This is a genomic window from Pseudomonas arvensis (assembly GCF_056688935.1).
In genome coordinates, this window is record NZ_CP162038.1 from 4,237,506 (window position 1) to 4,292,744 (window position 55,239).

At 60.8% G+C, this 55,239-nt stretch carries 60 protein-coding genes (2 of these 60 running past the window's edge); 37 read left to right on the plus strand and 23 right to left on the minus strand.

Annotation, left to right across the window (positions count from 1 at the left end; genetic code table 11):
• The 3 genes in view from ngg to AB3G88_RS19025 are tightly spaced (at most 59 nt apart) and all read left to right on the plus strand, a layout consistent with a single transcriptional unit that may run on beyond the window.
• On the plus strand, positions 1–1,670 hold the 3' portion of the coding sequence (gene ngg / locus AB3G88_RS19015) for an N-acetylglutaminylglutamine synthetase (protein WP_480451202.1). It extends 79 nt beyond the left edge of the window; 1,670 of the gene's 1,749 nt are visible here — the last part of the coding sequence; the start codon falls outside the window, past its left edge; its stop codon occupies positions 1,668–1,670.
• 57 nt (positions 1,671–1,727) lie between these two features.
• Positions 1,728–2,912: an osmoprotectant NAGGN system M42 family peptidase gene (locus tag AB3G88_RS19020; RefSeq protein ID WP_099586347.1), complete on the plus strand. Its 1,185-nt coding sequence runs from the start codon at positions 1,728–1,730 to the stop codon at positions 2,910–2,912.
• A 59-nt stretch (positions 2,913–2,971) separates the two neighbouring features.
• Positions 2,972–3,199: a YheU family protein gene (locus tag AB3G88_RS19025; protein ID WP_003192759.1), complete on the plus strand. Its 228-nt coding sequence runs from the start codon at positions 2,972–2,974 to the stop codon at positions 3,197–3,199.
• A gap of 6 nt (positions 3,200–3,205) precedes the next feature.
• Here the strand turns inward: AB3G88_RS19025 and AB3G88_RS19030 are convergent, their stop codons facing one another.
• Together AB3G88_RS19030 and AB3G88_RS19035 are read right to left on the minus strand one after the other, a co-directional pair.
• Positions 3,206–3,403, minus strand: coding sequence for a carbon storage regulator (locus AB3G88_RS19030; protein WP_099586348.1), 198 nt, complete (start codon positions 3,401–3,403; stop codon positions 3,206–3,208).
• A gap of 127 nt (positions 3,404–3,530) precedes the next feature.
• On the minus strand, positions 3,531–4,346 hold the full coding sequence (locus AB3G88_RS19035; protein ID WP_099586349.1) for an SDR family oxidoreductase: 816 nt from the start codon (positions 4,344–4,346) through the stop codon (positions 3,531–3,533).
• A gap of 330 nt (positions 4,347–4,676) precedes the next feature.
• On the opposite strand from AB3G88_RS19035, the gene AB3G88_RS19040 reads away from it, so the two are divergent.
• A complete protein-coding gene (locus AB3G88_RS19040) occupies positions 4,677–4,829 on the plus strand; it encodes a DUF3309 family protein (RefSeq protein ID WP_015885095.1) in 153 nt (50 codons plus the stop codon).
• A gap of 52 nt (positions 4,830–4,881) precedes the next feature.
• On the opposite strand, the gene AB3G88_RS19045 is transcribed toward AB3G88_RS19040, so the two are convergent.
• Positions 4,882–6,969: an LTA synthase family protein gene (locus AB3G88_RS19045; RefSeq protein ID WP_099586350.1), complete on the minus strand. Its 2,088-nt coding sequence runs from the start codon at positions 6,967–6,969 to the stop codon at positions 4,882–4,884.
• Positions 6,970–7,570: 601 nt separating this feature from the next.
• Here AB3G88_RS19045 and AB3G88_RS19050 point away from each other — a divergent pair.
• From AB3G88_RS19050 to AB3G88_RS19065, 4 genes are all read left to right on the plus strand, one after another.
• Entirely contained in the window at positions 7,571–7,864 is a 294-nt protein-coding gene (locus tag AB3G88_RS19050) for a transposase (protein WP_064452164.1), read from the plus strand.
• Positions 7,861–8,718, plus strand: coding sequence for an IS3 family transposase (locus AB3G88_RS19055; protein WP_218573960.1), 858 nt, complete (start codon positions 7,861–7,863; stop codon positions 8,716–8,718). The genes AB3G88_RS19050 and AB3G88_RS19055 overlap by 4 nt, the downstream gene beginning before the upstream one ends.
• Positions 8,719–8,963: 245 nt before the next feature.
• Entirely contained in the window at positions 8,964–9,266 is a 303-nt protein-coding gene (locus AB3G88_RS19060) for a transposase (protein WP_014717988.1), read from the plus strand.
• Entirely contained in the window at positions 9,263–10,099 is an 837-nt protein-coding gene (locus tag AB3G88_RS19065; protein ID WP_400530991.1) for an IS3 family transposase, read from the plus strand. Before AB3G88_RS19060 ends, AB3G88_RS19065 begins: the two co-directional genes overlap by 4 nt.
• Positions 10,100–10,319: 220 nt before the next feature.
• Here the strand turns inward: AB3G88_RS19065 and AB3G88_RS19070 are convergent, their stop codons facing one another.
• The 4 genes from AB3G88_RS19070 to AB3G88_RS19085 all read right to left on the minus strand — a co-directional run bounded on the left by AB3G88_RS19070 (position 10,320) and on the right by AB3G88_RS19085 (position 13,588).
• Positions 10,320–10,511, minus strand: coding sequence for a PLDc N-terminal domain-containing protein (locus tag AB3G88_RS19070; RefSeq protein ID WP_003172956.1), 192 nt, complete (start codon positions 10,509–10,511; stop codon positions 10,320–10,322).
• A 67-nt stretch (positions 10,512–10,578) separates the two neighbouring features.
• The gene (locus AB3G88_RS19075; RefSeq protein WP_480451205.1) at positions 10,579–11,109 is read right to left on the minus strand and encodes a hypothetical protein; all 531 of its coding nucleotides are present in this window, start codon (positions 11,107–11,109) and stop codon (positions 10,579–10,581) included.
• Positions 11,110–11,150: 41 nt separating this feature from the next.
• Entirely contained in the window at positions 11,151–11,666 is a 516-nt protein-coding gene (locus tag AB3G88_RS19080) for an ankyrin repeat domain-containing protein (protein ID WP_099586352.1), read from the minus strand.
• 95 nt (positions 11,667–11,761) lie between these two features.
• Complete coding sequence (locus tag AB3G88_RS19085) at positions 11,762–13,588, minus strand: long-chain-acyl-CoA synthetase (protein WP_480451208.1); 1,827 nt, start codon at positions 13,586–13,588, stop codon at positions 11,762–11,764.
• A 395-nt stretch (positions 13,589–13,983) separates the two neighbouring features.
• Between AB3G88_RS19085 and AB3G88_RS19090 the strand changes: the two genes are divergently transcribed.
• Positions 13,984–14,262: a DUF3509 domain-containing protein gene (locus AB3G88_RS19090; protein WP_010208870.1), complete on the plus strand. Its 279-nt coding sequence runs from the start codon at positions 13,984–13,986 to the stop codon at positions 14,260–14,262.
• A gap of 60 nt (positions 14,263–14,322) precedes the next feature.
• Here AB3G88_RS19090 and AB3G88_RS19095 read toward each other — a convergent pair whose 3' ends face one another.
• The 4 genes from AB3G88_RS19095 to aroC form a co-directional block, all read right to left on the minus strand.
• Positions 14,323–14,592 carry a response regulator transcription factor gene (locus tag AB3G88_RS19095; protein WP_099586354.1) on the minus strand — a complete coding sequence of 90 codons (270 nt, stop codon included), beginning with the start codon at positions 14,590–14,592 and terminating at the stop codon, positions 14,323–14,325.
• 207 nt (positions 14,593–14,799) lie between these two features.
• Positions 14,800–15,330, minus strand: coding sequence for a 1,2-dihydroxy-3-keto-5-methylthiopentene dioxygenase (locus tag AB3G88_RS19100; protein WP_480451210.1), 531 nt, complete (start codon positions 15,328–15,330; stop codon positions 14,800–14,802).
• A complete protein-coding gene (locus tag AB3G88_RS19105; protein WP_480451212.1) occupies positions 15,327–16,487 on the minus strand; it encodes an MFS transporter in 1,161 nt (386 codons plus the stop codon). Before AB3G88_RS19105 ends, AB3G88_RS19100 begins: the two co-directional genes overlap by 4 nt.
• 70 nt (positions 16,488–16,557) lie before the next feature.
• The gene (gene aroC / locus AB3G88_RS19110; protein ID WP_480451214.1) at positions 16,558–17,649 is read right to left on the minus strand and encodes a chorismate synthase; all 1,092 of its coding nucleotides are present in this window, start codon (positions 17,647–17,649) and stop codon (positions 16,558–16,560) included.
• A gap of 143 nt (positions 17,650–17,792) precedes the next feature.
• Here aroC and AB3G88_RS19115 point away from each other — a divergent pair, with 143 nt between their 5' ends.
• Together AB3G88_RS19115 and AB3G88_RS19120 are read left to right on the plus strand one after the other, a co-directional pair.
• Entirely contained in the window at positions 17,793–18,755 is a 963-nt protein-coding gene (locus AB3G88_RS19115; protein ID WP_099586358.1) for an alpha/beta hydrolase, read from the plus strand.
• A 100-nt stretch (positions 18,756–18,855) separates the two neighbouring features.
• Positions 18,856–19,662, plus strand: coding sequence for a hypothetical protein (locus AB3G88_RS19120; protein WP_099586359.1), 807 nt, complete (start codon positions 18,856–18,858; stop codon positions 19,660–19,662).
• A gap of 66 nt (positions 19,663–19,728) precedes the next feature.
• Here AB3G88_RS19120 and prmB read toward each other — a convergent pair whose 3' ends face one another.
• On the minus strand, positions 19,729–20,637 hold the full coding sequence (gene prmB, locus AB3G88_RS19125) for a 50S ribosomal protein L3 N(5)-glutamine methyltransferase (RefSeq protein WP_099586360.1): 909 nt from the start codon (positions 20,635–20,637) through the stop codon (positions 19,729–19,731).
• Positions 20,638–20,876: 239 nt separating this feature from the next.
• Here prmB and AB3G88_RS19130 point away from each other — a divergent pair, with 239 nt between their 5' ends.
• The 5 genes from AB3G88_RS19130 (at position 20,877) to AB3G88_RS19150 (ending at position 23,658) form a co-directional block, all read left to right on the plus strand.
• Positions 20,877–21,467 carry a cysteine hydrolase family protein gene (locus AB3G88_RS19130; RefSeq protein WP_191946558.1) on the plus strand — a complete coding sequence of 197 codons (591 nt, stop codon included), beginning with the start codon at positions 20,877–20,879 and terminating at the stop codon, positions 21,465–21,467.
• A 142-nt stretch (positions 21,468–21,609) separates the two neighbouring features.
• Entirely contained in the window at positions 21,610–21,930 is a 321-nt protein-coding gene (locus tag AB3G88_RS19135) for a hypothetical protein (protein ID WP_099586362.1), read from the plus strand.
• Positions 21,931–22,004: 74 nt separating this feature from the next.
• On the plus strand, positions 22,005–22,562 hold the full coding sequence (locus AB3G88_RS19140) for a Smr/MutS family protein (RefSeq protein WP_032888029.1): 558 nt from the start codon (positions 22,005–22,007) through the stop codon (positions 22,560–22,562).
• Positions 22,563–22,639: 77 nt separating this feature from the next.
• Positions 22,640–23,185 (plus strand): GTP cyclohydrolase I FolE, encoded by a 546-nt coding sequence (gene folE, locus AB3G88_RS19145; protein ID WP_003442011.1) that lies wholly within the window; start codon positions 22,640–22,642, stop codon positions 23,183–23,185.
• A gap of 101 nt (positions 23,186–23,286) precedes the next feature.
• Positions 23,287–23,658, plus strand: a complete 372-nt coding sequence (locus tag AB3G88_RS19150) for a glutathione S-transferase N-terminal domain-containing protein (RefSeq protein ID WP_099586363.1) — start codon at positions 23,287–23,289, stop codon at positions 23,656–23,658.
• A 46-nt stretch (positions 23,659–23,704) separates the two neighbouring features.
• On the opposite strand, the gene AB3G88_RS19155 is transcribed toward AB3G88_RS19150, so the two are convergent.
• Both AB3G88_RS19155 and AB3G88_RS19160 read right to left on the minus strand, forming a co-directional pair.
• The gene (locus AB3G88_RS19155) at positions 23,705–24,307 is read right to left on the minus strand and encodes a glutathione S-transferase family protein (RefSeq protein WP_099586364.1); all 603 of its coding nucleotides are present in this window, start codon (positions 24,305–24,307) and stop codon (positions 23,705–23,707) included.
• 10 nt (positions 24,308–24,317) lie between these two features.
• Complete coding sequence (locus tag AB3G88_RS19160) at positions 24,318–25,484, minus strand: aminotransferase-like domain-containing protein (protein ID WP_191959186.1); 1,167 nt, start codon at positions 25,482–25,484, stop codon at positions 24,318–24,320.
• Positions 25,485–25,566: 82 nt separating this feature from the next.
• Here AB3G88_RS19160 and AB3G88_RS19165 point away from each other — a divergent pair, with 82 nt between their 5' ends.
• The 3 genes from AB3G88_RS19165 to AB3G88_RS19175 all read left to right on the plus strand — a co-directional run bounded on the left by AB3G88_RS19165 (position 25,567) and on the right by AB3G88_RS19175 (position 28,192).
• Positions 25,567–26,001, plus strand: a complete 435-nt coding sequence (locus AB3G88_RS19165; RefSeq protein ID WP_099586399.1) for a MarR family winged helix-turn-helix transcriptional regulator — start codon at positions 25,567–25,569, stop codon at positions 25,999–26,001.
• A 187-nt stretch (positions 26,002–26,188) separates the two neighbouring features.
• Positions 26,189–27,535 carry an NCS2 family permease gene (locus tag AB3G88_RS19170; protein ID WP_158876843.1) on the plus strand — a complete coding sequence of 449 codons (1,347 nt, stop codon included), beginning with the start codon at positions 26,189–26,191 and terminating at the stop codon, positions 27,533–27,535.
• Between the two features lie 15 nt (positions 27,536–27,550).
• Complete coding sequence (locus tag AB3G88_RS19175) at positions 27,551–28,192, plus strand: LysE family translocator (RefSeq protein ID WP_480451219.1); 642 nt, start codon at positions 27,551–27,553, stop codon at positions 28,190–28,192.
• A gap of 325 nt (positions 28,193–28,517) precedes the next feature.
• Here the strand turns inward: AB3G88_RS19175 and uraH are convergent, their stop codons facing one another.
• Positions 28,518–28,871 carry a hydroxyisourate hydrolase gene (gene uraH / locus AB3G88_RS19180; protein ID WP_158876845.1) on the minus strand — a complete coding sequence of 118 codons (354 nt, stop codon included), beginning with the start codon at positions 28,869–28,871 and terminating at the stop codon, positions 28,518–28,520.
• Positions 28,872–28,885: 14 nt separating this feature from the next.
• Between uraH and AB3G88_RS19185 the strand changes: the two genes are divergently transcribed.
• The 8 genes from AB3G88_RS19185 to AB3G88_RS19220 all read left to right on the plus strand — a co-directional run bounded on the left by AB3G88_RS19185 (position 28,886) and on the right by AB3G88_RS19220 (position 36,236).
• Positions 28,886–29,230: a hypothetical protein gene (locus tag AB3G88_RS19185; protein ID WP_480451221.1), complete on the plus strand. Its 345-nt coding sequence runs from the start codon at positions 28,886–28,888 to the stop codon at positions 29,228–29,230.
• 24 nt (positions 29,231–29,254) lie between these two features.
• Positions 29,255–30,181 (plus strand): allantoinase PuuE, encoded by a 927-nt coding sequence (puuE, locus tag AB3G88_RS19190; protein WP_032888005.1) that lies wholly within the window; start codon positions 29,255–29,257, stop codon positions 30,179–30,181.
• Entirely contained in the window at positions 30,178–30,693 is a 516-nt protein-coding gene (uraD, locus tag AB3G88_RS19195) for a 2-oxo-4-hydroxy-4-carboxy-5-ureidoimidazoline decarboxylase (RefSeq protein WP_099586370.1), read from the plus strand. Before puuE ends, uraD begins: the two co-directional genes overlap by 4 nt.
• A gap of 41 nt (positions 30,694–30,734) precedes the next feature.
• Complete coding sequence (gene alc / locus AB3G88_RS19200) at positions 30,735–31,730, plus strand: allantoicase (RefSeq protein WP_112196343.1); 996 nt, start codon at positions 30,735–30,737, stop codon at positions 31,728–31,730.
• A 126-nt stretch (positions 31,731–31,856) separates the two neighbouring features.
• Positions 31,857–32,360 (plus strand): ureidoglycolate lyase, encoded by a 504-nt coding sequence (locus tag AB3G88_RS19205; protein WP_003192823.1) that lies wholly within the window; start codon positions 31,857–31,859, stop codon positions 32,358–32,360.
• A gap of 51 nt (positions 32,361–32,411) precedes the next feature.
• Complete coding sequence (locus AB3G88_RS19210; protein ID WP_099586373.1) at positions 32,412–33,695, plus strand: urate hydroxylase PuuD; 1,284 nt, start codon at positions 32,412–32,414, stop codon at positions 33,693–33,695.
• A gap of 175 nt (positions 33,696–33,870) precedes the next feature.
• Positions 33,871–35,220: a nucleobase:cation symporter-2 family protein gene (locus tag AB3G88_RS19215; protein WP_099586374.1), complete on the plus strand. Its 1,350-nt coding sequence runs from the start codon at positions 33,871–33,873 to the stop codon at positions 35,218–35,220.
• A 230-nt stretch (positions 35,221–35,450) separates the two neighbouring features.
• Positions 35,451–36,236, plus strand: coding sequence for an outer membrane protein OmpK (locus AB3G88_RS19220; RefSeq protein WP_480451224.1), 786 nt, complete (start codon positions 35,451–35,453; stop codon positions 36,234–36,236).
• A gap of 43 nt (positions 36,237–36,279) precedes the next feature.
• On the opposite strand, the gene AB3G88_RS19225 is transcribed toward AB3G88_RS19220, so the two are convergent.
• Positions 36,280–37,410 (minus strand): patatin-like phospholipase family protein, encoded by a 1,131-nt coding sequence (locus AB3G88_RS19225; RefSeq protein ID WP_099586376.1) that lies wholly within the window; start codon positions 37,408–37,410, stop codon positions 36,280–36,282.
• Between the two features lie 31 nt (positions 37,411–37,441).
• Positions 37,442–38,377: a lipid A biosynthesis lauroyl acyltransferase gene (locus AB3G88_RS19230; protein ID WP_112196346.1), complete on the minus strand. Its 936-nt coding sequence runs from the start codon at positions 38,375–38,377 to the stop codon at positions 37,442–37,444.
• A gap of 119 nt (positions 38,378–38,496) precedes the next feature.
• Here AB3G88_RS19230 and minC point away from each other — a divergent pair, with 119 nt between their 5' ends.
• The 7 genes from minC (at position 38,497) to AB3G88_RS19265 (ending at position 45,322) form a co-directional block, all read left to right on the plus strand.
• The gene (minC, locus tag AB3G88_RS19235; RefSeq protein WP_099586400.1) at positions 38,497–39,234 is read left to right on the plus strand and encodes a septum site-determining protein MinC; all 738 of its coding nucleotides are present in this window, start codon (positions 38,497–38,499) and stop codon (positions 39,232–39,234) included.
• A gap of 200 nt (positions 39,235–39,434) precedes the next feature.
• Positions 39,435–40,247 (plus strand): septum site-determining protein MinD, encoded by an 813-nt coding sequence (minD, locus tag AB3G88_RS19240; RefSeq protein ID WP_092486440.1) that lies wholly within the window; start codon positions 39,435–39,437, stop codon positions 40,245–40,247.
• A gap of 3 nt (positions 40,248–40,250) precedes the next feature.
• Entirely contained in the window at positions 40,251–40,505 is a 255-nt protein-coding gene (gene minE / locus AB3G88_RS19245; RefSeq protein WP_003175252.1) for a cell division topological specificity factor MinE, read from the plus strand.
• Between the two features lie 96 nt (positions 40,506–40,601).
• Complete coding sequence (locus tag AB3G88_RS19250; RefSeq protein WP_057721392.1) at positions 40,602–41,237, plus strand: RluA family pseudouridine synthase; 636 nt, start codon at positions 40,602–40,604, stop codon at positions 41,235–41,237.
• A 250-nt stretch (positions 41,238–41,487) separates the two neighbouring features.
• Positions 41,488–42,777: a M18 family aminopeptidase gene (locus AB3G88_RS19255; protein ID WP_480451227.1), complete on the plus strand. Its 1,290-nt coding sequence runs from the start codon at positions 41,488–41,490 to the stop codon at positions 42,775–42,777.
• A 147-nt stretch (positions 42,778–42,924) separates the two neighbouring features.
• Positions 42,925–43,101 (plus strand): hypothetical protein, encoded by a 177-nt coding sequence (locus AB3G88_RS19260; protein WP_010208820.1) that lies wholly within the window; start codon positions 42,925–42,927, stop codon positions 43,099–43,101.
• Between the two features lie 52 nt (positions 43,102–43,153).
• On the plus strand, positions 43,154–45,322 hold the full coding sequence (locus AB3G88_RS19265; RefSeq protein WP_099586380.1) for a mechanosensitive ion channel family protein: 2,169 nt from the start codon (positions 43,154–43,156) through the stop codon (positions 45,320–45,322).
• Positions 45,323–45,595: 273 nt separating this feature from the next.
• On the opposite strand, the gene AB3G88_RS19270 is transcribed toward AB3G88_RS19265, so the two are convergent.
• The 5 genes from AB3G88_RS19270 to AB3G88_RS19290 all read right to left on the minus strand — a co-directional run bounded on the left by AB3G88_RS19270 (position 45,596) and on the right by AB3G88_RS19290 (position 50,366).
• Complete coding sequence (locus tag AB3G88_RS19270) at positions 45,596–45,817, minus strand: MbtH family protein (protein ID WP_017527671.1); 222 nt, start codon at positions 45,815–45,817, stop codon at positions 45,596–45,598.
• Between the two features lie 83 nt (positions 45,818–45,900).
• A complete protein-coding gene (locus tag AB3G88_RS19275; RefSeq protein ID WP_480451229.1) occupies positions 45,901–47,313 on the minus strand; it encodes an aspartate aminotransferase family protein in 1,413 nt (470 codons plus the stop codon).
• Positions 47,314–47,474: 161 nt separating this feature from the next.
• The gene (locus AB3G88_RS19280) at positions 47,475–48,242 is read right to left on the minus strand and encodes an N-acetylmuramoyl-L-alanine amidase (protein ID WP_158876851.1); all 768 of its coding nucleotides are present in this window, start codon (positions 48,240–48,242) and stop codon (positions 47,475–47,477) included.
• Between the two features lie 124 nt (positions 48,243–48,366).
• Entirely contained in the window at positions 48,367–49,689 is a 1,323-nt protein-coding gene (locus tag AB3G88_RS19285) for an ATP-binding protein (RefSeq protein WP_099586383.1), read from the minus strand.
• On the minus strand, positions 49,686–50,366 hold the full coding sequence (locus AB3G88_RS19290; RefSeq protein ID WP_099586384.1) for a response regulator: 681 nt from the start codon (positions 50,364–50,366) through the stop codon (positions 49,686–49,688). Before AB3G88_RS19290 ends, AB3G88_RS19285 begins: the two co-directional genes overlap by 4 nt.
• A 176-nt stretch (positions 50,367–50,542) precedes the next feature.
• Between AB3G88_RS19290 and dsbD the strand changes: the two genes are divergently transcribed.
• From dsbD to dsbG, 3 genes are read left to right on the plus strand one after another with little or no spacing between them, the layout of a single operon-like run.
• Positions 50,543–52,270 carry a protein-disulfide reductase DsbD gene (gene dsbD, locus AB3G88_RS19295; RefSeq protein ID WP_480451232.1) on the plus strand — a complete coding sequence of 576 codons (1,728 nt, stop codon included), beginning with the start codon at positions 50,543–50,545 and terminating at the stop codon, positions 52,268–52,270.
• Entirely contained in the window at positions 52,270–53,121 is an 852-nt protein-coding gene (locus AB3G88_RS19300) for a TlpA disulfide reductase family protein (protein WP_112196351.1), read from the plus strand. The genes dsbD and AB3G88_RS19300 overlap by 1 nt, the downstream gene beginning before the upstream one ends.
• Complete coding sequence (gene dsbG / locus AB3G88_RS19305; protein WP_158876858.1) at positions 53,097–53,858, plus strand: thiol:disulfide interchange protein DsbG; 762 nt, start codon at positions 53,097–53,099, stop codon at positions 53,856–53,858. Before AB3G88_RS19300 ends, dsbG begins: the two co-directional genes overlap by 25 nt.
• A 90-nt stretch (positions 53,859–53,948) precedes the next feature.
• On the opposite strand, the gene AB3G88_RS19310 is transcribed toward dsbG, so the two are convergent.
• Positions 53,949–55,239 carry the end of a non-ribosomal peptide synthetase gene (locus AB3G88_RS19310; RefSeq protein WP_480451235.1) on the minus strand. 11,597 nt of this gene lie beyond the right edge of the window, so only the last 1,291 of its 12,888 coding nucleotides appear in the window; the start codon falls outside the window, past its right edge; the stop codon is at positions 53,949–53,951.

Below are 55,239 nucleotides of genomic sequence, written 5' to 3' on the forward strand. Positions count from 1 at the left end.
TGGCCGAAGATGGCAGCCCCCTGGCCGCCGAACCGATTGCGGTGCATTGCGGCTGGGGCCGGTTGTTGATCGGGCATACCTTTCCTGATCCAGCAAGCTTGGCGCAGGCGTTGCTCCACGAGCAGCCCGGTGAGCGCGACATCGCCCTGTATGTGGCCGCGCCCCAGCAGATTCTCGGGATCGATCCGCAGCAGTTGTTCCTCGATCCGTCCGACACCCTGCGCCTGTGGTTTACCGACTACCGCCCGGCTACGCGGGTATTTCGCGGCTTTCGTATCCGCCGGGTGCAAACCGAAGCTGACTGGCTGGCCGTGAACCAGCTGTATCAGGGACGCGGCATGTTGCCCGTCGACGCCGAGCGCCTCACGCCACGCCATCAAGGTGGCCCGGTGTACTGGCTGGCGGAGGATGAAGACAGCGGCGCGGTGATCGGCAGCGTCATGGGCCTCAATCACCAGAAAGCCTTTCACGATCCGGAGAACGGTTGCAGCCTGTGGTGCCTGGCGGTCGACCCGCAATGCACGCGGCCCGGCGTCGGCGAAGTGCTGGTGCGCCACTTGGTGGAGCACTTTATGAGCCGGGGCCTGAGCTACCTGGACCTGTCGGTGCTGCACGACAACCGTCAGGCCAAGAGCCTCTACGCCAAGCTCGGTTTTCGGGCGTTGACCACATTTGCGATCAAGCGCAAGAACGGCATCAACCAACCGCTGTTTCTCGGCCCCGGCCCGCAGGCAGGGTTCAATCCCTATGCGCGGATCATTGTCGAAGAAGCCCATCGTCGTGGCATCGATGTGCAGGTGGACGATCCCGACGCGGGCCTGTTCACCCTCAGCCACGGCGGGCGCCGTGTGCGCTGCCGTGAGTCATTGAGCGACCTGACCAGCGCCATCAGCATGACCCTGTGCCAGGACAAGAGCCTGACCCACAAGGTGCTCAAGGCCGCCGGTCTGCAATTGCCGTCGCAGCAACTGGCGGGCAGCGCCGATGACAACCTGGAGTTCCTCGACGAACACCAGCGCATCGTGGTCAAGCCGCTGGACGGCGAACAGGGCCAGGGCGTGGCGGTGGACCTGCACAGCATCGAAGAGGTGCAACAGGCCATCGAAGCGGCGCGCCAATTCGACAGCCGCGTGCTGCTGGAAAGCTTCCACGAAGGCCTGGACCTGCGCATTCTGGTGATCGGCTTCGAAGTGGTCGCCGCCGCGATCCGCCGTCCCGCTGAAGTGATTGGTGACGGCCATCACTCCATTGGTGCGTTGATCGAAGCCCAGAGCCGACGCCGCCAGGCGGCCACGGACGGCGAAAGCAAAATCCCGCTGGACGCCGAAACCGAACGCACCCTGGCCGCCGCCGGCTACGACTACAACAGCATCCTGCCCCCCGGTAAAACCCTGGCCGTGCGCCGCACCGCCAACCTGCACACCGGCGGTTGCCTGGAAGACGTGACTGCGATCCTGCACCCGACCCTCAAGGACGCCGCCGTGCGGGCCGCCCGCGCCCTGGATATTCCCATGGTGGGCCTGGACCTGATGGTGCCCGCCGCCGACCAACCCGAGTACGTGTTTATCGAAGCCAATGAACGGGCCGGCTTGGCCAACCATGAGCCGCAGCCGACTGCGGAAAAGTTTGTGGATCTTCTCTTCCCGCACAGCCAACCGACTGCCCAATGACCTGTGGTGAGCAAGCTCCCTTGCCACACAAGCGCCTTTATCTGATCAGGAGTTTCCATGAGCCGAACCATCCCCGAACCGGATCTCAACTACCTGCAAAAAGTGCTGCTGGAAATGCTCGCCATTCCCAGCCCCACCGGGTTTACCGACACCATCGTGCGCTATGTCGCCGAGCGCCTGGAAGAACTGGGCATCCCATTTGAAATGACCCGGCGCGGCACCATTCGCGCCACCCTCAAGGGGCAGAAAAACAGCCCCGACCGCGCTGTCTCTGCGCACCTGGACACCATCGGCGCCGCCGTGCGCGCGATCAAGGACAACGGCCGCCTGACCCTGGCGCCCGTGGGCTGCTGGTCCAGCCGCTTTGCCGAAGGCAGCCGCGTCAGCCTGTTCACCGATAACGGCGTGATTCGCGGCAGCGTATTGCCGTTGATGGCGTCCGGGCATGCGTTCAACACCGCCGTGGACGAAATGCCGGTGAGCTGGGACCACGTAGAACTGCGCCTGGACGCCTACTGCGCGACTCGCGCCGATTGCGATTCCCTCGGCATCAGCGTGGGCGATTATGTAGCCTTTGACCCGCTGCCCGAGTTCACCGAGAGCGGGCATATCAGCGCCCGTCACCTGGACGACAAAGCCGGCGTCGCCGCCCTGCTCGCCGCGCTCAAAGCCATCGTCGACAGCGGCGAACCGTTGCTGATCGATTGCCATCCGCTGTTCACCATCACCGAGGAAACCGGCAGCGGTGCCGCCGCCGCCCTGCCGTGGGATGTGAGTGAGTTTGTCGGCATCGACATTGCGCCGGTCGCCCCCGGCCAGCACTCCAGCGAGCATGCGGTCAGCGTGGCAATGCAGGATTCCGGCGGGCCGTATGACTATCATCTGTCCCGCCACCTGCTGCGCCTGGCATCGGAAAACGACCTGCCGGTACGCCGCGATCTGTTTCGTTATTACTTCAGCGATGCGCACTCGGCAGTGACCGCTGGCCACGATATCCGCACGGCGCTGCTGGCGTTTGGTTGCGACGCGACCCACGGCTACGAGCGCACCCATATCGACAGCCTGGCCGCTCTGAGTCGCCTGTTGGGCGCGTACATCCTCAGCCCGCCGGTGTTCGCCAGTGATGCGCAACCGGCCCAGGGTTCACTGGATCGGTTCAGTCATCAGTTGGAGCATGAGACACAGATGGAGAGCGACACCCGCGTGCCGTCGGTGGACAGTCTGGTGGGTCAGAAGTCCTGAGACTGGCAACCAGCGTCCCGGCGCAGTAGCATCGCCGGGACTTAACCCCTGAGGCTTGTATGCTGATTCCCTACGATGCACTTGAAGTCGACACCCTGACACGCCTGATCGAAGACTTCGTCACCCGCGACGGCACCGACAATGGCGACGACACGCCCCTGGAAACCCGCGTACTGCGCGTGCGCCAGGCGCTGACCAAGGGCCAGGCGCTGATTGTGTTCGACCCGGAAAGCGAGCAATGCCAGTTGATGCTCAAGCACGATGTGCCCAAGCACCTGTTCGATTGAGGGGGGTCAAGGGTTGGTAGCAGGTTGGGGTTGAGTGGCTTGGCGTTCGAGGATTTTGCGATGCACCTCGGCGCGGTGCACATTGATTCCCGCTGGCGCGACAATGCCGAATTTCACCTGGGTACCGTTCAGTTCGAGGACGTGCAAAGTGATGTGATCCCCGATGGAGATGATTTCGCCTACAGCGCGGCTTAAGACCAGCATGGCGGTTGTCCTTTTGGAGTGACAGGACCCCGACCATGCGCGATGACTGGAGTGGCTTCAATGGCTGGCAGCCAAATCAGGCAATACCTACAAACGCAGGTAAATTGCCTGACAGACCAACACTGAATCAGCCCTTCACTGCCTGCGCCTTGGCGCGCATCTTGTCGGCCATGGTGGTCATTTCGTTGTAGAGCAACTGCGGGTTTTTCTGCTTCAGCGCCCACGCCATGCGGCCCTGCTCGTGGGGCAGGATCATGAACTCCCCTTCAGCCACACGTTGATAGATGTAATCAGCGATATCCGCCGCCGAGATCGGCGAACTCTCCAGTAACTTGCCCACCTGGGCCTTCATCGCCGGCGTCGGCCCACGGAACGAGTCCAGCAGGTTGGTCTGGAAGAACGACGGGCACACCACATGCACGCCGACTTCCTGTTGCTTGAGCTCGACCAGCAGGCTTTCCGACAGCGCCACCACACCGGCCTTGGCCACGTTGTAGTTGCTCATGGCCGGCCCTTGCATCAGCGCCGCCATGGAAGCGATGTTGATGATGCGGCCCTTGCTCTTTTCCAGCAGTGGCAGGAACGCCTTGCAGCCCTTGACCACGCCCATCAGGTTGATCGCGATCTGCCAGTCCCAATCCTCCAGGGACAATTCTGCGAAGAAGCCGCCTGAGGCGACGCCGGCATTGTTGACGATCACATCAATGCCGCCCAGCTTCACCTCGCACGCCTGGGCGAACGCGGTGAGCTGGCTGTAGTCGCGCACGTCGCAACGCTGGATAAAGCCATCGCCACCGGCCTCACGCACGAGTTTGAGAGTTTCCTGCAAGCCTGGCTCGCTGACATCCGACAAGGCCAACTGCCAACCCTCGCGGGCCCAGCGCAGAGCGATTTCACGACCCAGACCGGACCCGGCGCCAGTGATCATCATGCGATTTTGCATAGGAAGTAGCCTTGTGGTTCACAGAAGAAGTGATCGGCAGTGTAGCGAAGGTTTTTCCCCCACCCACGCACCATTAGACTGCTGAATGCCCCAGGCAAACCGTGGGCCCGGTCGGATGCCTGCCTATAGCCTAAGTTCAATCTTTTTCAACTAGGAGGGGGTAGTGGCGAGCGTATTAAAAGAAATAAGCACGTTTGCAAAATGCTTTAAAAAAACACGGAATTTTCTGCGACGCGCAGCAGTCGGAGTTGTTAAGGCGCCCGTAATTAAACCTGCGGTCCTAATGTTTAATCATCAGTCCTTGCACAAGGCCTATAAGGAAATAAAACCATGAGCCTCATTCTAATTATCATCCTGATCCTGCTGCTGGTCGGCGGTCTGCCAGTGTTCCCGCATTCGCGCAACTGGGGCTATGGCCCGTCGGGTATCCTGGGTGTCGTGCTGGTTGTCCTGCTGGTCTTGTTGTTGCTCGGCCGGATATAAAAACCGCATAAAAAAAGAGGCCTGAAAAGGCCTCTTTTTTATTGCCGGTTAGTTAGTCCGGCTTGCCGTCAATTACGCCGGCGGTGTTATCCAACAGGCTTTTGGTGGCCGTCTGCAGGAACGATTCAAGTTTCTGCTTCAGTGCGGCCTCGTCCGGCGATTCAGCAATCACCTTACCGGTCGGGTTGGCGCCCAGTTCGTATTGCCACAATTTCGGTGGCATCTCCTTGGGCAGCACGAGGATGCGGTCTGCGGTAACCAAGGCCACGGTCTGGTCGCTGCCCGAAGGCTTGATCACGCCGAAGCCTTTATCGCCTTCCGGCAGGTTCAGCAAGTCACGGCCCCAGCACTGGTGCAGGGTGTCGCCACCGAGGCGGCCCATGATGGTCGGCACAATGTCGATCTGAGTGCCCACGGTGTGGTCACGCTCGCCGAACTTCTCCTGCATGCCCGGTGCGATCATCAGCATCGGCACGTTGAAGCGGCCCAGGTCCATCTCGGTGATCTGCTGTTCGTTGCCAAAGCCGTGGTCGCCCACGATCACAAACAGAGTTTCCTTGAAGTACGGCTCCTTGCGGGCCTTTTCAAAGAACTGTCCTAGGGCCCAGTCGGAGTAGCGCATGGCCGTCAAATGCTCGTTGAGGCTGCCACGGTCAGTGACTTTCTCAACCGGCAATGGGGTTGGCAACGCGTACGGCGTGTGGTTGGACAGGGTTTGCAGCAGTGCGTAGAACGGCTTGCCACCTTCGCGGGCTTTCAACTCCTGCAGGCCACGGTTGAACATGTCCTGGTCGGACACGCCCCACGTCGGGTCGGAGAACACCGGGTCGACGAAGTCGTTACGGCCGATGAAGTTGGTCATGCCCTGATTGCTGAAGAAGCCCGACTGGTTGTCCCAGGCGAAGTCGCCGTTGTAGACATACACGTCGTTGAAATCACGCGCGCTGAGCAACTGCGGCAGGCCAGACAGCTTGTGGCTGCCTTCCGGCGTCTGCATCAGGTATTCAAAACCCGGCAGGTTCGGGAAGCAGGCCATGGTGGCGAACATACCCTGGTGGGTATGGGTGCCGTTGGAGAAGAAGCGGTCGAACAGCAGGCCTTCCTTGGACAGTTTGTCGAAGGATGGCGTGATGTTGCCCGGACGACCCAATGCACCCACCGAGTGACCGGCGAAGCTTTCCATCAGGATGACCACGACGTTCTTGATCGGCAGGGTCTTCTCGGCCGGTGGCATGTAGTCACGGCGCACGGCGGCGGTGTCGGTATCCACCAGTTTCTCTTGGGGCAGTACCAGCATGTCGCGCACGGTCTGGGTCGCCAGCGGCTGGTCCAGGGTGGCCTTCCAGATATTGGCACGGTCTTCACCGAACCGGGCCTTGGCCGCCGCGATCAGCGACAAGGTGCCATTGAGGCCCAACTGGTTGGCGAAGTTCGAGTCGGTGGTGTACACGTCACCCCAACGCAGCGGCGGGCCCTGGCGCAGGGTGCCACGAGCGGCAACCACGGCGATCAGCAGGCAGACCACGAACACCGCGATGCGGTTGTACCACGGCGCCACCTGGCGCGTGCCAATGCTGCCACCGCTGAACGGGCCGCGTGGGCGCGTGGCGCGATCGGCGCCTTTGAAGGCGATACTCAGGATCAGCGTACCCACGGCCCAGGCCAGCAGGTAGCGCACCACCGGGAAACCGTACCAGAGCATGCTCATCACGGTTTTCGGGTCTTCCTTCACGTACTGGAAGACCAGGCCGTTGAGGCGCTGGTGGAACTCGCGGTAGAAGTCCATCTCCATCAAGCCCAGGAACAGGGCGATGCTGGACGCGATGGTCAACCAGAAACGGAAGAAGCCCCGCGCTGCCATGGCCCGTACGCTGAACAGTGCCAGCAGCAGCGGGATCAGCAGGTACACCACCAGGCGCAGGTCAAGACGCAGACCGTTGGCGAACGCTTCCAGGAAAGTCGAAGCCGGTGTGTCGAGGATCATCTCGCGGTTGTAGACCAGCAGCGCCAGGCGCAGCAGGGAGAACATCACCATCATGACCAGTGCGCAGAGCAGCGTGTACGCCAGATGGGATTTGACGGTCGGTTGCAGCAGGCGATTAGAAGCTCGCTGCTGACTCAGGGCGTCCGGGTTTGCCATGTCGTTTCAGGACCCATTGGAAGTTTAAGTGACGAAATATCGCAGTGGCGCGAATGGTGCCCGATCAGTCACAGCAAGGCTATTAATTACTGAACGTGCGCCGCTGCAGCGCCTTTAATGGCAGGCAGAAAAAGCCGGGGAATTGTCTTGGATGAGTTGTGAAAATTGTGTGCAGCGAATATTTCGATACACAAATCTAGAGGGCACCCTGAAACCAAATGTGGGAGGGGGCTTGCCCCCGATAGCGGTATGTCATTGCCAGATGAGTGGCTGATACACCGCTATCGGGGCATAGGTATCTACACAACTGCTTGCTCTTACGCTGTTGCTGTTGCTCTGGCTTTTGATCTTGATCTCAGGCGCCCCGTCAAACACGCTGGCCGAACGCAGGCTTGAATCCGTGGGTAACCCGGCAGGACGCCGGGTTAGCCGCCCTGCGCCATGGATGGCGCGTGGCGGCGGCCCACGGATTCAAGCCTGTGTTCGGGCACACCGAGCCTAAGCGAGGTGCCGAGTGTTGGGGCGAAGGCCTTTTGGTGGACTTGTTCCCTCGCAGCGGACGCCAAGAAGCGATATTTTAATCGCAACCTTGGAGGCACCTATGTCACAGCAAACCCGCCGCAGTTACACCGACGACTTCAAAGCTCAGGCAGTGACACTCGCTGAAAGCATTGGTCGAGGAGAAGCAGCTCGACAGTTAGATATCTCGGTCAAAACCTTAGGTAATTGGCTGGACGCCGCACGCAACGGGCGTCCTCTCAGTTCTCCTGCCCGGCATCCGGTCTCTGACCTGGAAAGCGAGCTGGCCCGGCTTCGAGCTGAAAATGCCACGCTTAAAATGGAACGAGAAATCCTAAAAAAAGCGACGGCGTTCTTTGCCAGAGAGTCCAACTGAGATACGCCTTCGTCGCCCGTGAACGGACTCGCTTTCCAGTCAGGTTGTTATGTCGAGTGATGGAAGTCTCGGTGTCGGGCTTTCACGGCTATTTGAAACGCCGGGAACGTCCTGATCCAGACGCTGAAATTCGCCTGGAAATTCGTGCGATTCATCATGCCAGTCGCGGCACTTATGGGCGCCCGCGGATGGTCAAGGCACTTCATAACCGATCTTTTTCAGTTGGGCATAAGCGAGTGGCCCGGTTGATGCGAGAAGAAATGTTGCGAGGGAAAATCAAGGCTCGGTTCAAACACTCGATGGATAATCGGTATATCCAGCCAATTTCCGACAACGTGTTGAAACGACGTTTTTCTGTGACAAGCCCAACTCCCGCGTGGGTGGGCGATATCACCTATATTTCGACGCGTCAGGGGTGGCTATATTTGGCCGTGGTGCTGAGCATCCAAACACGCCAGGTACTCGGTTACAGCCTGTCGGAACGGATGCCTGAGGGTCTGGTGCAGCAGGCTTTTTTGAACGCCTGGACGAATACACCAGTTGATCAGGGTGTAATTTTTCACTCTGATAGAGGTCGGCAATACACGGGCAGCGGTTTTCGCAGCATGATCTTGGACAGGGGGTTTGTGCAAAGCATGAGCCGTAAGGGCAACTGCTGGGATAACGCTGTAGCAGAGAGCTTTTTTGCCACACTCAAGAAGGAAGAAGCTACCGGTGTGTATCCCAGCAAAGCACAGGCTCACGCATCTATCGCGAGCTACATCCATGGTTTTTACAACCCGACACGGCTGCACTCGGCGCTGGGATACAGCTCACCTAATGACTACGCAAAGCAACTGAAGCAAACTGCTTAACGCTCGCTTTATGGCGTACGTTTTGAGGGAGCAAGTCCATGGTTACTTTTGTGCCTTTACAAAAGTGACACGCCGTAAGGGCGTAACCCTAAGTAGCCGTTACCGCAGAAACGGATATGTACTCGGTCAGATCCAACATCCTGGTCGGCTGTCAAGCCGCCATCGGGGGCAAGCTGAACTGGCCTAATGATTTTGGACACTTCAATCGGGCGCTATGATAGCGCCCAAATTTGAGGTGTTTGGATATGCGTAAATCTTATTCGAGTGAGTTCAAGCTCAAGGCCGCCAGCATGGTGTTGGATGAAGGTCAGCCAGTTACCGAAGTCTGTGCCAGCCTGGATATCGGCCCCACAGCGCTGCGTCGCTGGGTCGATCAAGTGCAAAAAGAACGCTTGGGCTCGACTCCCGTAGGGGCCAAGGCGATTACCGCTGATCAACGAGAAATCCAGAGGCTCAAAGCTCTGCTCAGAGAGAAAGACCTGGATATCGAAATCCTAAAAAAGGCCAGTGCTCTCCTGCTTTTGGACGCCAAAGATCATTCACGTTGATCGATGAGCTGGACGAGCAGTACGGCGTTAAAAGGTGTTGCCGGGCGTTCGGGGTCAACCGCAGTAGTTTCTACGCTTGGCGCCAGCGCCAAGGCAGAGCAAATCCTGAACGGGACAAGCTCAAGGCCGCGCTGGTCAGGCACCACAAGGCGTCCAGAGAGTCGGCCGGCGCACGTACATTGTCCAAGGAGCTACAAGCCAAAGGGCATCGTATCGGACGTTATATGGCTCGCAGTTTGATGCGCGAAGCTGGCATCGCTAGTCGTCAGCGCAGGCGCCATAAGTACAAATCGCCGGGCGTGGAGGCCTTAGTGGCGCCACACGTGCTCAAGCGGAAATTTGATGTGACGGCGGTTAATCAGGTGTGGTGTGGCGACGTGACTTACATCAAGGTCGGCAAGCGGTGGATGTACTTCGCCGCCGTTCTGGATTTGTACGCTCGCAGGATCGTGGGCTGGTCGTTCTCGATGATTTCTGATGCCAACCTGACCTGCGAAGCGCTACGCATGGCGGTTGAGCTACGCAGCCATCCCCAGAATGTGTTGTTTCATTCTGACCAAGGTTGTCAGTACACCAGTCATAAGTTTCGAAACGAGCTGCTCAAACAGGGTTTTAGGCAAAGCATGAGCCGTAAAGGCGAGTGCTGGGATAACGCCCCGATGGAGCGTTTCTTTGGCAGTTTGAAATCAGAGTGGGTGCCTGAAACGGGCTACAAACTGGAACATGAGGCCCGAGCAGACGTGCAGCGCTATGTCTCTCGCTACAACATCAGCAGGCCTCACAGCTACAACGACTACCGGTCGCCGGTCATGAAGGAAAGGTTGGCGGCGTGAACCGTAATCGGTGTCCAAGATTACTTGACCAGTTCAAGCCCCCTCCCACATTTAAATCGCGGGGCATCAATTAGATACGCGTCGGCTATCAGGTTGTCACGGGAGCAAGCCCCTTCACCACAGGTTCAGGGCCACGCCAAAGTTGTGTAGATACCTATGGCCATCGGGGGCAAGCCCCCTCCCACACTGGGTAGTGCCTACTCCGGGTAGAGTGAGGCGATCAGATCCGCACGTTGCCCCGTGGCCCGGCAATCGCCCAGATAATCAGGCCCAGTACCGGCAGCAGCAAGATCAACAGGATCCACAACACCTTGGCGCCCGTGCTTGCGCCGCTTTTGAACACGTTGATGATCGCCCAGATATCCAGCGCGAGGATGATCAACCCAATCAAGCCATTAAAAGTGGAACCCATGGTGTCGCTCCTAAGTGAGGGCATGCCCTTGTAGGATAGTCAGCCCTGGCCGGGGTTCCGTTTTATTTCAGACGTGGATTGCCACCTTCAGCGCTTCCAGGGATGGCTCGGCCTTGATGCCGACTTCGCCACACAGCTCCAGCACCCGTGGCAGCTCATTGCCGAACACCAATACAGCCTGGATCTCATCATCCAGCGGCTGGCTGAAATCAAGCAGCACATAGCCGCCATCTTCCGGGCTCAGGGCACTCATCTGGATCTGAATGCGGTTCAGGGCAGTGAGGCTTTCGGTCTTGGCCAATTGCTTGGGCTTGAGGTTGAACGCAACGCCCGGGCCGAACGAGGCGACGATCTGCGCAAACAGCTCACCGTACGTGTCGGCCTGGAAAAGCACGGTCTCCGGCAGGCTGCCCACCACCACCCACTCCCCCAACGGAATCGGGAAGCTGTCGTCGTAGTTGATGTCCGGGTTGGCGGCCAGAAATGCAGCAGGATCCGCGTAGGCTTGGGCAGCCTCATCGGCGATCTTCGCGACCTCGTCGTCGCCCATGACCCCGGCGCTGATTTTGCTGATGAGTTCGACGAGGCTGGTTTTCATGGGGCGATCCTGTAGCGGGCTGGTTTTTGAGGGCGCAAAGCCTACACCAGTTTCTGCAACTGCGCCGCCGTATCCACTGCGCCCATGGTCTGGGCGGCTGCCAACGCGGTTGCGCCTTGGGCATCCGTAGCCTTGGGGTTGGCGCCTTGGCCCAGCAGGTAGTCAACCATGTCGACGCGGTTGAACATGGCCGCCATCATCAGCGCGGTGCGGCCATCAGAGGACGCGGCGTCTACCGGCGTACCGCCTTCGATCAGCGCCTTGACCACCGGCAGGTTGCCTTTGAAGGCGGCACCGGCAATCGGCAGTTGGTTCTTGTCATTGGCGATCAGCGGGTCGGCCTTGAACTCCAGCAGGACTTTTACCGCCTCGGCGTGGCCGTGGTAGGCCGAGAGCATCAGCAGGGTGTCGCCATTGTGATTGCGCAAATTGGCCGGCAAGCCTTTGGCCAGCAGCGCGGCAAGCATGGCCGCGTCACCGCGGCGGGCAACGTCGAAGACTTGCTCGGCAAATTCAGCGGCTTCATCTTCGGTCATTTGTTTCGGCTGGTCGGACATGTGGGGCTCCTTATCTGGTGCTTATAGGGCGCCAAGTGTCGCGAGGGAGTTCCCACCTGTCATGGTTTTTTTGTCAAAAGCCCCGATAGGCACAATCAATAGCGGAATTGACCGCCCTGGATCTGCGCCAGCAATTGCCCGGTGACCGGCACGTAGCAGTCCGAACCCGGCAGCCAGGCATACACCGGGTCATTGCCCGACTTGCCCGGATCAAAGGCCTCCTCCTTGAGCTTGACCTTCTGGTACTTGAAGGTGCCGGTGGTTTCCATCTTGACCTTGATCCGCAGGAACAGCGGCACCGCATAGGCCGGCAATTGGCCGTGGGCGAACTGCAGCAGTTCGCGCATATCCAGCGCGGCCAGGGATTCGCTCGGGGTGATGGCGACCATGCCCGCACGGCCGTTGGTGTTTTCGATCTCGACGCCATAAGCCACCACTTCGGCGATCTGCGGGTGTTGCAGCAGGACGTTCTCGACTTCGGTGGTGGAGACGTTTTCACCTTTCCAGCGGTAGGTGTCCCCCAGGCGATCGACAAATTGCGCATGGCCGAAGCCAATGCTGCGCAACAAGTCGCCGGTATTGAAGTAGCGGTCGCCCTTTTCAAACACGTCGGTGAGCACGACCTTGCGGTTCTTTTCCGGGTCGGTGTAGCCGTCGAAGGGGGATTTTTCATCGATTCGTGCCAACAACAGGCCCTGCCCGCCCGTGGGCACTTTATGCATGAAGCCATCGCTGCCACGCAGCGGCTCGCCGCCTTCGTGGTCGTAGTCGACGAGGGCCCAATGCTGCAGGCAAAAGCCAATGGTGTTGTCGAAATTCAAGACGTTGGTAAAGCCGATATTGCCGTCGCTGGCCGCGTACAACTCGCAGATATGCTCGACGCCGTAGCGCGTCTTGAACTGCGCCCACACGCCAGGGCGCAGGCCGTTGCCGACCATCTTGGTGACGCGATTGTCACGGTCGTTCTCGCCGGGCGGCTGGTCAAGCAGGTAACGGCACAACTCGCCGACGTAACCGAGGGTGGTTGCCTTGAACTTACGCGCGTCATCCCAGAACTGGCTGGCGCTGAACTTGCGGCGGATGGCAAAGCCCGACGCGCCGACAATCGCAGAGCCCCAGCACACACATAATCCGGTGGCGTGGTACAGCGGCAAGGTGCAATAGAGGACGTCATCCGGGCCCATGTCCAGGGCGATGCTGCCGAAGCTGACGGCAGTCTTGGTCCAGCGACCATGTTTCATGATCCCGGCCTTGGGCAGGCCGGTGGTGCCTGACGTGTAGATATAAAAGCACGGGTCATTGAAGAAGATCTGCGCGGTGCTGGCCGGGTTCTGCACCGAGCACCCGGCACTGGCCGCCATCAGGTCGATGTAACCGTCCGGCACCTCGCTGGACGGCTGGTCGGCGACGAACCAGGTTCGATCAGCCGTGATCGCGACCTGATCACGCACGTCTTGATAGGACGCCCCCAGTTCCGCACCGACAATAATGGCTACCGGGCTCACCAGGTTCAGGCTGTGCACCAGGGCCGCTTGGGTTTGCGCAGTATTGAGCATCGCGCAGACGCCCCCCAGCTTGGCCACGGCCAGCACGTTCAAGAGTAATTCGGGGCGATTTTCGACAAACAACGCCACTACGTCGCCTTTGCCAATGCCCTGGGCATGCAGGTGATGGGCGATACGATTGGCACGCTGGTTGGCTTCGGTATAGCTGAGCGCCCGGTCGCCGTACAGCAACGCATTGCCATCGGGATTGCGCAGGGTAGCTTGCTCAAAGTGCCACCCCAACCCGCAAGGCTGCGCGGGGTCGGTGACATTGGCGGCACGCATGCCACGCACGACGCGTGGCAGGGCACGAACAATGGAGGGCACCTTACGCAGCAACTTGCCCCAGGTGATCATGTCGTTCTGCGGGTGGCTCATGGCGGAACATCCTTTTTCTTATTGTTCGTATGATCCCAACGCATCCATACCTCCGTAAGAGGGAGGCCGAATGCATTGCAGGAAAATACGTCAGCCCTTCTTCGACTGTACACGCGGGATTTGAAAAGTTTTGTATCCCGACCGACAACCACGGAAAAACGGAATTTAGCGGCGCAAAGGCAGTCTTCATAAATAACGGGGCGCCGATTCGACCGTCCCGAGTAGCGCAAAATGCAGGATGCATGATGGCCATTCATGCAAATTGCACGAAACCGAAAATTTTATATTTTTATAACCTGCTGATTTATAACGATATTTTAATAAATCAGAAGCTGGCACAATCACTGCACCTATCACTCCATGCTTGCCAACTTGAGCCAACGGAGCTGATAGACATGAGCCTGATCCAAGATAAATTCGCTTCAGTATTCTCCAACTACGACGTGACCACCCAGCCACGTCCCGACGGCGGTATCCTGTTGACCCTGCGCAACAGTGAAGGCAAACAGGTCAAGCGCTCGATTTCCTACCAGCAGTTGCACACTGCCGATCAACTCACTTGGGTGATCAGCGCCATCCGCCGCGACCTGGCCGAACAAGCCAGTGACCTGCCACAGATTTCGATGCTGCAAAGCCAGAACCGCTTTGCACTGCCGACCTACCATTCGGCTTAAGCACTGCACTATAAAAAGGGCCGCGACGCCGTTGAGCGTCGCGGCCCTTTTTCGTTGAAGTCAGCACAGGCCTTGGCGAGTCGCCTCGTTCATCGCCTGCACACGGTTGTTGACTTCCAATTTGCCGTAGATGTTGCGCAAGTGAAATTTGACCGTGGCTTCGGAAGTGGCACGAATCTGACTGATTTCCCAGACGGTCTTGCCCTCCGAGGCCCAGCGCAAGATCTCCAGTTCCGCAGGGGTCAGCGGCTTGCCGGACAAACTCAGGCGTCTCCTGACGGCATTGGGCACGAAATACGACGACTGAGACGGCTCCTCTGGGCCATTCATTACATCTCTCCTATTTATTGGCTGATGCCCAATCACCTCTCGGATTCCTCCTATTGACAGGTGATACAGCTGGTGCCGCAAAGAGTTACATAACGAACGGTTACAGTGCGCATGGGTCGCGATAAACAGCCAAACCCTACAAGCAACTAAGCTTCTTCCCACAACAACTTCCAACTTGCCGGGGTTGAAGATTCGAGTTGCCTGGTTTCAATCGTCCAAACCAGGGAAACGGCTGGCAATATCGTCGCCGGTGAATTCCGGAACCGCCCCTTGCGCGCAGTTAAACAAGTGCAGTGTGACCAAGTGGGGGTTCTCGCCCATATCAAACCAGTGCGCCATGCCGGCCGGGATCACCAGCAAGTCGTTTTTCTCGCAGCGCACGGCGTAGACGTAGTCGCCGATGTGCAGGGTGAACAGGCCTTGGCCGGCGATGAAAAAACGTACTTCATCTTCGCTGTAACGGCGCTCATGGAGGAACCCGGCACGCAATTCGTCCTTCTGCGGATGGTCGCTCGTGACACTGAACACCGCCACCGCACCGTAGCTCAGCGCATCGATCTGCAGCTTATAGGCCGCAATCATTTGCGCCTCGCTGGCGCCCTTCTCGATCAGGGCGGGCTGCCAGCGCTCGAACCGCACGCCGTGCTCGGCCAGCGTCGCGGCGATGTCGTCGGTATGGGTCAGGACCTTGTTCGGGGTGTCCGGCGTAGCAACGTGGTAGACAGCGACATAACTCATTGAAGGGTTCCTTGGTTCTGCTCGTGCAATCGAAGGCCAATGATAACGGCCGCAGCCAGGGCGGCGACGCTGGCAATACTAAAGGTGAAGGTCGGCCCCAGCAGGTTCCAGCTATAGCCGGAGTACAGCGCGCCCAGCGCACCGCCGGTGCCCGCCAAAGCGGCGTACAACGCCTGGCCCTGGCCTTGTTGCTTGTCGCCAAAACTGCGTTGCACAAAGGCAATCGCCGCCGCGTGGAAGCTGCCGAAGGTGGCGGCGTGCATCACCTGTGCCAGCAGCAGTACCCAGAGGAATTCGGCAAACGAGCCCAACAGCAACCAGCGCAGCGCCGCCAACAGGAAACTGGCGAGCAGCACGCGGCGTACCGAGAAGCGCGTGAGGATGCGGCTCATGGCCAGGAACATCAGCACTTCTGCCACCACCCCGAGGGCCCACAGCATGCCGATCACGCCACGGCTGTAACCCAAGTGCTCCAGGTGCAAGGTGAGAAAGGTGTAATACGGCCCATGGCTCATCTGCATCAACGCGACGCACGCGTAAAACGCCAGTACGCCGGGGCTGCGCAACTGCTTGAGGAAACCATCACCGGCCAGGCGATTGCCCTGGGTGGCAGGCAGCGCATTCGGCACCCACAGGCTGGCGCCGATGATCCCGGCCATGATCACCACGACCACCACCGGGTAGATATCCAGGCTCAGCCAGTCGAATAGCCGGCCCATGATTACCACGGTGAGGATAAACCCGATGGAGCCCCACAACCGAACCTGGCTATAGCGCGACGTCTGTTTTTGCAGGTGCGCCAGGGTGATCACTTCAAACTGTGGCAGCACCGCGTGCCAGAAAAACGCGTGCAGCGCCATCACCAGAGCCAGCCAGGCGTAAGTCTTGCTGACGAAAATCAGCGAAAAGCTGATCAGGGTGCACACTGCGCCAAAGCGCACGATGGCCAGGCGGCGACCGGTATAGTCGCCCAGCCAGCCCCACAGGTTGGGGGCCACGCAGCGCATCAGCATGGGGATGGCCACCAGCTCGCCGATGCGCGCGCTGGAGAAGCCCAAGTGATCGAAGTACAACGCCAGGAAAGGTGCCGTCGCCCCCAGCAGGGCGAAGTAGAACAGGTAGAAGCTGGAGAGGCGCCAGTATGGAAGAGGAATCATGCAGGGGGCTGCTTCGCAGCCCGGCGCGAGCAAGCTCGCTCACCACAACAAGCTCGCCCGCCACACATCGTCACAGTTGGCCCAGTACCGGGGTGTTCACCTGTACATCAGCATTTTGCCCGCGGTTGCGCAGCAAGTGGTCCATCAACACAATGGCCATCATTGCCTCGGCAATTGGCGTGGCACGGATGCCGACGCACGGATCGTGGCGGCCCTTGGTAATCACGTCCACCGAGTTGCCGTTGACATCAATCGAGCGGCCTGGGGTAGTGATGCTCGACGTGGCCTTGAGCGCCAGATGCGCAACGATGGGCTGCCCGGAGGAAATGCCGCCAAGGATGCCGCCGGCGTTATTGCTGAGGAAGCCTTGTGGGGTCATCTCGTCACGGTGCTCGGTGCCGCGCTGGGATACGCACGCGAAGCCTGCGCCGATTTCCACGCCTTTGACGGCGTTGATGCTCATCAGCGCATGAGCCAGTTCGGCGTCCAGGCGGTCGAAGATCGGCTCGCCCAGGCCCGGCTTGACGCCCTCGGCGACCACGGTGATCTTGGCTCCGACGGAATCCTGGTCACGGCGCAACTGATCCATGTAGGCCTCCAGCTCAGGCACTTTGTCCGGGTCAGGACTGAAGAAAGCGTTGTCATCCACGCTGTCCCAGGTCTTGAACGGGATTTCAATCGGGCCCAACTGGCTCATGTAGCCACGGACCACGATGCCCTGGGTGGCCAGGTACTTCTTGGCGATGGCACCGGCGGCCACGCGCATGGCGGTTTCGCGCGCAGAACTGCGGCCACCGCCACGGTAGTCGCGCTCGCCGTATTTATGGTGATAGGTGTAGTCGGCGTGGGCCGGGCGGAACAGGTCCTTGATCGCCGAGTAGTCCTTGGACTTCTGGTCGGTGTTGCGGATCAGCAGGCCGATGGCGCAACCGGTGGTGCGACCTTCGAAGACACCGGAGAGGATCTCGACTTCGTCGGGTTCCTGGCGTTGGGTGGTGTGGCGGCTGGTGCCAGGCTTGCGGCGGTCGAGGTCGCGCTGCAGGTCCTCCAGGGACAGTTCCAGGCCGGGCGGGCAGCCGTCGACAATGGCGACCAACGCCGGGCCATGGCTTTCGCCCGCGGTGGTGACAGTGAACAGCTTGCCGAAGGTATTGCCGGACATGCAGGGCGCTCCGTGAAATCAGTTGAATCAAGTCAACCGTAATAACTTAAGGCGGCCAGTATACGCAGGCTAACCGACTAGTTCATCCTCGAAACCTTACCGGTCGACACGGGTCCAACCGGCACTCCCCGGATAATGGCACGATAATGCTGCGAGCTTTGCTGTTCACCCTCACCCTGTTCACCGCCCTGGCTCATGCCGCGTCCCCCGTCGTACTGCAACGGCCCATCAGCCTGGACACCGGCAGCGGCGAACTGTTTGGTTCGCTGCTGCTGCCCCAGTCCGACAAACCTGTGCCCGTGGTGCTGATCATCGCGGGCTCCGGCCCCACCGACCGCAACGGCAACAGTGCCGACGGCGCGCGCAACGACAGCCTCAAGCGCCTGGCGTGGGTGCTGGCCCGGCACAACATCGCCAGCGTGCGCTACGACAAGCGCGGTGTGGCCGCGAGCCTCGCCGCTACACCGGACGAACGCAACCTGACCCTGGACGCCTATGTGGCCGACGCGGTGGCATGGGGCAACATGCTCAAGGCCGACAAACGCCTGGGCCCGCTGATTGTGCTGGGCCACAGCGAAGGTGCGCTGGTCGCCGCCCTCGCCGCCCCGCAACTCGACCCGGCGGGCGTGATTTCCCTGTCCGGCAGCGCCCGCCCGGTGGACCAGGTGATCCGCCAGCAACTGGCCGATCACCTGCCCCCTGCCCTGCTGCTGCGCAGCAATGAAATCCTCGATCACCTCAAGGCCGGCCAAGTGGATGCCGATGTACCTGGCCCGCTGGAGGCCATTTTCCGACCCAGTGTGCAGCCTTATCTGATCAGTCTGTTTCGCGCGGATCCGTCGGCAGCCTTTGCCAAACTGCGCATGCCCGCCTTGATCGTTCAGGGCACCAACGATATTCAGGTCGGTGTCGGCGACGCTCAGCAACTGAAGAGGGCCAAGCCCGATGCCGAGTTGACCGTGATCGAAGGCATGAACCACGTCATGCGCATCGTGCCCAACAACGTGAAGCAGCAACTGGCCTCCTACAATGACCCGCAATTACCCCTCGCCGCGGAGCTGGGCAACCGCGTGGTGCGCTTTATCGACGGACTTCAACCCCGTTAAGCGACAATTTGCCTCCAGTCCTGGGAAAACCGGCCGATAAGCCCAGTGTCGACAGCAAAAAAGACTGTCGGCTCGCTGGGCATGGACAGGATCGCGCCGCATGACAACCACTGAAGAAACACCCGAACAGACCGCCGACACCCCGGCTGAAAATACCGAGGCCGTCGACGCGGCGTCGTTGCCGTGGGCGGATGTCCAGGCCGAACACTTCAAGATGCTGCGCCTGGCGCCCCTGGCCATAGATCGCGCCACCGGCGTGCGGCCGTTGCGGTTTGTGCAGTTCGGCTATGCCGAGCGCAATGACAAACACCACAGTCTGTTGCGCATGGTCATTCAATTGCCCGGCCAGCGTGTACGGCGCGAGCAAAACCATCTGGATATCTGGGTCGACCACGACACCCATCGCGTGCATTTCGGTCCGGGCAACAGCCTGGAAATCGAACCGGCCAACCGGGGCATCGGCCGTTTCCTGGTGGCTCAAGGCGCGGCCTGGGCGAAAAAGAAGTGGTCACACTACCGCGTCGACGGCGTCGACCTGGCCAACAAGGACGCGCTCAACGAAGCCACGCGCCTGCGCCGCGATCACTTCCTGCGCGTGCAGGGCTTTGATGTGGCCTACGCCGACGTGCAGCACCTCAAAGGCAACGTACAGCCGGGCAAGGTCAGCGATGTGCTGGACAGTTGGAACACTGAGAAGGTGCAGTTCGTCGAGATCCTCGAAGCCGCACAGATGCTGCAACAGGCCGATCAGAACCTGTTGGAGCAGGAAGTGAAGCTGCGCAAGGAAGAGGAAAAGGTCACCAAATTCAAGCGGGAGGACAGCGGCTTGCGCTTTACCATCACGTGTCTGGTGGCGTTTACCGTGTTTCAGGCGGGGTTGTTGATCTGGATTGCCACGCACCGCTGATGGGTTGTAATGCAATAAAAATGTGGGAGGGGGCAAGCCCCTCCCACACTCACCGTGTTTCTTCAGTCAGATCCTGGCGGCGAAGACTGCCTGATGTTCCCGGCACTGCTCGGCCGTGAGCATGAATACACCATGCCCACCGCGCTGGAATTCCAGCCAGGCAAAGTCCACTTCCGGGTACAGCGCCTCGACGTGAACCTGGCTATTGCCCACTTCAACGATCAGCAAACCCTTTTCGGTCAGGTGATCCGCCGCTTCGGCGAGCATCCGGCGCACCAGGTTCAAGCCGTCGTCGCCACAGGCAAGGCCCAGTTCCGGTTCGTGCTGGTATTCGTCCGGCATGTCGGCGAAGTCTTCGGCGTCCACATACGGAGGATTTGACACGATCAGGTCGAAACGCTGGCCCGGCAGGCCGTCGAAGCCATCACCCTGCACGGTGTAGACGCGCTCGTCGGCGCCATGGCGCTCGATGTTCTGGTTGGCCACTTCCAATGCTTCGAAGGACAAATCGCCCAGCACCACTTCGGCGTCCTGGAACTCGTAGGCACAGGCAATACCGATGCAACCGGAACCGGTGCACAGGTCGAGAATGCGCGCCGGGGGTTGGGCCAGCCACGGTTCGAAGCGGTTTTCGATCAGTTCGCCAATGGGGGAGCGCGGGATCAACACACGCTCGTCGACGATAAACGACATGCCGCAGAACCACGCCTCGCCCAACAGGTAGGCGGTCGGTACACGCTCATGGATACGGCGGTGAAGCAGGCGCTGCACATGGGAGATTTCCTCTTCTTCCAGGTTGCAGTCCAGGTAGCTATCAGCAATTTCCCATGGCAGGTTCACGGCGCCGAGCACCAATTGCCGGGCTTCGTCCCATGCATTGTCGGTGCCATGGCCGAAAAACAGGTCTTCCCCATGGAAACGGCTGACAGCCCAACGGATGTGGTCGCGCAAGGTGCGCAGGCGGGAAGTGATCACGGGGGCAGACTCCTGGAAAAAACGACTGGCGATTCTAACAGCCTTCACCTGCACCGACGATCCACGAAAACCTGGCACCGCACGTCGGATTTTGTCCAAATCGCCATCATTCGGTTAAATACGCGGCCCTCTTGACAGAGCTGCACGCCAGCAACGGCGTACCTTACGATAGTAGCGATTCACAGAACCGCTCAGCCAGTGGACAATGTCGCAAAAGCCCCCCTCACAGGAGCCCCAGAATGTCCGTTCCAAAGACGATGTTTCAACTCAGCGGTCGCGGTTACGCAGCAGCCAACCTGAATCATGCGACCCTCGTGATCATCGACGCCCAGAAGGAATACCTCAGCGGCCCACTCGCCCTCTCGGGCATGGACGCGGCGGTTGACCATATCAAGCAGTTGGTTGGTGCGGCCCGCAACGCTGGCCGTCCGATCGTGCATGTGCGCCACCTGGGTACCGTCGGTGGCCTGTTCGACCCGCAGGGCGAACGCGGTGAGTTCATTCCCGGCCTTGAGCCTGCAGGTGACGAAACCATTATCGGCAAGCTGCTGCCCAGCGCCTTCCACGGCACCGGCCTGGAAAAACACCTGCAAGACCTCGGTTCCCTGGACCTGATCGTCTGCGGTTTCATGAGCCATTCCAGCGTCAGCACCACGGTGCGCGCCGCCAAGAACCTGGGCTTTCGCTGCACCCTCGTGGAAGACGCCTGCGCCACACGCGATCTGCCTTACAAGGGCGGCGTCCTGAGTGCCGACCATGTACAGCAGACCGAAATGGCCATCATGGCTGACAACTTCGCCACCCTTGCGCTGACCAAAGATCTGATCTGATCGCCCTTGTGATGAGCGGCGCGGCACTGTTTATTGCCCCGCTCATCCGCTAAGCCCTCTCATTTGGCGCATTTACCTCGGGTACAGGAACAACCTGTGTATCTTCCGGTCGAAGGGCCGATACCCTGGAGGAAAGGTCGGAATGAAGATATCCGATGGTTTTGACGCTCGTCGCTTGCGCCCCAAGGGCCCGAGCAACTGGCGTCTGCGCCTGGTGGCGTGCATTGCCGCGCTGCTGGCGATGGTTGGTTTATTGTTGGCCGGTGCTGGTGGCGCCGGTTTGTTTGGCCATTCGCCGGCCCTTGGCGAACTGAATGCCAGCCCCGGTGGCTCTGCTCTTCTGCTGGGCATCGGCCTGCTGGTGTTGTGGTTGGGCGTGTGGTTGTGGCGTCGTAGCCGTCGCAAAATGCGTCAGCCGTTGTCACTGAATATCGCTGCGCACCTGATGAAAAAACACGACTGATGGCGCTTGGATAGCGTTTCCTGCGCCCGGCTGCCGCGAATTAGGTAAACTGCCCGCCCTTCGCGGAGGCCGACATGCAAGACGACGATTTTTCCCTGTTCAAAAACGAGCTGCGCGGCGTCAAGCCGATCAAGCACGACCGCGCCGACACCGGCAAACCCAAGGCTGACCGGGCGCAAATCGCCAAACTGCGCCAGGCCGCGACCGTGCGCACCGACGCCACCACGGTGGATGGCCTGTCGGACCAGTTCGTCATCGACGTAGGCCCCGAAGATGAACTGATGTGGGCCCGGGATGGCGTGCAGGAAAGCCAGATGCGCAAGCTGAAGGTCGGCCAGATCCCCTTCGAAGGCAGCCTCGACCTGCACGGCATGACCGTGGAGAAAGCCCGGGAAACCCTGTGGGCCTTTCTCGCCGAAGCGACCAAATTCGAAATCCGCTGCGTGCGCGTCACCCACGGCAAGGCCGTGCGGCTGGACGGCAAGCGGCCGATGATCAAAAGTCACGTCAACACCTGGCTGCGCCAGCATGCCCAGGTGCTCGGCTTTACCTCCTGCCAGGCCCGCCACGGCGGCGCGGGGGCGGTGTATGTGATGCTCAAGCGCACCATGATGGAAGGGCGCGACGAGTAACAAGGCCATCGTCAGGCTTGCAGCGATGTGTCCGCCACCGTAACCTTGCGCTTTGCGAAAATCCCACAGGTAGTTTCATGTCCCTGGAACAGAATTATACGGCGATCCTCGGCCAACTCGGCGAGGACGTTTCCCGCGAGGGCCTGCTCGACACGCCAAAGCGTGCCGCCAAGGCGATGCAGTACCTCTGCCGCGGCTATGAGCAGACACTCGAAGAAGTCACCAACGGTGCCTTGTTCAGCTCCGACAACAGCGAAATGGTGCTGGTCAAGGACATCGAGTTGTACTCGCTGTGCGAACACCACCTGCTGCCGTTTATCGGCAAGGCCCACGTCGCGTATATCCCGAGCGGCAAAGTGCTGGGCCTGTCGAAGGTCGCGCGGATTGTCGACATGTATGCGCGCCGCCTGCAGATCCAGGAAAACCTCAGCCGCCAGATCGCCGATGCCGTGATGCAAGTGACCGGCGCCCTGGGCGTGGCCGTAGTGATCGAGGCCAAGCACATGTGCATGATGATGCGCGGTGTGGAGAAACAGAATTCGTCGATGATCACTTCGGTGATGCTCGGTGAGTTCCGCGAAAACGCGGCCACCCGCAGCGAATTCCTCAGCCTGATCAAGTAACCGGCTGAGCAGGAAAAAACCGGCGTTCATCGCCGGTTTTTTTTCGCCCGCAGAAATCAGGTAAGCTGCGCCCCCTCAGTTATGGGCAAGAGGTATCAGCCATGTTCGTCAAAGCACTTCGAGTGGGCCTCGGCCACGTCATCATCGCGGGCGACTTCCTGACCCGCCCACGTAAAAAGCAGCGCCCTGCCGAGCAACAGGCCAAGGTGAACGAGGCGGCCAAGGCGTTGACCCTGTATCAATTCCACGCCTGCCCGTTCTGCGTGAAAACCCGCCGCACCCTGCACCGTCTGAATGTGCCGGTGGCGTTGAAGGACGCGAAGAACAACGAGCAGGACCGCCAGACCCTGCTGGAGCAAGGTGGCAAGATCAAGGTGCCGTGCCTGCGTATCGAAGAGAATGGCCAGACCACGTGGATGTACGACTCCAAGGTCATCATCGATTACCTGGACAAGCGCTTCGCCGCGATCTGAATGTGGAAGGGGGCAAGCCCCCTCCCCCATTTTTTGACCGCGGTAATCAGTCGAGCATGGCCACATGCTTGGGATGGCTCGCCACGCGCTGCAACCAGGCTTGCACGGCCGGGTACGGCGCTAAATCAAAACCGCCTTCGTGGGCCACATGGGTGTAGGCATACAGCGCGATGTCGGCAATCGAATACCGCTCGCCCACCAGGTACGGCGTGGTTTGCAACTGGCGCTCCATCACCCTCAATGCCTTGTAACCGCCCTTGTGGGTGGTCTTGTATTCCTCAAGGCGATCCTCGGGCATGTTCAGGTAAAACTGAATAAACCGCGCGACCGCGATATACGGCTCGTGGCTGTATTGCTCGAAGAACTGCCACTGCAACACTTGCGTGCGCAAACGCGGCTCGGTCGGCAGGAACTCGCTGCCATCGGCCAGGAAGTTGAGAATCGCGTTTGACTCCCACAAGCACGTGCCGTCTTCCAGTTCCAGCACCGGGATTTTGCCATTGGGGTTCTTGGCCAGGAACTCGGGAGTTTCGGTGCCGCCGTTGAGAATGTCGACATCCACCCACTGGTACGGGATACCCAGCAGGTTGAGCATCAATTTGATCTTGTAGCAGTTGCCCGACTTGTAATCGCCATAAACCTTGTACATGGGGCTCCCCTTATGCCGCTTGCGCGTGCTGTGCGTGACGGACCACCGCGGCCAGGCGCTTGAGACCTTCGTCCAGGCGGGCCGGGTCGATATGGCTGAAATTGAGGCGCAACGAGCCCAGATGTTGGTCCGGCTCGGCAAAGAACGGTTCACCGGGCATGAACGCGACGTTCTGCTCCAGCGCTTGGGCCAATAAGGTGCGGGTGTCCAGCGGCTGTTTCAAGGTCAGCCAGAAGAATAATCCGCCCTGGGGCACTTGCCAGTCGGCCAGCTCGCCGAAATGACGCTCAAGCGCGACCTGGAATGCATCGCGGCGCTGGCGGTAAAAACGGCGCAGTTCCACCAGGTGTTGCTGGTATTTTTCGCTGCCAATCCATTGCATCGCCTGCCATTGGCCGACACGGTTGGTGTGCAGGTCCGCCGATTGCTTGAGCTTGAGCAGGTGCGGGAACAGGTCCGGGCTGGCGATCAGGTAACCCACGCGCAGGCCAGGCAACAAGGTCTTGGACACGGTACCGGTGTAGATCCAGCTGGCCTTTTTCAAGCGACCGGCGATGGGTTTGGCGCTGCCGCCATCAAAAGTAAGCTCGCGGTAGGGTTCGTCTTCGATCAGCGTCACGCCGAACTCATCAAGCAAGGCTGCGACGGCCTCACGCTTGGCCTCGCTGTAGCGCACCGCCGACGGATTCTGGAACGTGGGAATCAGATAGATGAACGCCGGGCGATGGCGTTCGAGGTTGGCGCGCAGCGCGGCGAGGTTCGGTCCATCGGCTTCCAACTGGACCGTGAGGCACTCGGCACCGAACAGTTGGAAAATCTGCAAGGCCGCCAGGTAGGTCGGGCCTTCCAGCAGGATCTGCGTGCCTTTGTCGATATACAACTTGGCCGCCAAATCCAGGGTCTGCTGGGAACCGCTGACCACCAACACCTGGCTGGCCTCGCACGGCAAGCCCAGTGCCCGCGCCTCAGCGGCAAGCAATTCACGCAATTGCGGCTCGCCTTCGCTCATGCCGTATTGGCCAATGTTCAGCGGCATGTCATCCCAGTTCAGCGCAGGCAGCATGGCTTCGGCCGGCAGGCCTCCGGCGAAGGACATCACCTCGGGACGCTGGGCCGCCGCGAGGATTTCACGGATCAAGGAGCTTTTGAGGCGCGTAACACGTTCAGAGAAGGCCATGGAGGTCACCGCTAGCGAAGGCTGTGGGAAATACGTCAAACTGGTTGACCGAAATTACGACAGCTTGAGTGGATACGTCAACATGCTTGACCTTAAAAACCAGAGCAGCCAGCAACAGGCAATGGAAGCGTTCTTCTTCGGCTACCAGGCGTTTACCGCCAAGGCTGACGAGATGCTTGAACGCCGAGGCCTGAGTCGGGTGCACCAGCGCATCGTGTTTTTTATCGCGCGTTACCCGGCGCTGAGCGTTAAGGAGTTGCTGGAATTGCTCGGGGTCAGCAAGCAGGCGCTGAACATGCCGCTGCGCCAATTGCAGGAAATGCATCTGGTGGACAGCGTGGCGTCCGAAGCCGACAAGCGCAAACGCCTGCTGCAACTGACCGAAGAAGGCCTGCGTTTCGAGCAGTCGCTGCGCCGTGAACAGGTGAAGCTGTTGCAGCGCGCGTTCAGTGAAGCCGGAGAAGAAGCAGTGATGGGCTGGCTGGCGGTCAATCAGGCACTGAGTGCCGGGAATTAGCCTTTCATCCCCTTTCGCACACTTAATCGAAAACATTATTTGCTTTCTTTGTATACAAAAGCATAATTCGCTTCGTGCGAGTTCCTGACCTATTGGTCAACAAAACCCGCCAGTACCTCAAAGCGCTGTTGCCCACTCATGTGACCGGCGCTGGAAATAACAATAAAACTCTTGAGGAGTACTCGCTGTGGATAGCCGCAAATCCGAAGCACCAACGCTGGATCTCTCCCCCTCGCAGGGTGGCTGGCTGGAACGCCTGTTCAAACTGCGCCTGCATGGCACCACAGTGAAGACCGAGCTGATCGCCGGCCTCACCACCTTTATCACCATGGCCTACATCATCTTCGTCAATCCCAACATCATGGCCGACGCCGGCATCGATCACGGCGCGGCGTTCGTCGCCACCTGCATCGCCGCCGCGCTGGGTTGCCTATTGATGGGCCTGTACGCCAACTGGCCGGTGGGCCTGGCGCCGGGCATGGGTCTGAATGCGTTTTTCACCTACACCGTGGTCGGCACCATGGGCTACCACTGGGAAACCGCGCTGGGTGCGGTGTTCATTTCCGGAGTGCTGTTCATGGGCCTTACGCTGTCGCGGGTGCGTGAATGGTTGCTCAACAGCATTCCGGTAAGCCTGCGCCATGCCATGGGCGCGGGGGTCGGTTTATTCCTCGGGGTGATCGGCCTGAAAACCGCCGGCATCATCGTCGACAGCCCGGCCACGCTGATCAAACTCGGCTCACTGCATGAACCGGCACCCCTGCTGGCAGCCGTGTGCTTTCTGCTGATTGCGATCCTCAGCTACCACCGTGTGTTCGGCGCGATCCTCATCAGCATCATCGCTGTGACGCTGGCCGGTTGGGGCCTGGGCCTGGTGCACTACAACGGCATCCTCTCCACGCCGCCAAGCCTGGCGCCGACATGGATGGCGATGGACGTAAAAGGTGTATTCAATATCAGCATGATCAGCGTGGTATTTGCGTTTCTTTTTGTGCACATGTTCGATACCGCCGGTACACTCATGGGCGTTGCACAGCGCGCCGGGCTGGTGAATGCCGATGGCAAGATCGATAACCTGTCCCGCGCGTTGAAGGCCGACAGTGCTTCCAGCGTGTTTGGCGCCATGGTCGGCGTGCCGCCGGTGACCAGCTACGTGGAAAGCGCCGCCGGTGTCGCTGCAGGTGGTCGCACCGGCCTTACCGCCGTGACCGTGGGCATTCTGTTTGTGGCGGCGATGTTTTTTGCCCCGCTGGCCGGCATGATTCCGGCCTACGCCACCGCCGGCGCGTTGATCTACGTGGCGATGCTGATGATGGCAAGCATGGCCCACATCAATTGGGATGAGGCCACCGACAGCATTCCGGCGATCGTCACGGCGATCATGATGCCGTTGACCTTCTCGGTCGCCGACGGCATCGCGCTGGGTTTTATCACCTACGTGGCGCTCAAGGCCGGCACCGGCAAGTACCGCGAGATTTCCGTGAGCCTGTGGGTGCTGTGCGTGATCTTTATCGCCAAGTTCGTCTTTCTATAACAAAAGGAGCAAGCAATGAGTCTGGAAACCTGGCTGCTGTTCAGCGGCGCTGCACTGGTGGTGATCCTGATCCCGGGGCCGCTGTCGTTGCTGATGATCAGCAACAGCCTGAACTACGGACTGCGCCGCTCGTACCCGGCGTTTCTCGGCGGGGTGATCGCCTCGATCTGCCTGCTGAGCGCGTCGGCCCTGGGCCTCGGCGCATTGCTGCTCGCTTCCGAACAACTGTTCAGCGCGCTGAAAATCGTCGGCGCGTTGTACCTGTTCTACCTCGCCTGGCAAAGCTGGCAACAGTCGCGGCAACCAGCCAAGGGTGCAACCGTGCCGCAGGCTGCGCCAGTGCCACGCTTTCGCGCACTGTTCGGCCGCGCCTTTGTGCTGGGCGCCAGCAACCCGAAAGACATCCTGTTTTTTGCCGCGTTCCTGCCGCAGTTTCTCAGCACTGAGCAGGCGTTCCTGCCGCAATTGCTGATCATGATCGCCACCTGGGCCGCCCTCGACCTGTTGTGCAAGTTGGCGTACGGCCTGGGTGCCCACGGCGCTGCACGGTATCTGCGCAGCGGTGCCGGCCAGAGCTGGTTCAACCGCGTCAGCGCCGCACTGTTTTCAGGCGCTGGCGTCTTGTCGCTGATCCACGTCAGGACCGGCTCACTTTGACGAAATAGACGCTCGCAGGGACCGTGCCCGTAGTAGGCCATTGAATGCCTGCCACAATCCGAACCAGGCGATTGTGTTCCATCGCCTGCTTGACCTGCGCAAGTGGTGCCAACGTTGGATGACTGCTGGGCCGTGAATTGGTTGACGTTGATCGACAACGAAGGCCAGGTCATAAGCCGCAACGCGCGGTATCTTCTTCAAGGAAAACACCCGCCTATGCAGCGCAAACACCCATGAGGCGCTAGATAGTTAAACGAAAAAAAGCCCGCAGTGTGCGCGGGCGAAACCAACGAAGAGCTTTGGGGGTGTGAAGCGAGGTGACGGCTCAGCTACCGCGATAGGTGGAGTAGCTGTAAGGCGAAATCAGCAGGGGCACGTGGTAGTGATCCTGTTCGGCACTGATGCCGAAACGCAGTACGACGACATCAAGGAAGGCCGGCTCCGGCAATTGCACGCCACGGGCACGGTAGTAATCGCCGGCGCTGAATTGCAGCTGGTACACGCCGCTGCGGTAGGCGTCGCCTTGCAGCAGCGGCGCGTCGCAACGGCCGTCGCTGTTGGTCAGGGCGCTGGCGACCAACTCAAGCTGTGCGCCTTCGACGCGGTACAGTTCAACCTGGATGGCGCTGCCGGGGCAGCCGTGGGCGGCGTCCAGTACGTGTGTGGTCAGTCGTCCCATGGAACGGGGCTCCCTTGAGTGGAGTGAAGATAGGCCGCACCTTTGCAGGGCATGCAAAAGCCGGCGACGGGCTGATTAAGACACTTTTAATAAAAATTGTACACAATAAAAATCACAAAAATTTACTGACGGTTGCGATGGAAGATTCTTGCGCTGGATTCTCAGTAAGCCTTGCTTTTAAACGACCTTTCATCCTTTTATTGACCCATCAGGCAAGTTTCTTGCAGTACAAGCCCGTGGCAACCGTCTGGAAAAAATGCAGAAATACAGGCTTACAAAGTGACTATCAAGTTGTATACAATCAGTCCATCGCTGTGACGCCACCCAGTCTTTTCACTGCCCGGCCGCCACATGACTGACCACGAACAAGAAGGAAGACTGCAGTGAGCGCTGACTATCCACGCGACCTGATCGGTTACGGCAGTAACCCTCCTCACCCCCACTGGCCGGGCAAGGCACGCATCGCGCTGTCTTTCGTACTCAATTACGAAGAAGGCGGTGAGCGCAATATCTTGCACGGCGACAAAGAGTCCGAAGCCTTCCTCTCGGAAATGGTCTCGGCCCAACCGCTGCAAGGCGCGCGCAACATGAGCATGGAGTCGCTGTACGAATACGGCAGCCGTGCCGGCGTGTGGCGCATCCTCAAGCTGTTCAAAGAATTTGATATCCCGCTGACCATCTTCGCCGTGGCCATGGCCGCCCAGCGCCACCCGGACGTGATCCGCGCCATGGTCGAGGCCGGGCATGAGATCTGCAGTCACGGCTACCGCTGGATCGACTATCAGTACATGGACGAGGCCCAGGAGCGCGAGCACATGCTCGAAGCCATCCGCATCCTCACTGAACTGACCGGCGAACGCCCACTGGGCTGGTACACCGGTCGCACCGGCCCCAATACGCGCCGACTGGTGATGGAAGAAGGCGGTTTCCTGTACGACTGCGACACCTACGACGACGACCTGCCCTACTGGGAACCGAACAACCCCACCGGCAAGCCGCACCTGGTCATTCCCTACACCCTGGACACCAACGACATGCGCTTCACCCAGGTGCAGGGTTTCAACAAGGGCGATGACTTTTTCGAGTACTTGAAGGATGCGTTCGACGTGCTGTACGCCGAGGGTGCCGAGGCACCGAAGATGTTGTCCATCGGCCTGCATTGCCGCTTGATCGGCCGCCCGGCGCGCCTGGCTGCGTTGAAGCGCTTTATCGAATACGCCAAGGGCCATGAACACGTGTGGTTCACCCGCCGCGTCGATATTGCCCGCCACTGGCATGAAACCCACCCGTACACGGGAGCGGCCAAATGACTGCGTTCCAGACCCTGAAGCCATCGGCCCTGAGTCGCGATGAGTTTGTCGCCGCCTTCGCCGATATCTACGAACACTCGCCATGGGTGGCCGAAAGGGCCTACGACCTGGGCCAGGACCCGTCGATCGACCAGATCGAAGCCCTGCACCAGCGCATGAGCGACATCCTGTTGAGCGCTGATCACGCCTCGCAACTGGCGCTGATCAATGCTCACCCGGACCTGGCCGGCAAAGCTGCCGTCCAGGGCCAACTGACCCAAGCCAGCACCGATGAGCAAGCTGGCGCGGGGATTCACCAATGCACGGCCGAAGAGTTCTCGCGCTTCACCGAGCTGAACGATGCCTATAAGGCCAAGTTCAAGTTTCCCTTCATCATGGCGGTAAAAGGCAGCAACCGGCATCAGATCCTGGCCGCGTTCGAGACGCGCATTCACAACTCGGCAGACGCCGAATTCAAATGCGCCCTGGCCGAGATCAACAAGATCGCGTTGTTCCGTTTATTGACCCTCTAAACGACCATCCCCAGCCACTCTATCCAAGGCAGACAAGAAGAATGAAAGCTTACGCCGTACCTTTCGAAAAGTTCGTCAACCTGGCCGACGCCCGCCTGGGCACCAAGATCATCTCGGTCACCGATGACTGGTTCGCTGACGCCAACCGCCTGTTCCAGCCGACCCCGGCCGTGTGGAAGGAGGGCGTTTTCGATGACAACGGCAAGTGGATGGACGGCTGGGAATCACGCCGCAAGCGCTTCGAAGGCTACGACAGCGCGGTGATTCGCCTGGGCGTACCGGGCTCGATCAAAGGCGTGGACATCGACACTTCATTCTTCACCGGCAACTTCCCGCCGTCGGCCTCCCTGGAAGCCTGCTTCCTGGCCTCGGGCGAGCCGGATGACAACACCCAGTGGACCGAAGTGCTGTCGGCCGTAGAGCTGCAAGGCAACAGCCACCACTATCACGAAATCAGCAACGACCAGGCGTTCAGCCACCTGCGTTTCAACATCTACCCGGATGGCGGCGTCGCACGTCTGCGTGTGTACGGGGTGCCGTTCCGCGACTGGTCTTCGGTGGGCGACAACGAACAGGTCGACCTGGCTGCCGCACTGAACGGCGGTCGTGCCCTGGCCTGCTCCGACGAACACTTCGGCCGCATGAGCAACATCCTCAACCCAGGCCGTGGCATCAACATGGGCGACGGCTGGGAAACCGCCCGTCGTCGTACACCGGGCAATGACTGGGTGATCGTCGCGTTGGGCCACCCAGGCGAGATCGAGAAAATCATCGTCGACACCCTGCACTTCAAGGGCAACTACCCGGACACCTGCTCGATCCAGGGCGCTTTCGTCAAAGGCGGCACCGACAGCCAGATCGAAACCCAATCGCTGTTCTGGCGCGAACTGCTGCCGGCGCAGAAGCTGGAAATGCACGCTGAACACAGCTTCGCCGAGCAGATCAAGGCGCTGGGGCCGATTACCCACATCCGCCTGAACGTGTTCCCGGATGGCGGTGTGAGCCGCCTGCGTGTTCTAGGCAAAGTGTCGAAATAAGCGGTGATGCCATCGCAGGCAAGCCAGCTCCCACATTTGAATGTATTCGCAAATCAAAATGTGGGAGCGGGCTTGCCCGCGATAGCAATAGACCAAACAACACAGCATTTGGATAAGAAGACAGCCATGCGCACACTGATGATCGAACCCCTGACCAAAGAAGCCTTCGCCCCCTTCGGAGACGTTATCGAAACCGACGGCAGCGACCACTTCATGATCAACAACGGGTCGACCATGCGCTTTCACAAACTGGCCACGGTCGAAACCGCGAAGCCGGAAGACCACGCCATCATCAGCATCTTCCGCGCCGATGCGCAGGACATGCCGCTGACCGTGTGCATGCTGGAGAGACACCCGCTGGGCAGCCAGGCTTTCATACCGCTGCTCGGCAACCCCTTTCTGATCGTGGTCGCGCCACTTGGCGATGAACCTGTATCGGGCTTGGTCCGCGCCTTCGTTACCAACGGCAGGCAGGGCATTAATTACCATCGCGGCGTCTGGCACCACCCGGTGCTGACGATCGAAAAGCGGGATGACTTCCTGGTGGTTGATCGCAGTGGCACAGGCAATAACTGCGATGAGCATTTTTTCAAAGAGGATGAGCGGTTGATCCTCGCCCCCCACCAATAAGAGAAGGCCGGATCACCCGACAACAAGGGTGACAGGCGAGAGGTAAAGACTGTGGAAGCACATCTGTTGGAATGGCTGAACCTTAGCGTGCGCTGGGTTCACATGATCACTGGCGTCGCGTGGATCGGCGCTTCTTTCTACTTTGTCTGGCTGGAAAACAACCTCAATCGCGTCAACCCCAAGAGCGGCCTGGCCGGTGACTTGTGGGCGATCCACGGTGGCGGTATCTACCACCTGGAAAAATACAAACTGGCCCCGCCAACCATGCCGGACAACCTGCACTGGTTCAAATGGGAAGCCTATTTCACCTGGATGTCGGGTGTCGCGCTGCTGTGCGTGGTGTTCTACCTCAACCCGACGCTGTACCTGCTCGCCCCCGGCAGCAGCCTCAGCGGCACCGAAGGCGTGTTGCTGGGCATCGGCTCACTGTTCGCCGGCTGGTTCATCTACTCCTTCCTCTGCGACTCGGCCTTGGGCAAACGCCCTGCCCTGCTCGGGTTCATCCTGTTTGTGCTGTTGATTGCGGCAGCCTACGGCTTCAGCAAAGTGTTCAGCGGCCGTGGCGCCTACCTGCACGTCGGTGCGGTGATCGGCACCATCATGGTGGGCAACGTGTTCCGCATTATCATGCCGGCGCAGCGCGCCCTGGTGGCGGCCATCGCCGAGAACCGCACGCCGGACCCGGCCCTGCCGGCCAAGGGCTTGCTGCGTTCACGCCACAACAACTACTTCACCTTGCCGGTGCTGTTCATCATGATCAGCAACCACTTCCCGAGCACCTACGGCAGCCAATACAACTGGCTGATCCTGGCCGGTATCGCGGTGGCGGCAGTGTTGGTACGGCACTACTTCAATACTCGGCATAACAGCCAGAAGTACGCATGGACCTTGCCGGTGGGCGCGTTGGCGATGATCAGCCTGGCGTACGTCACCGGGCCAAAACCGGCCGAACCGATTGCCAAGGCTCCGGCGGCGATCGAGTACCAGCCATTGCCTGAAACGGCGTTGGGCGGTGGTTTGAAACCCGCCGCACCCGCAGCTCCCGCCGCCGAACCTGCACCGGCACAAGCCTCTACGGACTTCGGACAGGTGCACAGCGTGATCGAGCAACGCTGCACCGTGTGCCACTCGGCCAAGCCGACCAGCCCACTGTTCAGCACCGCGCCGGCCGGCGTGATGTTTGATACGCCAGCGCAGATCCAGCAGCAAGCGGCACGCATTCAAGCGCAGGCCGTAGCGAGCCAGATCATGCCGCTGGGCAACATCACCCAGATGACCCAGCAGGAGCGCGATTTGATCGGCACCTGGATCAACCAGGGGGCCCGTACCAACTAATAGCCTGTGCAAATCCAATGTGGGAGGGGGCTTGCCCCCGATGGCGGCGTGTCATTCAAAACATCAGTGACTGAACAACTGCAATCGGGGGCAAGCCCCCTCCCACATTTGGCCCTACTGCGTTTTGAAGATTGCGTTCCACACAACACAACAATAAAAAGATCCGAGGTGTTGCATGACCGAGTTAGTCGAACCGCAGATTCCTGCCGCGCCTGCCATGGAGCGGCTGCCCCTCTTGCAACTGATTCTGGTAGGCCTGCAACACGTCTTGCTGATGTACGGCGGCGCGGTCGCCGTGCCCCTCATCATTGGCCAGGCCGCCGGCCTGAGCCGTGAAGAAATCGCGTTCCTGATCAATGCCGACCTGCTCGTCGCCGGCATCGCCACCATGGTCCAGTCGTTCGGCATCGGCCCGGTGGGCATCCGCATGCCGGTGATGATGGGCGCCAGTTTCGCCGCCGTCGGCAGCATGGTTGCCATGGCCGGCATGCCGGGTATCGGCCTGCAGGGGATCTTCGGCGCGACCATCGCCGCGGGGTTCTTCGGCATGATCATCGCGCCGTTCATGTCCAAGGTGGTGCGCTTCTTTCCGCCGTTGGTCACCGGCACCGTGATTACCGCCATCGGCCTGTCGCTGTTCCCCGTGGCCGTGAACTGGGCCGGCGGCGGCAGCGCGGCAGCCACCTTCGGCTCGCCGATTTACCTGGCGATTGCGGCGCTGGTACTGGGCACCATCTTGTTGATCAACCGCTTCATGCGCGGTTTCTGGGTGAACATTTCGGTGTTGATCGGCATGGGCCTGGGCTACGGTCTGTGTGGCGTCATCGGCATGGTCGACCTCAGCGGCCTGGCCCAGGCACCATGGGTGCAGGTGGTGACGCCGCTGCACTTCGGCATGCCCAAGTTCGAGTTGGCGCCAATCCTGTCGATGTGCCTGGTGGTGGTGATTATCTTCGTGGAATCCACCGGGATGTTCCTCGCCCTGGGCAAGATCACCGGCCAGGAAGTGTCGCCCAGGATGCTGCGTCGCGGCTTGCTGTGTGATGCCGGTGCGTCGTTCTTCGCCGGCTTTTTCAACACCTTCACCCACTCCTCGTTTGCACAGAACATCGGCCTGGTGCAGATGACCGGCGTGCGCTGCCGCTCGGTGACGATCATGGCGGGCGCGTTCCTGATTGTGCTCAGCCTGCTGCCCAAGGCCGCGTACCTGGTGGCGTCGATTCCACCGGCAGTACTCGGCGGGGCGGCGATTGCGATGTTCGGCATGGTCGCGGCCACCGGCATCAAGATCCTCCAGGAGGCGGATATCGCCGACCGTCGCAATCAGTTGCTGGTGGCCGTCAGCATCGGCATGGGCCTGATCCCCGTGGTGCGCCCGGAGTTCTTCGCGCAACTGCCATTGTGGATGAGCCCGATAACCCACAGTGGCATCGCCATGGCCACCCTCAGCGCCTTGTCGCTGAATATCCTGTTCAACATCCTCGGCGGTTCAGAACGCCCCGCCGTCGACCCCGCCCACACCTGACAAGTGCTCCATTGTTGTCCTGTGCGCGCTGTAACGGCGCACTTGAGCCAAGACGTGAGAGCCAGTATTCTCCGCGCCCGCTTGAATTGACGGTTGTTTAGCGCCTTGGCGCGGCTCTTGCTATGACCATAAAGCTGACCATTCAGACCACTTTCAGCGATCCAAAAGGCGCCGCACTAGAGCGCCTGCGTAGAAGAAAAACCAAAAAATCTTAACTCGGGAGCAACCGAATGAAACCTATGTTCAAAGGCCTGATGCTGGCAGGATCCCTGCTGGCGGGTGGCCAGGCCGTGGCCGGTGACTTGTTGCAGTGGCAGAACAACAGCCTGACGTACCTGTGGGGCAAGAGCTTTACCGTCAACCCGCAGATCCAGCAAACCGTCACGTTCGAACACGCCGATGCGTGGAAGTACGGCGACAATTTTGTATTCGTCGACCGCATCTTCTACAACGGCAAGGAAGACGGCAACGTCGGCCCAAGCACCTACTACGGCGAGATCAGCCCACGGTTGTCATTCGGCAAGATCCTCGACAAAGACCTGTCCTTCGGCCCGATCAAGGATGTGCTGCTGGCCTTCACTTACGAGTTCGGCGAAGGCGATAACGAATCGTACCTGCTCGGCCCGGCGTTCGATTTGAACATCCCTGGTTTCGACTACTTCCAGCTGAACTTCTACCAGCGCCAGACCGAAGGCAATCGCCCGGGTGATGGCGTTTGGCAGATCACCCCGGTGTGGTCGTACACCCTGCCGGTGGGTAACTCCGACATCCTGATCGATGGCTTTATGGATTGGGTGGTGGACAACGACAAGAACGCCCGTGGCACCTACCACGCCAACCTGCACTTCAACCCACAGGTTAAATACGACCTGGGCAAGGCGCTGCATTGGGGCGACAAGCAATTGTATGTAGGTTTTGAATACGACTATTGGAAGAACAAGTACGGGATCGAAGATTCTGGGGCGTTCAAGACGAATCAGGACACAGCGAGCTTCCTGGTCAAGTATCACTTCTAACCGACACTAAAAAATTAGTGGGGGGGCTTGCCCCCTCCCACATTTAGATTGATTCAAGTCCCAGGAACCGGCTGATTTCTTCGCGCTTGGCCAGCGCATCTTTCCTACCCAACTCAATCAACTCGCTGCAATACCCCGCCTCGAACAGCAGGTAACTCAACACCCCTGCCCCGCTCGTCTTGGTCGCCCCCGGCCCCCTCAGAAACAGACGCAACGCCGCCGGCAATTCCTGGCGATGCCGCGCAGCAATTTCATCGATCGGCTGGCTCGGCGCAATCACCAGCACCTCTACCGCCGCCAACCCAGGCGCGGCATGACTGAACTGATTCAAGCGCTCCAGCAACTCGATGTCGCTTTCCAGGCTGTCAATGAACGTACTGTTGAGCATATGCCCGCCGATCTGGGCCAGGGTCGGTTCCTGGCCGGTGAAGCTGCGCTGCACCGCCGGTTCATTACCCCGTGGGTTGCCGCTGACGCCCACCACCAGCACGCGGCTGGCGCCCAGATGCAGGGCCGGGCTGATCGGTGCTGATTGGCGCACTGCGCCGTCGCCGAAATACTCCTGGTCGAGTTTCACCGGGGCAAACAATAACGGGATCGCCGAACTGGCCAGCAAGTGCTCTACCGTGAGCGCGGTGGGTACGCCAATGCGGCGGTGACGCAGCCAGGCATTGATGGTGCCGCCGCCCTGATAGAAGGTCACCGCTTGCCCAGACTCATAGCCGAACGCCGTGACCGCAACCGCATGCAGATGTTTGTTCCGGATCGCCTCGTCGATACCCGCCAGATGCAGCTTGTCCTGCAGCAGATCACGCAGTGGCGAACTGTTGAGCAGCGCTACCGGAAATTGCCGCCCCAGACCCAGCAGGCTGTGGATCAGGAAGCGACTCGCCTGACGGATCACACCGGGCCAATCGCTGCGCAATACCAGATGGCTGCGAAAGCCCTGCCAGAATGCTGTAAGGCGCTGGACGGCTGCCGTGAAATCCATCGCCCCACTGGCCAGGCTCACCGCATTGATCGCCCCCGCCGACGTGCCGACGATCACCGGAAACGGGTTGGGTGCCCCCGGTGGCAGCAATTCGGCAATCGCCGCCAACACCCCCACCTGATACGCCGCTCGCGCCCCGCCGCCGGAAAGAATCAAGCCTGTTACCGGTTCAGCTGGGCGCATCGCATCACTCCGTGTCGGGGAAAAATCTGTCTTATCGGCGGCGTTTTTCGTACAGCTTGGGTTCGCCCGGCGGCCGGCTCTTGAAGCGGCGATGGGTCCACAGGTATTGCTCGGGGCATTCGCGTACAGAGGCTTCGACCCACTGGTTGATGCGCAGACAGTCCACCTCATCGCTTTCGCCAGGGAAGTCGGTCAACGGCGGGTGGATCACCAGGCGGTAACCGCTGCCATCCGCCAGGCGTTCCTGGGTGAACGGCACCACCAGCGCCTTGCCCAGACGGGCGAACTTGCTGGTGGCGGTGACGGTGGCGGCCTGGATGCCGAACAGCGGCACGAAGATGCTTTGCTTGGCGCCGTAGTCCTGGTCCGGTGCGTACCAGATGGCGCGGCCGGCGCGCAGCAGCTTGAGCATGCCGCGCACGTCTTCGCGCTCAATGGCCAGGGAATCGAGGTTGTGGCGCTCGCGGCCACGGCGCTGGATAAAGTCGAACAGCGGGTTGCCGTGCTCGCGGTACATCCCATCGATGGTGTGCTTCTGGCCCAACAGTGCCGCGCCGATTTCCAGGGTGGTGAAGTGCAGGGCCATGAGGATCACGCCCTTGCCATCCAACTGGGCCTGCTTGAGGTGTTCAAGGCCTTCGACGTGGGCCAGGCGCGACAGACGCTGGCGCGACCACCACCAGCTCATGGCCATCTCAAAGAAGGCGATGCCGGTGGAGGCAAAGTTTTCCTTGAGCAACTGCTTACGCTCTTCGGCGGTTTTTTCCGGGAAGCACAGTTCCAGGTTTCGTGCGGCGATGCGGCGACGTTCGCCAGCCACACGGTACATGCCCGCACCCAACAACCGACCAATGGCCAGCAGGGCGCGGTACGGCAATTGGGTGACCAGCCACAGCAGGCCGAGCCCAAGCCATAACAGCCAGAAACGCGGGTGAAAAAATGCAGCTCGAAAACGCGGGCGATCCATTACAGATTCCGGTAAAGACAGGGCCGCGCATTCTACAACGGTTCGACCCGGCTTGCGGCCAGTGGATGTTCTCGTTATAAGTCTCGACACTTTTCGTGACAAGCCGCTTTATGCCGACCATGAGCCAAACCGAACCGCTAGACCAAGATCCCGTGTTCCAGCTGAAAGGCAGCATGCTCGCCATCACCGTGCTGGAACTCGCCCGCAACGACCTCGACGCCCTGGACCGCCAGCTCGCCGCCAAGGTCGCCCTGGCGCCCAATTTCTTCAACAACGCCCCGCTGGTGCTGGCCCTGGACAAACTGCCTGCCGGCCAGGGCGCGGTCGATCTGCCCGGCCTGATGCGCGTGTGCCGCTCCCACGGCCTGCGTACGCTGGCCATTCGTGCCAGCCGTATCGAAGACATTGCCGCAGCCATCGCCATTGAACTGCCAGTACTGCCACCGTCCGGCGCACGCGAGCGTCCGCTCGAACCATTGGTCGGTGAAGAGAAGAAAAAACCGGAAAAACCACCAGAGCCGACGATCAAGCCTACAAAGATCATCACCTCGCCCGTACGCGGTGGGCAGCAAATTTACGCAGAGGGAAGCGACCTGGTAGTGATCTCCTCGGTCAGTCCCGGCGCGGAACTTCTGGCTGATGGCAATATCCATGTATACGGCCCGATGCGCGGACGTGCCCTCGCCGGCATCAAGGGCGATACCAAGGCCCGTATTTTTTGCCAGCAATTGACCGCTGAGCTAGTGTCCATCGCGGGTCGGTACAAGGTTTCCGAAGATTTGCGCCGTGATCCGCTGTGGGGGGCCGGGGTGCAGGTCAGCCTTTCGGGCGACGTGTTGAACATCATCCGTCTTTAACGGATACTGCCGCATTTTCCAAGCATCTCTAGACTCTGATAGCACAGCGAAACCGGCAAGACTTGCGTAGGAATAATTGGAAGTTGGCGTTTCCCCATGGAAACCACATCTTTTTCCTACAATGGCTGTCCGCCTGCGGCGAGTTCCAAGAGATGTTTTTCAGGGACTGAAAAGTCCTTTTTCCTTAGGGGTGAAACACCTTGGCCAAGATTCTCGTGGTTACATCCGGCAAGGGTGGTGTGGGTAAGACCACCACCAGCGCCGCTATCGGTACCGGTCTCGCTCTGCGCGGCCACAAGACAGTCATCGTCGACTTCGACGTCGGTTTGCGTAACCTCGACCTGATCATGGGCTGCGAACGCCGCGTGGTGTATGACTTCGTCAACGTGGTGAACGGCGAAGCCAACCTGCAACAGGCCCTGATCAAGGACAAGCGCCTTGAGAACCTGTACGTGCTGGCCGCCAGCCAGACCCGTGACAAAGATGCGTTGACCAAGGAAGGCGTAGGCAAAGTCCTCGCTGAACTGAAGGAAACCTTCGAATACGTGGTGTGCGACTCCCCGGCCGGTATAGAAACCGGTGCTCACCTGGCGATGTACTTCGCCGATGAAGCGATCGTGGTGACCAACCCGGAAGTGTCCTCCGTGCGTGACTCGGACCGCATGCTCGGCCTGCTGGCCAGCAAGTCCCAACGCGCCGAAAAAGGCGAAGACCCGATCAAGGAGCACCTGCTGCTCACCCGTTACAACCCTGAGCGCGTCAGCAATGGCGAAATGCTTGGCGTTGAAGACGTCAAGGACATCCTCGCGGTCACCCTGCTGGGCGTGATCCCGGAATCCCAAGCAGTCCTGAAGGCTTCCAACCAGGGCGTGCCGGTGATTCTTGACGACCAGAGCGACGCCGGCCAGGCGTACAGCGATGCGGTTGATCGCTTGCTGGGCAAGTCCGTGGAACATCGCTTCCTCGATGTAAAGAAGAAGGGATTCTTCGAGCGTATCTTTGGAGGCAACTAAACAATGAAATTTCTCGACTTCTTTCGCGCCAACAAAAAGCCAAGCACCGCGTCGGTCGCGAAAGAGCGTCTACAGATCATCGTGGCGCACGAACGCGGCCAACGCAGCACCCCGGACTACCTGCCCGCCTTGCAGAAGGAACTGGTCGAGGTGATCCGCAAGTACGTCAATATCGGCAACGATGACGTGCATGTCGCTCTGGAAAATGACGGCAGCTGCTCGATTCTGGAACTCAATATCACCCTGCCTGATCGTTGATCGAACAGGCGGCCGCCACGGCGGCTCGATCACCTTGATCCCCTTGCGGGAACCGGGTGGTCGAGCCGCCGTTGGCGTTTGTTGCGAGGCTGTTTAATGCCGCTGTCCAATATCCATATCCTGCATCAGGACGACGCTGTCCTGGTGGTGAACAAGCCGACCCTGCTGCTCTCGGTGCCTGGCCGCGCCGACGACAACAAGGATTGCCTGATCACCCGCCTGCAGGAAAACGGCTACCCCGAAGCCCGCATCGTCCATCGACTGGACTGGGAAACCTCGGGGATCATCCTGCTGGCCCGGGACGCCGATAGCCATCGCGAACTGTCCCGTCAGTTTCACGACCGCGAAACCGAAAAAGCCTACACCGCGTTGGCCTGGGGCCAGCCGGAACTGGACAGCGGCAGCATCGACCTGCCCCTGCGCTACGACCCACCGACCAAGCCCCGCCATGTGGTGGACCATGAGTTCGGCAAGCATGCGCTGACCTTCTGGAAAGTGCTGGAGCGCTGTGGGGACTGGTGCCGCGTGGAGCTGACGCCGATCACCGGGCGCTCGCATCAGCTGCGTGTGCATATGCTGTCCATTGGGCATCCGCTGCTCGGCGACGGGCTGTATGCCCATGAGCAGGCCCTGGCTGCCTGGCCGCGCTTGTGTCTGCACGCGAGCATGCTGAGCTTCACTCACCCGCAAAGCGGTGAGCGCTTGCGCTTTGAGTGCCCTGCCCCCTTTTAAGCTGTGAACACAGTCAAATGTGGGAGGGGACTTGCCCCCGATTGCGGTGTAGCAGCTGCCGAGCGCAAGCGAGGCTGCGTTGGGAGCCCCGCAGATCGTGGGGTGTCAATACGTCCGCTACGCAGCCTCGCTTGCGCTCGGCAGCTGCTACGGATTACCGCTATCGGGGGGCAAGCCCCCTCCCACATTTGTTCTGTGCACTTCTGGCCATCGGACGGTAAACTCCGCGCACTGCTGTCTGGAGCTATTTATGCGCGAAGCGTTGAATCAAGGCCTGATCGACTTCCTCAAGGCCTCCCCTACTCCTTTTCATGCCACTGCCGCCCTGGCCCAGCGCCTGGAAGCGGCCGGTTACCAGCGTCTCGACGAGCGCGAAACCTGGACCACCGAAGCCAACGGTCGCTATTACGTGACCCGCAATGACTCCTCGATTATCGCCTTCAAGCTCGGCCGCCACTCGCCGCTGCAGGGCGGGATTCGCCTGGTCGGCGCCCATACCGACAGCCCGTGCCTGCGGGTCAAGCCCCAGCCCGAGCTGCAACGCCAGGGTTTCTGGCAATTAGGTGTGGAAGTCTACGGTGGCGCCTTGCTGGCCCCGTGGTTCGACCGTGACCTGTCCCTGGCCGGCCGCGTGACGTTCCGCCGCGACGGCAAGGTCGAAAGCCAGCTGATCGACTTCAAACTGCCCATCGCCATCATCCCCAACCTGGCCATTCACCTGAACCGTGAAGCCAACCAGGGCTGGGCGATCAATGCCCAGAACGAACTGCCGCCGATCCTCGCGCAATTTGCCGGTGACGAGCGCGTGGACTTCCGTGCCGTGCTCACCGAGCAACTGGCACGCGAGCATGGGTTGAACGCCGACGTGGTGCTCGACTACGAGCTGAGCTTCTACGATACCCAGAGTGCGGCCGTGATTGGCCTTAATGGCGACTTTATCGCCGGCGCGCGCCTGGACAACCTGCTGTCCTGCTACGCCGGCCTGCAAGCCTTGCTCACCAGCGAAAGCGACGAAACCTGCGTGCTGGTGTGCAACGACCACGAAGAAGTCGGTTCCTGCTCGGCCTGCGGCGCCGATGGCCCGATGCTGGAACAGACCCTGCGCCGCCTGCTGCCCGAAGGTGATGAGTTCGTACGCACCATTCAGAAATCTCTGTTGGTGTCTGCGGACAACGCCCACGGCGTGCACCCGAACTACGCCGACAAGCACGACGCCAACCACGGTCCCAAGCTCAACGCCGGCCCGGTGATCAAGGTCAACAGCAACCAGCGCTACGCCACCAACAGCGAAACCGCCGGGTTCTTCCGCCATCTGTGCATGGCCGAGGAAGTGCCGGTACAGAGCTTTGTCGTGCGCAGCGACATGGGTTGCGGCTCGACCATCGGCCAGATCACCGCCAGCCACCTGGGCGTGCGCACCGTGGACATCGGCCTGCCGACGTTTGCCATGCATTCCATTCGTGAACTGTGCGGCAGCCATGACCTGGCGCATCTGGTGAAGGTATTGGGCGCGTTCTACGCCAGCCACGACTTGCCCTGATCCAAAGGCTGAATACAGTCAAAAATGTGGGAGGGGGCAAGCCCCCTCCCACATTTGGTTTTGCGTACACCTGATCTATATCACCTGCACTTCCCGCAATCCGACCTAGACTTGTCAGTATTCCCACTCCGACAAGGCCGTCGCCCCATGATCTCCATGTCTTCCTTCCACGCCATGCTTATCCCTATCCTGATCGGCATGATCATGCTCGCGGTCGGCTTCAATTTTCGCGACAAACCCCTCGGCGTGTTCGGCATGTGGATCGGTATGCTGCTGATCCTGGGCACTGTGGTGTACAAGATCCTCGCCAAACTGGCCGAATGACCCGTGCACTCGTACACTCGCTCAACCCGTCGTTTCCAAGGTTGAACGCCTCGTGTTTTCCCGTCTGTTTGCTCTGCCCTGCTACCTGCTGATCGCCCTGCTCACCCTGCTGCCCCTGGCGTCTGCCCAGGCGGTCGGCCTGCCCGGCCTGCTGGGCAGCACCAACAAGTCACAACCCCAGGCAGAAGTGCCCCTCGGCCAATCGCTGGACGAGGTGATCAAGACCCTGGAAAACGACCAGCAACGCACCCAACTGCTCAGCGACCTGAAAAAGCTGCGTGCCGCCACGCAAAAAGCCCAGCCGGCCGCCGAACAAGGCGTGCTTGGGCTGATCGGCAACACGCTGTCGACCCTTGAGCAACAGTTTTCCGGTAACGACAGCCCGCTGGGCCGCTGGTCCAATGAGATCGACCTGGCCAAGGACGAGCTCGATGCGCTGATGCTGCCGGCCAGCGAATGGCTGCCGATCATCTTTGGTTTCGCGCTGATTCTGGCGGTGTGGAGCCTGCTGGCCTATGCGTTGATATGGCTCAGCCACCGCATCCGCGAACGGTTCGGCCTGCCTGAAGAGTTGCCGCAGCACCCACGAACCTGGGACATGGTGCGCTTTGCCCTGCGCAAACTCGGGCCGTGGCTGATCGCGCTGGTGATCACCGTGTACATGAGCTACGCGCTGCCCTCGTCCCTGGGCAAGTCCCTGGCGATGGTACTGGCTTATGCGTTGGTGGTCGGCACCTGTTTCTCGGCCATCTGCGTGATCGCCTTCTCGCTACTCGACGGCCCGCACCGCCATCGCGCGCTATACATCCTGCGGCACCAGGCCTTTCGTCCGCTGTGGTGGATCGGCAGCTTCGCCGCCTTTGGCGAAGCCCTGAGCGACCCGCGCCTGGTAACGGCCCTCGGCCAACACCTGTCGCACACCGCCGCAACCGTCGCCAATGTGATGGCGGCGCTGTCCACCGGCGTGTTTATCCTGCGTTTTCGCCGGCCGATCGCCCACCTGATCCGCAACCAGCCGCTGTCACGCCGCCTCACACGGCGCGCGCTCAGTGACACCATCGAGATCATCGGCTCGTTCTGGTACATCCCGGCCCTGCTGCTGGTGGGTATTTCCCTGTTTGCCACGTTCGTCTCTGCCGGCGACACCAGCACCGCCCTGCGTCAATCGCTGCTGTGCACGGTATTGCTGGTGTTGTGCATGGTGATCAACGGCCTGGTGCGTCGCCATGCCCTCAAGCCGCAACGCGGGCACAAGCGCCATGCGCTGTACTCCGAGCGCCTGAAAAGCTTCATCTACACCCTGGCTCACCTGGTGGTGTGGCTGGTGTTTATCGAACTGGGCCTGCGGGTCTGGGGCTTGTCGCTGATTGGCTTTACCGAAGGCGACGGTCATGAAATCGCGGTCAAACTGTTCGGCCTGGCAGGCACGCTGCTGTTTGCCTGGTTGATCTGGATCCTCAGCGACACGGCAATTCACCACGCCCTCACCCGCTCGCGCAAAGGCCTGGCCAATGCGCGGGCGCAGACCATGATGCCGTTGATCCGCAACGTGCTGTTCGTGACGATTTTCATCATCGCCGCCATCGTCGCCCTGGCGAACATGGGCATGAACGTCACGCCGCTGCTGGCCGGTGCCGGTGTAATCGGCCTGGCCATCGGTTTTGGTGCGCAGTCGCTGGTGGCGGATTTGATCACCGGCCTGTTCATCATCATCGAAGACTCCCTGGCAATCGATGACTACGTGGACGTGGGCGGCCACCTCGGCACCGTCGAGGGCCTGACTATCCGCACCGTGCGCCTGCGCGACATCGACGGGATTGTGCACACGATTCCGTTCAGCGAGATCAAGAGCATCAAGAACTACTCGCGGGAGTTCGGCTACGCGATCTTCCGCGTGGCGATCCCGTACAACATGGACATTGATAACGCGATCAAGCTGATCCGCGATGTCGGCCAGAAAATGCGCAACGACCCGCTGCAGCGCCGCAACATCTGGTCGCCGCTGGAGATTCAGGGCGTGGAAAGTTTTGAGTCAGGCAGCGCGATCCTGCGGGCACGATTCAAAACGGCGCCGATCAAACAGTGGGAAGTGTCGCGGGCGTTCAACCTGTCGCTGAAACGGCATCTGGACGAAGCGGGGTTGGACTTGGCCACACCGCGCTTGAGTGTGCAGGTGGTCACGGGGGCGTCGGGTGGGCTGGAGAAAGAGAAGGAAGCTTGAAGGCATCGCACCCACCGTTGCCAAGCGGGCTTGTTGTGGTGAGCGGGCTTGCCCTAATGCCAGTCAGTTAAGGACGAACACCGTACCTGTGGCGAGGGAGCTTGCTCCCGCTGGGGCGCGAAGCGGCCCCAAAAATGGGACTGCTGCGCAGTCCAACGGGAGCAAGCTCCCTCGCCACAGGTTACTTTTTGCCCTTTTATCTCTTAACTGACCGGCATTAGGGCTTGCCCGCTCACCACAACAAGCGAGCTCGCCACATAAAGCCTGATTACCTCAGGCCAGTGCCGCGCCATCCATCTTCTGGCGCAGGCTCAACGGGCGCATATCGGTCCAGGTTTCTTCGATGTAGGCCAGGCACTCTTTCTTCAGGCCGCTCTTGCCTACGGTGCGCCAGCCTTCCGGCACGGCCTTGTAGTCGGGCCAGATGGAATACTGTTCTTCATGGTTGACCACTACCTGAAACAGGATGTCGTCGCGGTCAAATACTGAGGTCATTGCTGTTCTCCATCGCAAAAAAAACTGGCTGCGCACCACGCGCAGCACTGATATCTGTAGAAACGTACCAAACCGTCGAAAAATTAGAGGCTGGCCACAGCGGCGGCCAGGGCGCGCCCGAAGATCTCGGCCACACGGTCGACTTCTGCGGCGGTGATCACCAGCGGCGGCAGGAAGCGCACTACGCTGCCATGACGGCCGCCCAGTTCCAGGATCAGTCCGCGCTTGAGGCACTCGCGCTGTACCAGCGGCGCCAATTGGCGGTGCACCGGTGGGTGGCCCTGGATGTCGAGGGTACCGTCCGGGTCCACCAACTCCACGCCGAGCATCAGCCCGCGGCCGCGAATATCGCCCAACTGCGGGAAGTCCCGTTGCAGGATGCGCAGGTGTTCGCCGAGGCGCTCGCCCATCGCTGCCGCATGGCCGGGCAGATCGTGATCCTTGAGGTAGCGCATCACCGCCGAACCCGCCGCCATCGCCATCTGATTGCCACGGAACGTACCGGCATGGGCGCCAGGCAGCCAGGTGTCGAGCCAATCGCGGTACACCACCACCGCCAGCGGCAAGCTGCCGCCGATGGCCTTGGACATCACCACCACGTCCGGAATGATGCCGGCGTGTTCAAAGGCGAACATCTTGCCGGTGCGCCCAAAACCGCTCTGGATTTCATCGACGATCAACGCCACGCCCGCCTGCTCGGTGATCCGCCGCAGGCCGCGCAGCCAGTCGAGGTCGGCCGGGATGACGCCGCCCTCACCCTGCACCACTTCAACAATCACCGCTGCGGGCAGCAATACCCCGGCTTCCGGGTCGTTGAGCAGGTTTTCCAGGTAATGCAGATTGACCTGCACACCTTGCGCACCGCCCAGGCCGAACGGGCAGCGGTAGTCATAGGGGAATGGCAGAAACTGCACGCCATTGCCCAGCAACGCACCCAAGGGTTTCTTCGGCCCCAGGCTGCCCATCAGGCTCAAGGCGCCTTGGCTCATGCCGTGATAGCCACCCTGGAACGACAGCACGGTGCTGCGCCCGGTGGCGGTACGTACCAGTTTCAGCGCAGCTTCCACCGCGTCGGTGCCGGTAGGGCCACAGAACTGAATCTTGGCTTCCCGCGCCAGCTCGGCCGGTAACAGGCCAAACAGATCCTGTACGAATTGATCCTTGACCGGTGTCGTCAGGTCGAGGGTGTGCAACGGCAGTTCGTCACTCAGCACTTGCTGGATGGCTTCGATCACTACCGGGTGGTTATGCCCCAGCGCCAGCGTGCCGGCGCCGGCCAGGCAGTCGATGAACTGGCGGCCTTCCACGTCTTCCACATAAATACCCTTGGCACGCTTGAGCGCCAGGGGAATGCGCCGGGGGTAACTGCGGGCGTTGGACTCCTGCTGGCGTTGACGGGCCAACAGCGGTGTTTCATCGAACTGGTAGAGCGTTTCCGCAGGCGCCGGGCTGCCATGCACCGGGGCGCTTTCGATACGGCTGGTAGCGACTGACATCTCTCTGTCCCTCAATACGCTGATGATGGTGACCAAACTGCCAATCCGTTGGCGTCTGGCCCAAGGGCATGCGCACGGATTTCCTGTTCTGGAAACGCATCAGCGGCTGAGGGATTTAGGGCTATTGATCGTTAGCGGATGCAGTTGAACGGTACTCGGCGTCAAAGTCCCCGGTATTTTTCGTTCAGGGCATACAGGATCGCGCACGTCTCGGCATCCAATACGCCCCGGTGATCTCGCGGCCTGAAGTGCATCTGGAACGCCCGCGTGCGCTGTGCAAACGCCTGTCGGTTCTGCGCCGGCTTATACCCATACCGCTCAAACGCCCGCTCGACCTCTACCTCCGGCGGCAGCCCCACACCAAACCGACGCTGGTACATCGCCCGCGTCGCCTCATCAAACCAGGCGCCAACCCCGGCGTCGTACAAGCATCGCCAAGGCAACCGGGGCCCTGGATCACTCTTGCGCCAATACGCCACGTCCGAATGCCCGAGAATATCCGCCGGACCGATCTGCGGGTAACGCCCGAGGATGTCGCGCACCAGTGCAATCAACACCGAAACCTGCTCCTGGGCGTACGCAGGAAAGGTAAACACCCCCGCGTCATCCCGCGCCAGGTTGACGATCTCGATACCAATCGAACGGCTATTGAGGTTATCCCGCCCAGCCCATTGGCTCGCCCCGGCATGCCACGCACGCTTGGTTTCATCCACCAGGCGAAACGCGCGCAGTTCGTCATACCCGGCAGCGCGGTAGCCGGGCTCATCGGGATCAGGCAGAAGATAGTGGGCGCTGACCCCGTCCTGGGTCAGGGTTCGCAGGGAGGACGCGAACGGCGCGGCGGTGTAATGCAGGATCAGTTGTCCCACAGGCTCGCCGTTGCGGTCGTTGAAGTGCCTGGCTGGGAAACTGGTGTCGATGACCAACATAAGAACCATCCTTTTCAATACAGGCCGAGTCATTCGGCCCGTTCAAGCGCAAAAAAATTAGCGCCATCCTGAAGACTTGAACGTCAGGAGGGTGGTAATTATTTGGCACTTGAAAGGACGGCGTTCAGCGTCGCAGCGGCATGCCCAACTCGACACGCAGGCCATCGGCCTGGCTGTCGAATGTCAGTGAACAGGAGCAGCGCTGCACAATCGCTTGCACGATCGCCAGGCCCAGGCCGCAGCCTTCGCTGTTGCCATTGCGCCAGAAGCGCTGGGTCAGGTATTGCAGGTCTTCACTGGAAATCTGCTTGCCATAGTCGCGCACGCGGAACACCACTTGATCTGGGGCGGTGAACACACTCAGCTCTACCCGCGTGTCCGCCGGCGTATGGCGCAAGGCGTTGTCGAGCAGGTTGCGCAGGGCGGCAACCGCCAGGCCCACGGGCATTTCCACCGGGGCAGCGGACAGGTTGTGCGGCAGGATCAGATCGATGCGCGAATTATCGCCAGCATTGGCATCCTGGATCGCCAGCCGTGCGACTTCTTCGGCGCTGGACTGCAGGCCATCGTCAAACGACAGGCTGCCTTCCACCCGGGCCAACAGCAGCAACTGCTCCAGGGTACGGTGCAAGCGGTCGGCGCCCTCCTCGGCGTGGGCCAGGGACTGGTCGCGCGCCGCGCCTTCGGTCATGCGCGCCACTTGCAGGTGGGTCTTGATCGCCGTCAGCGGGCTGCGCAGTTCGTGGGCGGCATCGCCGGTGAGACGGCGTTCACGCTCGATGGTCTTGGCGATGCGTTGCAACAGTTGGTTCTGGGTGTCCAGCAGCGGTTTGAGTTCGCTGGGCAGCGGGTGGATCTGCAGCGGTTCGAGGGAATCGGCACTGCGCCGCATCAGCGCGTCGCGCATGCGGTTGAGCGGCAGCAGGCTCTGGCCGATGCCCAGCCACAGCAGGCACAGGCAACCGAGCATGGCCACGCCCACCGGCACCGACGCCGCCAGCAGGATCGACAGGTTCAGGGCCTCGCGCTCAACCTGGCGGTCGGCGGTGGTAATGAGCAGGTCGCCACGGGACAGGGTAAAGCTGCGCCAACCCACGCCGTCGATCATCTGGTCGCGAAAACCGCTGCGTTGCGACTCCAGGCCCTGATCCGGGGTGGTGTGGCTGCGCGCCAGGATTTCGCCGCGCAAGGAACTGACCTGGCAGGCCATGCCGCCCGGCACGTGCAGTTGCTCGGCACTGAAATGCGCTCCGCCGCTGACACTGGCCAGGCCCGGCATCTGCTCGGTGAGCCCCGCCACCATGCGTGCCGACGCCACCAGGCGCTGGTCGAGGGAGAACATCATCTGGTTGCGCAGGTCGTTGAGCATCCAGGCCGCTGCCAGGGCCCAGATCAGCACGAATGCGGCGCCGAGCTTGAAAGTCAGGCGCAGGCGCAGGCTTTTCACGAAGCGTTCTCGCCGTCATCCGCCGGGCCCAGGCGATAGCCCAGGCCGCGCACGGTCTCGACAATGCCATTGCCCAATTTGCGCCGCAGGTGGTGGATATGCACGTTGAGGGCGTTGCTCTCCAGCTCATCGTTGAAGCCGTAAACGCTGTCCTTGAGCTGCTCGCTGGACAGCACGCGGCCCTTGTTGTGCAGCAGCGCCTGCAGCAGCGCTTGTTCACGCCGGGACAGATCCACCGGCTGGCCGCCCAACAGGGTTTCGCGGCTGCTGGGGTCATAGGTCAACCGGCCGTGTTCGATCAGGTTGACACTGCGCCCCGCCATCCGGCGCAGCAGGGTTTGCAGGCGGGCAGCCAGTTCGCGCAGGTCAAAGGGTTTGAGCAGGTAGTCATCGGCGCCGGCTTGCAGGCCGTCGACGCGGTTGGTCACCGAATCCCGCGCAGTGAGGATCAGCACCGGAATCTCCAGGCCCTGGCTGCGCAGTTGCTGCAACAGCTTGAGGCCGTCTTCGTCGGGCAGGCCGAGGTCGAGCACCATGATGTCGAAGGTCGCCGCCTTGAGCATCGCCCGCGCAGCCGCCGCCGTGGCCACGCGCTCAACCGTAAAGCCCTGGGCGGTGAGGCCGGCCACGATGCCGCTGGCAATCAGTTCGTCGTCTTCACAGACCAGTACGTGCATGGTGAACCCTTCATGAAAGATGGGGGGATTAAAGGTGCAGCGGATTAAGCGCAGATTATGCCGTGAAAAGAGTCACGCTCAGATATTCCGTACACTTTAGAATAGCCCTCGGTTAATCATCGGTTAATCAACGCCACACATTGTGTGCCTCACTTGTATCGGACTAAGGCTTGACCATGCGGCATCTGTTTACCTTTCTGCTGGTGTTGTTCGCCGGGTTGGCCCAGGCCGCGCCGGGCAACCCGTTTGAGACCAAACCCGATTTCCTCCCGGTGGGCAAGGCCTTTACCTTTACTTCCGAACGTCTTGAAAGTGGCGAGACCCAGTTGTATTGGCAAATTGCCGACGGTTATTACCTGTACAAGCAGCGCATGAAGTTCGAAGGCCTGGCCGCCCAGCCGGCACTGCCGCAAGGCGAGGCCCATAGCGACGAGTTCTTTGGCGAGCAGGAAGTGTATCGCCAGGGCCTGGAAGTGAAGCTACCCGCCGGGGCCACCGGCCAGGTCAAACTGGGCTGGCAGGGCTGCGCCGATGCAGGCCTGTGCTACCCGCCGCAGTCGATCACTGTAGACCTGGGCGGCAACCCCGCCGTCGCCGCCACCGCGCAAGCCCAGGACCAGAGCCTGGCCAGCGGCCTGCAACAGCGCAGCCTGGGCTGGAGCCTGCTGGTGTTCTTCGGCCTGGGCCTACTGCTGGCATTTACGCCGTGTTCACTGCCGATGCTGCCAATCCTCGCCGGCCTGGTGGCGGGCAGTGGCGCCAGTCCTCGCCGTGGTTTTGCCCTGGCCAGCAGCTACGTGGTGTGCATGGCGCTGGTGTATGCGGCGCTCGGCGTATTGGCGGCATTGCTCGGCGCCAATCTCGCCGCGCTGCTGCAAACCCCCTGGATTCTCGGCAGTTTCGCTGCGTTGTTCGTGATCCTCGCCCTGCCGATGTTCGGCTTCTTTGAACTGCAACTGCCCGCCTTCCTACGCGATCGCCTGGACAACGTCAGCCGCAAGCAAAGCGGTGGCAGCCTGATCGGCGCCGGGGTGCTCGGCGCGCTGTCCGGCCTATTGGTCGGGCCTTGCATGACTGCGCCACTGGCGGGCGTCCTGCTGTATATCGCGCAAAGCGGCAATGCGCTGCACGGTGGTTTGATTCTGTTCTACATGGGCATCGGCATGGGTATTCCACTGTTGCTGCTGGTGACCGTCGGCAACCGCTTCCTGCCCAAGCCGGGCAACTGGATGAACGTGCTCAAGGGCATCTTCGGCTTCCTGTTCCTGGGTACCGCCGTGCTGATGATTCGCCCGGTGGTCGGCGAAAGCCTGTGGATCGGCCTGTGGGGCGCATTGGCGCTGGTGATGGCCTACTGCGGCTGGACCCTGGCCCGCGAGTACGGCCTGGCGGCCAAGGTATTCGGCGCCGGTTCGCTGGTGCTGGGCCTGTGGGGCGCAGTGCTGGTGGTGGGCGCGGCCGGTGGCGGCGACGATCTGTGGCAACCGCTGAAGGTGTACCGCGGCGCGCAGGTCGCCGGTGCGCCCACCGCCCATGACGCCTTCATGACCATCAACGACCCCGCCGTCCTGCAAAATCAACTCGACAGCGCCAAGGCCCAGGGCCAATGGGTGCTGGTGGACTACTACGCCGACTGGTGCGTGTCGTGCAAGATCATGGAAAAACAGGTGTTCGGCCAACCCAAAGTCCTCGATGCCCTCAAAGACGTACGCCTGCTGCGCCTGGACGTCACCGCCGACAATGCCGCCAGCCGCGAACTGCTGGGCCGCTACAAAGTACCGGGGCCACCGAGCTTCGTCTGGATCGGCCCTGACGGTGAAGAACGCCGCGCCCAGCGCATCACCGGCGAAGTGAATGCCGACGCCTTCCTGCAACGCTGGACCCAAGCCCGGGACGCCCTCTGATGCTGACCCTGACCATCGGCACCTTCGCCATCGCGTTGAATCATATCCTGCTGATCAGCGCGTTGATTCTCGCCACCCTGGTGGGCTGGCGCGTGGCCAAGCGTGGCGGTGAGAACCCGGAATCGGTGCTGTTCAGCCTGTTCCTGCTGGGCATGCTCGCGGCACGCGTCAGCTTTGTACTGATGTACTGGAGCTACTACAGCAGCGACTGGCTGCAGATGGTCGACCTGCGCGACGGCGGCTTTCTCGCCTGGCCCGGCATCATCACCCTGATCCTCGGTGCGCTGGCCTACGGCTGGCGCCGCCCGGCGCTGCGTAAGCCACTGAGCGCCGGGGTCATCACCGGCCTGCTGTTCTGGGGCATGACCAGCCTGTCCTTGAGCGTGTATGAAAAAGGCACGCGCCTGCCGGACATCACCCTGCGCAACGCCAATGGCGAAGTGGTGCAACTGGCGGATTACCAGGGCGGTCCACTGGTGATCAATCTGTGGGCCACCTGGTGCCCGCCCTGCCGCCGCGAAATGCCGGTACTGGAAAGCGCCCAGCGCATGCGGCCTGACGTGACCTTCCTGTTCGTCAACCAGGCCGAAAGCATGCAAAGCGTCAGCACCTACCTGGCCACCCAGGGCCTGAACCTGGACAACGTCCTGTTTGACGCCAGCGGCCGCCTCGGCCAGGCCGTGGGTTCCATGGCCCTGCCGACCACCTTGTTCTACCAAGCCGACGGACGCCTGATCAACAGCCACTTGGGCGAGTTGTCCCAGGCCAGCCTGGCCCGTGCCATGGAACCCTTCGACACCGCCCCTGCTGCCACAAGGAAACCGACATGCCAAGCCTCCGCCACCTGCTGACCCTACTGCCGCTGACGCTGGCGGCCACCCTGGCCCAGGCCGAAGACTGGCCGGCGCCGATCAAACAGATCGAAGCCAAGGGCGCCAGGATCATCGGCAAATTCGACGCCCCCAGCGGCCTTACCGGCTACGCCGCGCAATACCAGAACCGCGGCATGGCGCTGTACCTGACCGCCGACGGCAAAAGCGTGATCGCCGGCAACCTGTACGATGCCCAGGGCAATGACCTGAGCACCGCGCCCCTGGAAAAACTGGTGTACGCGCCGATGGCCAAGGAAGTCTGGGCCAAGATGGAAAAAAGCAGCTGGATCCAGGACGGCGACGTTAAAGCGCCACGCATCGTCTACCTGTTCAGCGACCCTAACTGCCCGTACTGCAACATGTTCTGGGAACAGGCGCGGCCATGGGTCAAGGCCGGCAAGGTGCAGTTGCGCCACATCATGGTCGGCATCATCCGCGAAGACAGCGCGGCCAAGTCCGCCGCCCTGTTCGCCGCCAAAGACCCGCAAAAAGCCCTGGAAGAACACGAAGCAGCCGGCAAGGGCAGTAAATTGCAGGCAATGGCGAAGATCCCGGCCGATATCGAAGCCAAGCTCGATGCCAATATGAAGTTGATGGATGAGCTGGAGTTGTCGGCGACGCCGGCGATTTTCTACCTGGATGACAAGGGTGGCTTGCAGCAACAGCAGGGGGCGCCGTCGCCGGATAAGTTGGTGAAGATTCTTGGGCCGAGATAGGCGTTGCCTGGGATGACGCCATCGGGGGCAAGCCCCCTCCCACATGTTGATGTGTGAATACATTCAAGTGTGGGTGGGGGGCTGCGACGCTTAAAGCCCCTCCAACTCCGCCATCAAATCACTCAGCCGATCCACCTTCTCCGCGCTGATCTCATTGGCCGCCAACCCGTCGATGTACCCCGCCAATTGCGCCACTGTGCTGCATTCGAACATCGCCCGCAGCGGCACATCCCGCTGCAAGGTCTTCTGCACCCGCGAGGCAATCTGTGTGGCCAGCAATGAATGCCCGCCGAGTTCGAAGAAGTTGTCTTCGACGCCCACCCGCTCGACCTTGAGCACTTCGGCCCAGATTGCAGCCAAGGAGGTTTCCAGTTCGTTGCGCGGCGCCAGGTAGTCCTGGCTGTGCAACTGGCCGATTTCCAGTGCCGGCAGGGCCTTGCGGTCGAGTTTGCCGTTGGCGTTGAGCGGCAGGCGGTCAAGCCATAGCCAGTGCAACGGCACCATGTATTCCGGCAGCTCGGCGCGCAGGCGTTGCTTGATGCGGTCCAGGCGTTCGCTTGGGTTCAGCGCTTCATCGGCCGCCACCAGGTAACCCACCAGGTGCTTGCCGTTGACGCCCTCTTGCACGCCCACTGCGGCATCGCGCACTTCGGGTTGTTCGTGCAGGCGCGCTTCGATTTCACCCAGTTCGATGCGGTAGCCGCGAATCTTCACTTGATGGTCGATACGCCCAACATATTCCAGCACGCCATCGCTGCGCCGACGCGCCAGGTCGCCCGTGCGGTAAAGCCGGTCGCCCGGTGCACCGAACGGGTTCGGCACAAACACTCCGGCCGTGCGCAACGGGTCGCTGACATAACCACGGCCGACGCCAGTGCCGGCCACACACAACTCACCGACAGCACCTTGGGGCACCAGCTCCAGCGCGCCATCCAGCAGATACAGACGGTTGTTGTCGGTCGGTGTGCCGATCGGCAGATAGGTGCCACGGGTCGACGCCAGATCGACGCGGAAGAACGCCACGTCATCCGAGCATTCGGCCGGGCCATAAGCATTCACCAAACCGATCTGCGGGTAGCGCAGCAACCATTGGTGCGCCAGTTCCGGTGGCATCGCTTCACCGGTGGGCAGCATCCAGCGCAGGCCGTCGAGGCTGATGCGGTCCTGGGCCAGCATGCCCTGGATCAGCGACGGCACGCTCTCCAGCACGGTGATGCCCTGCGCCTCAACGTGGGCCAGCAAGCCTTGGGGATCATGGGCGATGGTGTTCGGCACGATGTCCACCCGCGCGCCGAACAACGGCGCGGCGAGAAATTGCCACACGGAAATATCGAAGCTCTGCGACGCAGTTTGCGCGATCACATCCGCCGGGCTCAGGTCC

What these genes read in the sequence shown, in the direction of transcription:
- aroC (WP_480451214.1), bottom strand. Translation starts at nt 17,649, where the DNA reads ATGTCCGGCAATACCTTCGGCAAGCTGTTCACTGTCACCACCGCGGGC.
- AB3G88_RS19105 (WP_480451212.1), bottom strand. Translation starts at nt 16,487, where the DNA reads ATGATTCCTCTTCCATACTGGCGCCTCTCCAGCTTCTACCTGTTCTAC.
- AB3G88_RS19100 (WP_480451210.1), bottom strand. Translation starts at nt 15,330, where the DNA reads ATGAGTTATGTCGCTGTCTACCACGTTGCTACGCCGGACACCCCGAAC.
- uraH (WP_158876845.1), bottom strand. Translation starts at nt 28,871, where the DNA reads ATGGGACGACTGACCACACACGTACTGGACGCCGCCCACGGCTGCCCC.
- AB3G88_RS19255 (WP_480451227.1), top strand. Translation starts at nt 41,488, where the DNA reads ATGCGCGAAGCGTTGAATCAAGGCCTGATCGACTTCCTCAAGGCCTCC.
- AB3G88_RS19025 (WP_003192759.1), top strand. Translation starts at nt 2,972, where the DNA reads ATGCTGATTCCCTACGATGCACTTGAAGTCGACACCCTGACACGCCTG.
- dsbD (WP_480451232.1), top strand. Translation starts at nt 50,543, where the DNA reads ATGCGGCATCTGTTTACCTTTCTGCTGGTGTTGTTCGCCGGGTTGGCC.
- AB3G88_RS19045 (WP_099586350.1), bottom strand. Translation starts at nt 6,969, where the DNA reads ATGGCAAACCCGGACGCCCTGAGTCAGCAGCGAGCTTCTAATCGCCTG.
- AB3G88_RS19270 (WP_017527671.1), bottom strand. Translation starts at nt 45,817, where the DNA reads ATGACCTCAGTATTTGACCGCGACGACATCCTGTTTCAGGTAGTGGTC.
- AB3G88_RS19135 (WP_099586362.1), top strand. Translation starts at nt 21,610, where the DNA reads ATGAAGATATCCGATGGTTTTGACGCTCGTCGCTTGCGCCCCAAGGGC.
- AB3G88_RS19160 (WP_191959186.1), bottom strand. Translation starts at nt 25,484, where the DNA reads ATGGCCTTCTCTGAACGTGTTACGCGCCTCAAAAGCTCCTTGATCCGT.
- AB3G88_RS19175 (WP_480451219.1), top strand. Translation starts at nt 27,551, where the DNA reads ATGAGTCTGGAAACCTGGCTGCTGTTCAGCGGCGCTGCACTGGTGGTG.
- dsbG (WP_158876858.1), top strand. Translation starts at nt 53,097, where the DNA reads ATGCCAAGCCTCCGCCACCTGCTGACCCTACTGCCGCTGACGCTGGCG.
- AB3G88_RS19280 (WP_158876851.1), bottom strand. Translation starts at nt 48,242, where the DNA reads ATGTTGGTCATCGACACCAGTTTCCCAGCCAGGCACTTCAACGACCGC.
- AB3G88_RS19040 (WP_015885095.1), top strand. Translation starts at nt 4,677, where the DNA reads ATGAGCCTCATTCTAATTATCATCCTGATCCTGCTGCTGGTCGGCGGT.
- AB3G88_RS19085 (WP_480451208.1), bottom strand. Translation starts at nt 13,588, where the DNA reads ATGAGCCACCCGCAGAACGACATGATCACCTGGGGCAAGTTGCTGCGT.
- AB3G88_RS19030 (WP_099586348.1), bottom strand. Translation starts at nt 3,403, where the DNA reads ATGCTGGTCTTAAGCCGCGCTGTAGGCGAAATCATCTCCATCGGGGAT.
- AB3G88_RS19220 (WP_480451224.1), top strand. Translation starts at nt 35,451, where the DNA reads ATGAAACCTATGTTCAAAGGCCTGATGCTGGCAGGATCCCTGCTGGCG.
- AB3G88_RS19225 (WP_099586376.1), bottom strand. Translation starts at nt 37,410, where the DNA reads ATGCGCCCAGCTGAACCGGTAACAGGCTTGATTCTTTCCGGCGGCGGG.
- AB3G88_RS19275 (WP_480451229.1), bottom strand. Translation starts at nt 47,313, where the DNA reads ATGTCAGTCGCTACCAGCCGTATCGAAAGCGCCCCGGTGCATGGCAGC.
- AB3G88_RS19150 (WP_099586363.1), top strand. Translation starts at nt 23,287, where the DNA reads ATGTTCGTCAAAGCACTTCGAGTGGGCCTCGGCCACGTCATCATCGCG.
- AB3G88_RS19250 (WP_057721392.1), top strand. Translation starts at nt 40,602, where the DNA reads ATGCCGCTGTCCAATATCCATATCCTGCATCAGGACGACGCTGTCCTG.
- AB3G88_RS19300 (WP_112196351.1), top strand. Translation starts at nt 52,270, where the DNA reads ATGCTGACCCTGACCATCGGCACCTTCGCCATCGCGTTGAATCATATC.
- AB3G88_RS19080 (WP_099586352.1), bottom strand. Translation starts at nt 11,666, where the DNA reads ATGTCCGACCAGCCGAAACAAATGACCGAAGATGAAGCCGCTGAATTT.
- AB3G88_RS19095 (WP_099586354.1), bottom strand. Translation starts at nt 14,592, where the DNA reads ATGAATGGCCCAGAGGAGCCGTCTCAGTCGTCGTATTTCGTGCCCAAT.
- AB3G88_RS19140 (WP_032888029.1), top strand. Translation starts at nt 22,005, where the DNA reads ATGCAAGACGACGATTTTTCCCTGTTCAAAAACGAGCTGCGCGGCGTC.
- uraD (WP_099586370.1), top strand. Translation starts at nt 30,178, where the DNA reads ATGACTGCGTTCCAGACCCTGAAGCCATCGGCCCTGAGTCGCGATGAG.
- AB3G88_RS19035 (WP_099586349.1), bottom strand. Translation starts at nt 4,346, where the DNA reads ATGCAAAATCGCATGATGATCACTGGCGCCGGGTCCGGTCTGGGTCGT.
- AB3G88_RS19165 (WP_099586399.1), top strand. Translation starts at nt 25,567, where the DNA reads ATGCTTGACCTTAAAAACCAGAGCAGCCAGCAACAGGCAATGGAAGCG.
- minE (WP_003175252.1), top strand. Translation starts at nt 40,251, where the DNA reads ATGAAATTTCTCGACTTCTTTCGCGCCAACAAAAAGCCAAGCACCGCG.
- AB3G88_RS19205 (WP_003192823.1), top strand. Translation starts at nt 31,857, where the DNA reads ATGCGCACACTGATGATCGAACCCCTGACCAAAGAAGCCTTCGCCCCC.
- AB3G88_RS19090 (WP_010208870.1), top strand. Translation starts at nt 13,984, where the DNA reads ATGAGCCTGATCCAAGATAAATTCGCTTCAGTATTCTCCAACTACGAC.
- AB3G88_RS19215 (WP_099586374.1), top strand. Translation starts at nt 33,871, where the DNA reads ATGACCGAGTTAGTCGAACCGCAGATTCCTGCCGCGCCTGCCATGGAG.
- AB3G88_RS19050 (WP_064452164.1), top strand. Translation starts at nt 7,571, where the DNA reads ATGTCACAGCAAACCCGCCGCAGTTACACCGACGACTTCAAAGCTCAG.
- AB3G88_RS19020 (WP_099586347.1), top strand. Translation starts at nt 1,728, where the DNA reads ATGAGCCGAACCATCCCCGAACCGGATCTCAACTACCTGCAAAAAGTG.
- AB3G88_RS19070 (WP_003172956.1), bottom strand. Translation starts at nt 10,511, where the DNA reads ATGGGTTCCACTTTTAATGGCTTGATTGGGTTGATCATCCTCGCGCTG.
- AB3G88_RS19260 (WP_010208820.1), top strand. Translation starts at nt 42,925, where the DNA reads ATGATCTCCATGTCTTCCTTCCACGCCATGCTTATCCCTATCCTGATC.
- minC (WP_099586400.1), top strand. Translation starts at nt 38,497, where the DNA reads ATGAGCCAAACCGAACCGCTAGACCAAGATCCCGTGTTCCAGCTGAAA.
- alc (WP_112196343.1), top strand. Translation starts at nt 30,735, where the DNA reads ATGAAAGCTTACGCCGTACCTTTCGAAAAGTTCGTCAACCTGGCCGAC.
- AB3G88_RS19155 (WP_099586364.1), bottom strand. Translation starts at nt 24,307, where the DNA reads ATGTACAAGGTTTATGGCGATTACAAGTCGGGCAACTGCTACAAGATC.
- AB3G88_RS19130 (WP_191946558.1), top strand. Translation starts at nt 20,877, where the DNA reads ATGTCCGTTCCAAAGACGATGTTTCAACTCAGCGGTCGCGGTTACGCA.
- AB3G88_RS19290 (WP_099586384.1), bottom strand. Translation starts at nt 50,366, where the DNA reads ATGCACGTACTGGTCTGTGAAGACGACGAACTGATTGCCAGCGGCATC.
- AB3G88_RS19230 (WP_112196346.1), bottom strand. Translation starts at nt 38,377, where the DNA reads ATGGATCGCCCGCGTTTTCGAGCTGCATTTTTTCACCCGCGTTTCTGG.
- folE (WP_003442011.1), top strand. Translation starts at nt 22,640, where the DNA reads ATGTCCCTGGAACAGAATTATACGGCGATCCTCGGCCAACTCGGCGAG.
- AB3G88_RS19120 (WP_099586359.1), top strand. Translation starts at nt 18,856, where the DNA reads ATGACAACCACTGAAGAAACACCCGAACAGACCGCCGACACCCCGGCT.
- AB3G88_RS19075 (WP_480451205.1), bottom strand. Translation starts at nt 11,109, where the DNA reads ATGAAAACCAGCCTCGTCGAACTCATCAGCAAAATCAGCGCCGGGGTC.
- AB3G88_RS19060 (WP_014717988.1), top strand. Translation starts at nt 8,964, where the DNA reads ATGCGTAAATCTTATTCGAGTGAGTTCAAGCTCAAGGCCGCCAGCATG.